The sequence below is a fragment of the Mesorhizobium sp. M0621 genome, assembly GCF_040320745.1.
GTDB lineage: Bacteria > Pseudomonadota > Alphaproteobacteria > Rhizobiales > Rhizobiaceae > Mesorhizobium.
Genome location: NZ_JAMYQF010000024.1, coordinates 1 through 57,671, shown reverse-complemented (window position 1 = coordinate 57,671; position 57,671 = coordinate 1). Strand labels below are relative to the sequence as shown.

The 57,671-nt window shown below is 61.0% G+C and carries 44 protein-coding genes, 1 tRNA gene and 1 pseudogene (1 of these 46 running past the window's edge); 16 read left to right on the top strand and 30 right to left on the bottom strand.

The features are described from left to right. Nucleotides 1-1,026, top strand: the 3' portion of a protein-coding gene (locus tag NKI38_RS18130) for a glycosyltransferase (RefSeq protein ID WP_352659587.1). Its footprint begins 1,938 nt before the window's first position; 1,026 of the gene's 2,964 nt are visible here — the last part of the coding sequence; its start codon lies off the left edge, out of view; the stop codon is at nt 1,024-1,026. 72 nt (nt 1,027-1,098) lie between these two features. Here NKI38_RS18130 and NKI38_RS18125 read toward each other — a convergent pair whose 3' ends face one another. Both NKI38_RS18125 and NKI38_RS18120 read right to left on the bottom strand, forming a co-directional pair. Further along, complete coding sequence (locus tag NKI38_RS18125; protein WP_352659603.1) at nt 1,099-1,779, bottom strand: peroxiredoxin-like family protein; 681 nt, start codon at nt 1,777-1,779, stop codon at nt 1,099-1,101. A 19-nt stretch (nt 1,780-1,798) separates the two neighbouring features. Further along, the gene (locus tag NKI38_RS18120; RefSeq protein ID WP_352659586.1) at nt 1,799-5,089 is read right to left on the bottom strand and encodes an adenylate/guanylate cyclase domain-containing protein; all 3,291 of its coding nucleotides are present in this window, start codon (nt 5,087-5,089) and stop codon (nt 1,799-1,801) included. A gap of 235 nt (nt 5,090-5,324) precedes the next feature. Here NKI38_RS18120 and NKI38_RS18115 point away from each other — a divergent pair, with 235 nt between their 5' ends. Beyond that, nucleotides 5,325-7,094, top strand: coding sequence for an adenylate/guanylate cyclase domain-containing protein (locus tag NKI38_RS18115; protein ID WP_352659585.1), 1,770 nt, complete (start codon nt 5,325-5,327; stop codon nt 7,092-7,094). Nucleotides 7,095-7,109: 15 nt separating this feature from the next. Here the strand turns inward: NKI38_RS18115 and NKI38_RS18110 are convergent, their stop codons facing one another. The 3 genes from NKI38_RS18110 to NKI38_RS18100 form a co-directional block, all read right to left on the bottom strand. Continuing rightward, entirely contained in the window at nt 7,110-8,489 is a 1,380-nt protein-coding gene (locus tag NKI38_RS18110; RefSeq protein ID WP_352659584.1) for a hypothetical protein, read from the bottom strand. Further along, nucleotides 8,489-9,013, bottom strand: coding sequence for a GNAT family N-acetyltransferase (locus tag NKI38_RS18105; RefSeq protein WP_352659583.1), 525 nt, complete (start codon nt 9,011-9,013; stop codon nt 8,489-8,491). The genes NKI38_RS18110 and NKI38_RS18105 overlap by 1 nt, the downstream gene beginning before the upstream one ends. A 74-nt stretch (nt 9,014-9,087) precedes the next feature. Continuing rightward, nucleotides 9,088-9,858: a hypothetical protein gene (locus tag NKI38_RS18100; protein ID WP_352659582.1), complete on the bottom strand. Its 771-nt coding sequence runs from the start codon at nt 9,856-9,858 to the stop codon at nt 9,088-9,090. Nucleotides 9,859-10,061: 203 nt separating this feature from the next. Between NKI38_RS18100 and NKI38_RS18095 the strand changes: the two are divergent. Continuing rightward, nucleotides 10,062-10,451 (top strand): annotated as a pseudogene (locus NKI38_RS18095) (transposase); the annotation flags it as partial. A gap of 44 nt (nt 10,452-10,495) precedes the next feature. Then, on the top strand, nt 10,496-10,696 hold the full coding sequence (locus NKI38_RS18090; RefSeq protein ID WP_352659581.1) for a hypothetical protein: 201 nt from the start codon (nt 10,496-10,498) through the stop codon (nt 10,694-10,696). A 27-nt stretch (nt 10,697-10,723) separates the two neighbouring features. On the opposite strand, the gene NKI38_RS18085 is transcribed toward NKI38_RS18090, so the two are convergent. Further along, nucleotides 10,724-11,842, bottom strand: a complete 1,119-nt coding sequence (locus NKI38_RS18085) for a RelA/SpoT-related domain-containing protein (protein WP_352659580.1) — start codon at nt 11,840-11,842, stop codon at nt 10,724-10,726. 229 nt (nt 11,843-12,071) lie between these two features. On the opposite strand from NKI38_RS18085, the gene NKI38_RS18080 reads away from it, so the two are divergent. Continuing rightward, complete coding sequence (locus NKI38_RS18080) at nt 12,072-13,487, top strand: adenylate/guanylate cyclase domain-containing protein (protein ID WP_352659579.1); 1,416 nt, start codon at nt 12,072-12,074, stop codon at nt 13,485-13,487. Nucleotides 13,488-13,503: 16 nt separating this feature from the next. Here NKI38_RS18080 and NKI38_RS18075 read toward each other — a convergent pair whose 3' ends face one another. The 8 genes from NKI38_RS18075 to NKI38_RS18040 form a co-directional block, all read right to left on the bottom strand. Next, nucleotides 13,504-13,983, bottom strand: a complete 480-nt coding sequence (locus tag NKI38_RS18075; protein WP_352659578.1) for a class I SAM-dependent methyltransferase — start codon at nt 13,981-13,983, stop codon at nt 13,504-13,506. 208 nt (nt 13,984-14,191) lie between these two features. Continuing rightward, complete coding sequence (locus tag NKI38_RS18070; protein ID WP_352659577.1) at nt 14,192-15,373, bottom strand: ABC transporter permease; 1,182 nt, start codon at nt 15,371-15,373, stop codon at nt 14,192-14,194. Then, nucleotides 15,370-16,368: an ABC transporter permease gene (locus NKI38_RS18065; protein ID WP_352659576.1), complete on the bottom strand. Its 999-nt coding sequence runs from the start codon at nt 16,366-16,368 to the stop codon at nt 15,370-15,372. Before NKI38_RS18065 ends, NKI38_RS18070 begins: the two co-directional genes overlap by 4 nt. Nucleotides 16,369-16,370: 2 nt before the next feature. Beyond that, on the bottom strand, nt 16,371-18,269 hold the full coding sequence (locus NKI38_RS18060; protein ID WP_352659575.1) for an ABC transporter substrate-binding protein: 1,899 nt from the start codon (nt 18,267-18,269) through the stop codon (nt 16,371-16,373). Then, nucleotides 18,266-20,161 carry an ABC transporter ATP-binding protein gene (locus NKI38_RS18055; protein ID WP_352659574.1) on the bottom strand — a complete coding sequence of 632 codons (1,896 nt, stop codon included), beginning with the start codon at nt 20,159-20,161 and terminating at the stop codon, nt 18,266-18,268. The genes NKI38_RS18060 and NKI38_RS18055 overlap by 4 nt, the downstream gene beginning before the upstream one ends. A 160-nt stretch (nt 20,162-20,321) precedes the next feature. Next, nucleotides 20,322-21,662: an adenylate/guanylate cyclase domain-containing protein gene (locus NKI38_RS18050; RefSeq protein ID WP_352659602.1), complete on the bottom strand. Its 1,341-nt coding sequence runs from the start codon at nt 21,660-21,662 to the stop codon at nt 20,322-20,324. 261 nt (nt 21,663-21,923) lie between these two features. After that, a complete protein-coding gene (locus NKI38_RS18045; RefSeq protein ID WP_352659573.1) occupies nt 21,924-23,267 on the bottom strand; it encodes a nucleotide sugar dehydrogenase in 1,344 nt (447 codons plus the stop codon). Between the two features lie 115 nt (nt 23,268-23,382). Next, the gene (locus tag NKI38_RS18040) at nt 23,383-24,543 is read right to left on the bottom strand and encodes a DUF3095 domain-containing protein (RefSeq protein WP_352659572.1); all 1,161 of its coding nucleotides are present in this window, start codon (nt 24,541-24,543) and stop codon (nt 23,383-23,385) included. Between the two features lie 92 nt (nt 24,544-24,635). Between NKI38_RS18040 and NKI38_RS18035 the strand changes: the two genes are divergently transcribed. Both NKI38_RS18035 and NKI38_RS18030 read left to right on the top strand, forming a co-directional pair. Beyond that, a complete protein-coding gene (locus tag NKI38_RS18035) occupies nt 24,636-25,724 on the top strand; it encodes a glycosyltransferase family 4 protein (protein WP_352659571.1) in 1,089 nt (362 codons plus the stop codon). After that, on the top strand, nt 25,721-26,485 hold the full coding sequence (locus NKI38_RS18030) for a polysaccharide deacetylase family protein (protein ID WP_352659570.1): 765 nt from the start codon (nt 25,721-25,723) through the stop codon (nt 26,483-26,485). Before NKI38_RS18035 ends, NKI38_RS18030 begins: the two co-directional genes overlap by 4 nt. A 1-nt stretch (nt 26,486) precedes the next feature. Here the strand turns inward: NKI38_RS18030 and NKI38_RS18025 are convergent, their stop codons facing one another. The 4 genes from NKI38_RS18025 to NKI38_RS18010 form a co-directional block, all read right to left on the bottom strand. Beyond that, complete coding sequence (locus NKI38_RS18025; RefSeq protein WP_352659569.1) at nt 26,487-27,341, bottom strand: MBL fold metallo-hydrolase; 855 nt, start codon at nt 27,339-27,341, stop codon at nt 26,487-26,489. Between the two features lie 191 nt (nt 27,342-27,532). After that, nucleotides 27,533-27,982 carry a cyclic nucleotide-binding domain-containing protein gene (locus NKI38_RS18020; RefSeq protein ID WP_352659568.1) on the bottom strand — a complete coding sequence of 150 codons (450 nt, stop codon included), beginning with the start codon at nt 27,980-27,982 and terminating at the stop codon, nt 27,533-27,535. An 83-nt stretch (nt 27,983-28,065) separates the two neighbouring features. After that, nucleotides 28,066-30,780, bottom strand: coding sequence for an ABC transporter transmembrane domain-containing protein (locus NKI38_RS18015; RefSeq protein WP_352659567.1), 2,715 nt, complete (start codon nt 30,778-30,780; stop codon nt 28,066-28,068). A 17-nt stretch (nt 30,781-30,797) separates the two neighbouring features. Next, nucleotides 30,798-31,061: a hypothetical protein gene (locus NKI38_RS18010; protein WP_352659566.1), complete on the bottom strand. Its 264-nt coding sequence runs from the start codon at nt 31,059-31,061 to the stop codon at nt 30,798-30,800. Between the two features lie 83 nt (nt 31,062-31,144). Here NKI38_RS18010 and NKI38_RS18005 point away from each other — a divergent pair, with 83 nt between their 5' ends. After that, on the top strand, nt 31,145-31,816 hold the full coding sequence (locus NKI38_RS18005; protein ID WP_352659601.1) for a class I SAM-dependent methyltransferase: 672 nt from the start codon (nt 31,145-31,147) through the stop codon (nt 31,814-31,816). Between the two features lies 1 nt (nt 31,817). Here NKI38_RS18005 and NKI38_RS18000 read toward each other — a convergent pair whose 3' ends face one another. From NKI38_RS18000 to NKI38_RS17990, 3 genes are read right to left on the bottom strand one after another with little or no spacing between them, the layout of a single operon-like run. After that, nucleotides 31,818-32,972: a glycosyltransferase family protein gene (locus NKI38_RS18000; RefSeq protein WP_352659565.1), complete on the bottom strand. Its 1,155-nt coding sequence runs from the start codon at nt 32,970-32,972 to the stop codon at nt 31,818-31,820. Continuing rightward, nucleotides 32,969-34,213 (bottom strand): glycosyltransferase family 4 protein, encoded by a 1,245-nt coding sequence (locus tag NKI38_RS17995; protein ID WP_352659564.1) that lies wholly within the window; start codon nt 34,211-34,213, stop codon nt 32,969-32,971. The genes NKI38_RS18000 and NKI38_RS17995 overlap by 4 nt, the downstream gene beginning before the upstream one ends. Nucleotide 34,214: 1 nt before the next feature. After that, a complete protein-coding gene (locus NKI38_RS17990) occupies nt 34,215-35,429 on the bottom strand; it encodes a glycosyltransferase family protein (RefSeq protein WP_031261200.1) in 1,215 nt (404 codons plus the stop codon). A gap of 550 nt (nt 35,430-35,979) precedes the next feature. Between NKI38_RS17990 and NKI38_RS17985 the strand changes: the two genes are divergently transcribed. Beyond that, nucleotides 35,980-37,053, top strand: a complete 1,074-nt coding sequence (locus NKI38_RS17985) for a cyclic nucleotide-gated potassium channel (protein ID WP_352659563.1) — start codon at nt 35,980-35,982, stop codon at nt 37,051-37,053. A gap of 242 nt (nt 37,054-37,295) precedes the next feature. Here the strand turns inward: NKI38_RS17985 and NKI38_RS17980 are convergent, their stop codons facing one another. The 3 genes from NKI38_RS17980 to NKI38_RS17970 all read right to left on the bottom strand — a co-directional run bounded on the left by NKI38_RS17980 (nt 37,296) and on the right by NKI38_RS17970 (nt 39,908). Beyond that, nucleotides 37,296-38,333 carry a tyrosine-type recombinase/integrase gene (locus NKI38_RS17980; protein ID WP_352659562.1) on the bottom strand — a complete coding sequence of 346 codons (1,038 nt, stop codon included), beginning with the start codon at nt 38,331-38,333 and terminating at the stop codon, nt 37,296-37,298. A gap of 242 nt (nt 38,334-38,575) precedes the next feature. Then, on the bottom strand, nt 38,576-39,676 hold the full coding sequence (locus NKI38_RS17975) for a porin (RefSeq protein ID WP_352659561.1): 1,101 nt from the start codon (nt 39,674-39,676) through the stop codon (nt 38,576-38,578). A 149-nt stretch (nt 39,677-39,825) separates the two neighbouring features. Then, a tRNA-Ser gene (locus NKI38_RS17970) sits at nt 39,826-39,908 on the bottom strand. A gap of 450 nt (nt 39,909-40,358) precedes the next feature. On the opposite strand from NKI38_RS17970, the gene NKI38_RS17965 reads away from it, so the two are divergent. The 3 genes from NKI38_RS17965 to NKI38_RS17955 all read left to right on the top strand — a co-directional run bounded on the left by NKI38_RS17965 (nt 40,359) and on the right by NKI38_RS17955 (nt 42,942). Beyond that, entirely contained in the window at nt 40,359-41,522 is a 1,164-nt protein-coding gene (locus NKI38_RS17965) for a porin (protein ID WP_352659560.1), read from the top strand. 256 nt (nt 41,523-41,778) lie between these two features. Then, the gene (locus NKI38_RS17960) at nt 41,779-42,219 is read left to right on the top strand and encodes a hypothetical protein (protein WP_352659559.1); all 441 of its coding nucleotides are present in this window, start codon (nt 41,779-41,781) and stop codon (nt 42,217-42,219) included. A gap of 303 nt (nt 42,220-42,522) precedes the next feature. After that, nucleotides 42,523-42,942 (top strand): hypothetical protein, encoded by a 420-nt coding sequence (locus tag NKI38_RS17955; protein ID WP_352630035.1) that lies wholly within the window; start codon nt 42,523-42,525, stop codon nt 42,940-42,942. A gap of 33 nt (nt 42,943-42,975) precedes the next feature. Here NKI38_RS17955 and NKI38_RS17950 read toward each other — a convergent pair whose 3' ends face one another. The 3 genes from NKI38_RS17950 to NKI38_RS17940 are packed head-to-tail and all read right to left on the bottom strand — an operon-like array spanning nt 42,976 to nt 46,853. Then, the gene (locus tag NKI38_RS17950) at nt 42,976-43,863 is read right to left on the bottom strand and encodes an alpha/beta hydrolase (RefSeq protein ID WP_352659558.1); all 888 of its coding nucleotides are present in this window, start codon (nt 43,861-43,863) and stop codon (nt 42,976-42,978) included. Nucleotides 43,864-43,888: 25 nt separating this feature from the next. Continuing rightward, a complete protein-coding gene (gene fhuB / locus NKI38_RS17945; protein ID WP_352659557.1) occupies nt 43,889-45,940 on the bottom strand; it encodes a Fe(3+)-hydroxamate ABC transporter permease FhuB in 2,052 nt (683 codons plus the stop codon). After that, on the bottom strand, nt 45,933-46,853 hold the full coding sequence (locus tag NKI38_RS17940; protein ID WP_352659556.1) for an ABC transporter substrate-binding protein: 921 nt from the start codon (nt 46,851-46,853) through the stop codon (nt 45,933-45,935). The genes fhuB and NKI38_RS17940 overlap by 8 nt, the downstream gene beginning before the upstream one ends. 232 nt (nt 46,854-47,085) lie before the next feature. On the opposite strand from NKI38_RS17940, the gene NKI38_RS17935 reads away from it, so the two are divergent. Then, on the top strand, nt 47,086-49,227 hold the full coding sequence (locus NKI38_RS17935) for a TonB-dependent siderophore receptor (RefSeq protein ID WP_352659555.1): 2,142 nt from the start codon (nt 47,086-47,088) through the stop codon (nt 49,225-49,227). Nucleotides 49,228-49,677: 450 nt separating this feature from the next. Then, complete coding sequence (locus tag NKI38_RS17930; protein WP_352630043.1) at nt 49,678-50,025, top strand: hypothetical protein; 348 nt, start codon at nt 49,678-49,680, stop codon at nt 50,023-50,025. 83 nt (nt 50,026-50,108) lie between these two features. Here NKI38_RS17930 and ggt read toward each other — a convergent pair whose 3' ends face one another. From ggt to NKI38_RS17915, 3 genes are all read right to left on the bottom strand, one after another. Continuing rightward, a complete protein-coding gene (ggt, locus tag NKI38_RS17925) occupies nt 50,109-51,848 on the bottom strand; it encodes a gamma-glutamyltransferase (RefSeq protein WP_352659554.1) in 1,740 nt (579 codons plus the stop codon). Nucleotides 51,849-51,965: 117 nt separating this feature from the next. Then, on the bottom strand, nt 51,966-53,258 hold the full coding sequence (rhaI, locus tag NKI38_RS17920; RefSeq protein ID WP_352659553.1) for an L-rhamnose catabolism isomerase: 1,293 nt from the start codon (nt 53,256-53,258) through the stop codon (nt 51,966-51,968). A gap of 101 nt (nt 53,259-53,359) precedes the next feature. Further along, entirely contained in the window at nt 53,360-55,462 is a 2,103-nt protein-coding gene (locus tag NKI38_RS17915; protein WP_352659552.1) for a bifunctional rhamnulose-1-phosphate aldolase/short-chain dehydrogenase, read from the bottom strand. A 186-nt stretch (nt 55,463-55,648) separates the two neighbouring features. Between NKI38_RS17915 and NKI38_RS17910 the strand changes: the two genes are divergently transcribed. Together NKI38_RS17910 and rhaS are read left to right on the top strand one after the other, a co-directional pair. After that, the gene (locus tag NKI38_RS17910; protein ID WP_352601277.1) at nt 55,649-56,452 is read left to right on the top strand and encodes a DeoR/GlpR family DNA-binding transcription regulator; all 804 of its coding nucleotides are present in this window, start codon (nt 55,649-55,651) and stop codon (nt 56,450-56,452) included. A 55-nt stretch (nt 56,453-56,507) separates the two neighbouring features. Next, nucleotides 56,508-57,503, top strand: coding sequence for a rhamnose ABC transporter substrate-binding protein (gene rhaS, locus NKI38_RS17905; protein WP_352659551.1), 996 nt, complete (start codon nt 56,508-56,510; stop codon nt 57,501-57,503). The last annotated feature ends 168 nt before the right edge of the window (nt 57,504-57,671 follow it).

Here is a 57,671-nt window from a genome sequence, read left to right as displayed (position 1 = left end):
GGCGGCAGTTTCATCAGCGCACACGCATTCGTGCTGCGTGACAATCCTGACAGGACGGGCTTCGACTGGAACACATTCGGTGCGCAAGCGATCTCGGAGACGCTGGCAGCGACCGATGGCCTCGTCCTTGAGCAATCGATCCAGACCGAGCTTTACCGCATAGACCGCTTCCGCCGCCTGTCGCCGGACGATGTGGCGACGGAACCGGTGATCGATCATGTGCCAATCCGCGCGCCCATCGAAATCGGGGTTGCACGAAATATCGTCTGGGGCGGGGCGCGGGCCTTGCGCCGCGACGTCGCACGCAACGAGCGGCGCCAGCATATCCCTGTCCTCATGTATCACAGCGTCGCCGATGATGGCCCGGCCGCGCTCGCCCGTTTTCGGCTCACGCCCGCCGCATTCGCCAGCCAGATGGCATGGCTGCGCGCCAATGGCTTTCACGCCATTGGGTCCGAGCAGTTGGAACAGTTCATCGCCAACCGTCAGCCTTTCGTTGGCCGCCCGGTGGTCATCACCTTCGACGACGGCTTCCAGAACTTTGCCGACCATGCCTGGCCGATCTTGCGCGCCAACGACCTGACCGCAGAAGTGTTCCTGGTGACGGATCTGGTGGGCGAAAGTGCAAAGTGGGACGCCGATATCGGTCCGCCGACGCGGCTTATGGACGCCGGGACGGTGCGACGCCTCGCCGCCGAAGGTGCGTTCTTCGGAAGCCATCTGGCGACGCATCGCGCCATCGATGGTCTGTCGAGCTCCGACCTGGTCGCCGAGCTCCTGCGCTCTCGTATGTTCATCGAACGGTGGACGGGTCGGCCAACCACGGCGTTCGCGGCACCCTTCTCTGTCACCGACCGACGGCTCGGCCGGCTGGCCAGGGAGTGCGGCTATCGAGTAGGCTTCGGCCGCAAACACGGCCCGGCGGACCTCGATTGCGATCCCATCGACCTTCCGCGCATCGAGATTCGCGGGGACCGCTCGCTCGATGACTTTGTTGCCACTGTCGAGGCCGTGCTCGAAGTGTGATTGTTCCCGCGTAGGATGCAATCGACGAGACGCTCCGCAGCGCGTACGCTCAGTCCTATCGTGCGCTCGAGTCTATTGGGCGACTTGGGACACGGCTGACATCAGTTCCTGCGGGTTTGGCGCCCCAAACATGTATCGCCCACCCTCTGGAACTTCCGTGAAGCTCCAGCGGACAATCCCCTGCCGATCCAGCAGGAACTGACCGATCAATTGTCCGTGTCCCGTCGCCATCATCTGCTCGTCGGCTTCGGTCACTTCGTAATTGTCCTTCTTGTTGAGGATTTCGCCGGCCGTAACAGGATCTATAGGACCGGGAAACTCGCCTGGCATGTCGACCCGCATATCCATGGCCGCTGCCATCGAGACCTTGTATGGCCAGTTCGTCTCGTTTTGGGTGAATTCGAGATTTGGCAGTCCAAAAGCACGATGTGAAGCGCGTTCAGGGTCGGAGGCCGCCAGCAGATTCGGCATCGGGTGGTAGCGGAAATAGAGACGCGCCCGTTCGATCGGCGTGTTGACCACCGTCAGGCTCTCCACGCCCTTTTCGCGCAGCTCCGGATCAAGCCGCGCTTGGGCGGCGATATGGCGCCGGCAAAACGCACAATGCAGACCTCGAAACAGGCCGACCAGCACCGGTTTTTGTCCGCGAAAGTCATCAAGCGCGATCTTGCCTTCCTGGGTAATGGCGTCGAGTACCAAGTTCGGCGCACGGTCGCCCGGTTGAAGCGGTACCAAGTCACTAGGCGCGGACATTTCCAACCTCCCACCCCGGCTAGTCGAGAAAAGGCAGCACCACAAGCGCTTCCGGGTCGAGCCCGTGCTGGGCGCATATACCCTGCGCCAAGGAAAAGTAGCGTTCGGCCTCGGCCAGATTGTCGAGGTCGAGATTAAGCGTTGCGAGACCATCATAGCACGGAAACAGCAGTTGGGGTTCGCCCGTTTCGCGGGCTACGTCCAGTGCTTCGTGGAACAAGCCAACCGCCAGTTCCGGACGGCCGTTGCACTGGTGGATCTGCCCAAGCACGATCAACGGCACCGGCAAGTGCTCGCGCTGGTCGAGCGCCCGGTCGATCTCGATGGCCTTCTCGGCAGCAGGCACGCCCTCCGTTGGACAGCGATCCGTGAAAGTACAACAAGCGACTGCCAGATTGGCGAGGAGGCGCGCCTGGAAACCCAAATCACCAATATGGCGCGCCACTTCAAGACCGCGCCGACAGACCTCCATCGCCCGGGCAGGGTCGATGGTCGTGTAAAGCACGCCGAGATTGGTGTAGCCGCGGCAGGCCGCACCCAGTAGACCGGCGGCTTCGGCCAATTCAATGCTACGCTCAACCTGACGCACGGCTTCACGGTTTCGCCCAAGACGAGCCAGCGCGACAGCCTTGGTATTAAGTGCCTCGGCGGTCACAAGAGTGGCATCGCGCCCGACCTCGGAGACATGCTCGGTTGTCAGAGAGCGTACGCAATCCAGCGCCGCGTCCGCCCATTTTGCCGCGAGAGCGTGATCTCCGCTACGGAACGCCTGTCGGCCACGTTCTTGCCAGAGATGCGCCTGCTCAACCGGAGCATCCGCCCCATCGAGGAGCGCTGCCGCTTCGGCATAGCGGGATTCTGCGTGGTCCCGCTTGCCGACGTCCCAGAGCAGCCGGCCGATCTTACGCATAACTCGCGCCGAAGCAACACGATCGCCCGACTCGCGGTATGCCTGCAGCACCGTGTCGTAGTGGCTGTGCGCGATCTCGCGGTGGCCTGCCGGGCCGCTCAAATCGGCAATGCGCTCTTGAATTGCCAGTTTGAGCGGTGTTTGCCCGACCGCGCCCAACGCAGTCAGTGCTCGCTCGTAGAGACGAAGGGCGTCATCGTTGGCGTATATCATGCGAGCGCGATCGCCCGCTGCCTGCAGGTAATGCGCGCCCTTCTCCCGTTCGGCGCTCTGCGCGAAATGATGACCGAGCACGGTCAAATCCTCGAGCCGTTCCGGCTTGTCGCCGCACAGTTGCTCCAAGGCGGCACCGACCCGCCCGTGGATGTCGGTCCGGCGTTGCAGAAGCAGATTCTGGTAGATCACGTCCTGCAGCAATGTTTGCGTAAAGCGGTAGCTTTGCGACGAGACCGAGCCTGATCCGGCAACTTCCTCGATGATTTCCGCATCGCAAAGCAGTTCGCAGCCGGCTTCTAGCCGGCCGGGGTCGGCTGTCACGGCCTTCAGAAGTGCGGCATCGAAGCGCGGGCCGATTACCGCGGCTTCCTGGGCCAACCGGCGCACGTCTTGGGGCAGCCGGTCGACGCGAGCAAGCAACATTGCCTGGATGGTGGCGGGAATGCCGGTTGCGACTTCGCCTGCCGCAGTCAGCCATCGCTGGCCCTCGCGCACCAGTACACCGCGATCGATAAGGCCGCGAACGATCTCCTCTACAAAAAGGGGGTTGCCGCCCGCGCGCTCGAGGATCTGATCGAGAAGCGCTCCTGCGGAGTTTACCCAGCTCTCGCCGAAAAGCGCCGCCAGCAGGATGCGTCCGTCATTGCTGTTGAGTTGCGAAAGCCTCAGCGCAGTGTGACTGACCCGACTTGAGTCGAGCTGGTCGTTGTCCGGCGCCGGACGATGCGTGACCAGCAACATCAACCGCGTGCGTTCCAACCTGTCCATCACGAAACGCAGTGCCTCGAGCGACACGGCGTCGGCCCAGTGCAGGTCTTCAACGACAATCAACAGCGGCGACAACGCAAGCCGCCGTTCGATGATTGTGCGGACTGCGAAGAGAATTTGCCGCCGCAGTTGCTCGGGCTCGACATGCTGCAAGGTCGCATCGGGGTCGCCAAGGCCAAGCACATGGTAGAGCAAAGGCATCAGCCGCTTCGCCTCCTCGCCCTGCAGGCCGAGATCGGTAAGCAAGCCTGCGAGCTTCCCCCGCATTTCGTCCCCATTGTCGTTTTGCATGATCCCGGCAGCGCTGCGCACCACTGCGCCCAAGGCGCCAAATGATTGTTCGCCCAGCGGTGAGCACGTGGCCTGCCGCACGGCGACGTTGCGAAAACGATCCTCGTCGCCGACGCGGGCGACGAACTCCTTCACCAGCCGCGATTTCCCGATACCGGCTTCTCCGACGAGGCGGACAAGTTGGGCCGAGCCGCCACACGCCAGGTCAAGGCTCGCCATCATTCTATGGAGTTCCGCACCACGACCTATCATCGGCGCGCTGAGACCGAGCGCCTCGAGCCCACGCGCTGCACGCGGCGCCGCAAGCGGTGCATCCAGTCGATGGACGAGTACACTGCCAGCCTTGCCGCGAAGCACGACATCGCCCAGCGACTCGTAAGAGAAGGCATGCCGGGTCAGCCTGTGAGTGAGCTCGCCTACCAGCACCTCACCCGGTGCGGCCAGCGATTGCAGGCGCTGCGCCGTATTCACTGTGTCGCCAGTCACCGAATAGGATTTGGCGGTGCCGATGCCCAATCCGCCAGTGACGACCGGACCAGTGTTTATGCCGATGTGAAGTAACAGAGGCGAGCCGGAGCGGGAGGCCCTTTCGCCGAGCCGCGCTGTCCGGGCGATCATGTCAAGAGCGGCGCGAAGCGCACGTTCCGGATCGTCCTCATGCGCGACCGGCGCACCGAACAAAGCCAGCAGTGCATCGCCGATGAATTTGTCGACGAAACCACCAAAGTTTCGCACGGCCGCCGTCAATTCCTTGAACAGTTCGTTCTGCAGCGCTTGCATCACCTCGGGGTCGAGCTGCTCGCTGAGTGTCGTAAAGCCGCAAAGGTCGGCGAACAGGACCGTTACCGTCCGGCGATCGGCGTCAGAGACAGGAGGCAGCCCTTCTTCGCTTTCGATGTTCGGCGACGGAGTTCGAGAAGGCGGCACAATGGTCCGGCTCGGTGTCGGAGCAGGCCGTTCGACGGCTTTGGCGGGCGCGACGTTAGCCCCACATTTCGGACAGAACTCAAAATCAGGTGCGCAGACGTAGCCGCAACTGGCGCATGATACGGGCTGTCGCCGGCCACACTTCGGACAGAAGGCGTAACCGCCCTCAATCTCGAAACCGCAGCCCGAGCAGTCCATAGACACCTCTCTTGGGGCCGTGACGACGTGATCTCGCCACGCACTTCACGGCCAGGGTATTCACAAGGATGAACCGATAGCCGTCAACCGGCAAGCGGCAGCGCAAATGGGCATCGAGCGATCCGTGCGGGTCCGTGGCAGAGCGCCGCCAATTCGGGCGGCTGCGTGGCCGTCGTTCACGAAATTCCCTCTTACCTCCGTCTTCCTGCTATCGTGGAGATGAGGAGACGGACAGATGAGCGAGAACCGTAAGCTAGCCGCGATCCTGGCTGCAGATGTGGTCGGATACAGCCGGCTCGCGAGCGCGGACGAAGATCGTACTTTGGCGAGGTTGCGGACACTGCGCAGCGACCTGATCGATCCGATCATCGCAGTGCACCACGGGCGGATGGTCAAGCGCACCGGGGATGGGGCGCTGGTTGAGTTCCGCAGTGTGGTGGATGCCGTGCGCTGCGCTGTTGAGGTTCAGAATGGTATGGTTGAGCGCAATGCCGGCGTGCCGCAAGACCGCCGCATCGAGTTCAGGATCGGCATCCATCTGGGGGATGTGGTCGAAGAAAGCGACGGCGACCTGATGGGCGATGGCGTCAACATCGCCTCGCGTTTGGAGGGCGTCGCAGCGCCCGGCGCCATCTGCCTGTCCGAGGACGCCTATCGCCAGGTCAAGGCGAGGCTCGACCTCTCGGTCAGCGATCTCGGCAGCACGCAGCTAAAGAACATCGCCGAGCCGATCCGCGTCTATTCGCTGCAGGTCGGCAGCGCTGGGACCAAGGCGGCCGCGACCTGGGAAACCGCGACGAGCCCGGCGACGGCAGCGCCGCCGAAGCTGTCGATCGCCGTCCTGCCGTTCGCCAACATGAGCGGTGACGCCGAACAGGACTACTTCGCCGACGGCATCTCTGAAGACATCATCACGGCGCTGTCCAAACTGTCGCAGCTCTTCGTCATCGCCCGCAATTCGTCGTTCACCTTCAAGGGCCAGAACGTGCATGTGCAGGAGGTGGGCGCGAAGCTCGGCGTGCGGCATGTGCTTGAGGGCAGCGTCCGCAAGTCGGGTAACAGGGTGCGCATCACCGCGCAGCTTATCGATGCAATTTCGGGCGGCCATCTATGGGCGGAGCGGTTCGATCGCGACCTGACCGACATATTCGCCGTACAGGACGACGTGACGCAGCAGATCGTCGGTGCGCTGGCGCTCAACCTGACTGACGACGCCCGTCAGCGGCTGGCGCTGGAGCACCCGCGCAACACCGAGGCGTATGACTGTTTCCTGCGCGGCCGGGAGCTGTGGCACCGGCTGACGAAGGAGACGAACGTCGCAGCCCGCGACCTCTTGCAACGTGCCATCGAACTGGACCCGAAGTTTGCCCTTGCCCACGCTTTCCTCGCCCTCACGCACGGACTCGACTACCTGAACAGGTGGAGTGCGTCGCCGCCGGAATCGATGGCGCAAGCGGAAGAGGCCGCAACGCGAGCGGTAGCGCTGGATGACAACGATCCCTGGGCGCACTGGGCGCTGGCGATAGCCAAGCTGTACACACGACGGCACGATGAGGCCGTCGACGAGGTCGAGCGCGCACTGGTCCTCAATCCGAACTTCGCCGAAGGGCACGTCTGCCGCGGCGAAACGCTGTACTATTCAGGCAGACCCGAGGAGGCCCTCGGGAGTTTCGCCCGGGGAAAGACCTTGAACCCATACTTTCCGGATGTGGTTCTGCACTTCCAGGCTTTGGCGTTGTTTCAACTGGGAAGGTACGAAGAGGCCGTTGACCTCCTGCTGCAACGGCTGGCTCGCAACGCTGTCACCGACGTCTCGCGCGCGCTTCTGGCCGCCAGCTACGGCCATCTGGGCCGTTTGGAGGAGGCCCGCGCGGCATGGCAAGAGGTGCTTCGCGTCAATCCCGACTATTCGCTGGAATACCGTCGCAAGGTCTTGCCTTACAAGAACCCCGCCGATTTCGAACTCATGGTCGACGGCCTCCGCAAGGCCGGTGTGGTGCAATGACAGGTGGCGGCCAGATCAGGCGCCGGAGGCCTGGCCGACCTTGCGCCATCGGGCGTTTTCGCGAACCAGTTTCAGGTCGTCGGTCGTCTCGGCAAATGTCCGCAAACGGTATTGCCGGAGCAGGTCTGGGAAGAGCGCCCCTTCCGGCAGGCCGGCAAGCTGTTCGCGGACCGAGATCTTTTCATCGATGACCCGCATGCCCCAGGCATTTTCCCGAACCTGCAGCTCCGCAGCCAGATCGCGCTCTTCCGGCGCGTTTTCGTCCAGCGCGGCCAGCAGGATCGAGTGGAAAAGCGCGACATAGCCAATCTGTCTCAGACCGCCCACAACCCGCACGCGCGGCAATATAGCCAGAACGAGGAACATCAGAAACAGGTTCGGCAGCAGCACGCCGTCCAGCAGCGCCTGTCTGAGATGCAGCCGCTCGAACGGGATGGAAACACCATGCGGCCTGTCAGGCTCGATCAGGTGCCCGTTATCGAGGACGAGCTTGCGCACGCGCTCCTCGCGGATGCCCCAGAAATAGTCCGTGGTGTTGGGCAGGAACCTGCCGAATGGGCCTGATGCGGCTTCTTGCATAGCATGGTCGAGACGCTGGCGCCTTGCGGGCTCAATGAGCAGCCTGGAAAGAAAGCTGCCGTCATATTCCAGGTGCCGCGCCATGGCAGAAGCGGCGAGCCGATCATCGATGAAAACCGGCAGGGCTATGCCGGAACGATCCCAATTGGCGACCAGATCCTCGTTGAGGGTTGTCAGCGCATCAGCGGCGGTTCCAAACACCTTGTCCTGGCTGGCAAGCAGTGTGCCCAGCCAGCGGCTGGCATCCGTTTCATCGCCCACCGCTTCGAGCGCGCGCTTGTTGAGGGAGACAGGACCGGCCACGCAGACGCTTTTGCGGCACAGTTTATGGCGGCCCATGCCAAACAGGTTGACCTTGTCGTCGCCGACATCGAGCCATCCCGGCCCCTCCCGGCCAATTGTCTCCATGGTCATCGTCGTTCCCATGAAGCCGAAGAAGGCCGACAGCCCGTTTTCGACCGCGCCGAGCCAACCAAGCAGGAGGGCATCGAAGGTGATCCGGTCCATAAGAAGCAGGCAGTGCAGGCCGGACTGAATCACCGGTCTGTGCTCGAACTCTTCGAGGGCCTTGCCGATCTCTTCAGGCTGCATGATCACATCAAGGCGCTGATGCAGGACTTCGCGCAGGATCGAGCGGGCAGCGATCGCTGGGCCCGATGCGGGCCTTGCCACCGGCCGCCACAGATGGCGGGCGTAATCGGCAACCGGTGCATTCCAGTTTTGCTCGATGTCACGCACGACTTCCGGGCAGAGCAGCGACAGCACAGCCAGAATTTCCGCCGGAGGCGTAGGGGTTGGATCAAAGACGGCGGTCATCAGAACCGCAGCCGCGCCATGGTTAGGAGGTCGTGGTACCGCCCGTCGGTAAAACCGGCCTTCACATGCCGGCCTTCAACCTCGAATCCGTGGCTTGTGTAGAGGCGGATAGCCGGTTCGTTGTCGGCATAGACGCTCAATTCCACCCGCTTGAGGGCGCGCCAGTTGTCGGCCACGTCAAGCAGCGCGCCAAGGATGGCAGAGCCGATGCCCTTGCCGACAAAGCCATCGTCAAGGCCGATATTGATCTCGCCGATATGCGAGCGGCGCGGCGAACCCTGCACGACCAGGCTGCCATGGCCGACGACCTTGCCATCCAGCTCGGCAACGATCCAGGTGGTCTCCTGGCCGGATTTGGCGATGCGCCGCTCCACCTGCTCCACCATCTCGAACGGGATTCTGAGCGTGCCCCAGCGGAAGCCCGGCATGTTGAAGATAGCGCAAAGCGCCTCCGCATCGCTTGGCCGAACGGCCCGGAGCTGCGGCTGGATTTTCTCGGAGGATGGCGGGGTCGTGCTAGTCATGGCGTTCCCGGCGAAGGCAATCGGCCCGGCACGATGCACCGGACATCACCTGAAAATCCAGCCATCTCTGCAACCTATGATGCCGATTGCGAGCTAAAATACCGGCAGGCGGCGTAGAGTTTGAAAGCGCCGCTGATGCCGATCCAGCCGAAAAAGGCCAGCCAGCACAATGTCCCGGTCGCCGTCCAGTCGATCCGGTGCATCGCAGCGTCGGTGATGACGAGGCCAAGGATGGCGAGCAGGCCAAGCAGAAACTGCGCCAGGCCCAGTACCAGCAGTTCCTCGCGGGGCGCGCTTCTCCAGACGAGATATATGCCGCCCGCACCGGCGAGGAAGATGGCGCTGTAGACCTGAGCGTGGAAGGCATCAACCGGCCATGGCCAGACGCCGCTGAATGTCAGGGGAAATAGCAACAGGCCGACGCCATAGAGCCCAAGGATCGCCGATTCCACCGGCATGTAGCCGCGCCATGCGGGGCTTAAGGTCACGCCTTTTGCAGAAGGACGGGCCCTGGCCCGCCACAGGAACAGACCGGATACCGCGACCGAAGCAAGATAGACCAAAAACCAGAGCCAGGGCGCTTTGCGCTCAAAGTTGAAATAGCCGAGATTGATGAACGAAGCCACCGACACGACGACGGTGAAGATGAAGGCCATGACGAGCACAAGCCTGCCAGGCGACCAGCGATTCCAGAACAGCAGCGCCGCCATCACGACCATTTCGGCGGTGTAGAAGCCGCCGAGGAAGCGGGCATTGAACGGCGTGACGGCCCAAGGCCAGCGCGGCTTGACCAGTGCAGGCGCGAAAAACAGGCCGGCGCCTACGATCAGGACGATGATGACCACCACAGAGAAAAGCCGCAGGGCCGCGGGAAATGGCGGGTTGTTGGATGTCGGTATGGGAGAGACTCCCAAAGATGAATACCCCATGGACCATCATAATGCTGCTCCCGGCCGATGAAAACCGTCGAATAGAAATTGAACCACATATACTATACTTGACGTACCCACATAAACGGATTTATTATATTTTATAAGGAGTTATAAAGATGTCCGTGCTTTCAGACCGCCACTTTCACGACGAAGCCGCAGCCTACAAGTTCGTAGAAGCCAGGATTTGGCCGAACGGTCCTGTTTGCCCGCATTGCGGCGGGGTTGAGCGCATTGCGAAGATGGAAGGCAAGAGTACCCGCATCGGCACCTATAAATGCTACCAGTGCCGCAAGCCCTTCACCGTGAAGATTGGCACGTTCTTTGAAGCCAGCCACGTCAAGCTCAACCATTGGCTACAGGCGATCTTCCTTGTCGCTTCGTCCAAGAAGGGTATTTCCAGCAATAAGCTTCACCGCACGCTTGGCGTGACCTTGAAAACCGCTTGGTTCATCTTGCACCGCATCCGTGAAGCCATGCGCGACGGCAAGCTTGGCCCGCTTGGCGGCAAGCGTCTGACCTATGAAACGACTGGTGCAAGGTGATGCACCCCATGGCGTCTGGCGACCGTCCAAATACCGTGCCAAAGCCCAAAAAGGCTGGAAAGCTTAGTCAGAAAGAGCAATCCGAGCGGTTCAAGGAAGCCGCTCGTGAGCTAGAGGCTGATGAAGGCGGCAAGGATTTCGAACGGGCTATAGGGCGAATTCTGCCGAGGAAGGCCGATGGTCCGGCTACTTCAAACGGCGATGCTTAAGCCAACCATAATCAGGCTTTTCGGGGCTTAAGGAGCTACCACCTTTTGCGGGGCTAGACTGTATTCGATAGCTGCCTTTCCCGTGCAGATGGATTTTAGATTGCTAACAAATAGGGAAACGTCTCCGAAGTAATTCGGATACATTTCAACAAGCTTTTCGGCTTTATCTACCTCGACCAAGACAGCCTTTGCCTCAATGCCCCTTAGCTCGATTTTTTTCTCTATCTGTTCCAATGTCCGCGCGCCTAACATAAGCGTCCGGAATGGTTGGGTGGTCACGTTATGATCTTCGCCATATTGGAGCAAATAGTATCGAGATTTTTCCGCTGTCTGTACGAAATTCTCTGGGTAATGGGTAAGATTCTTGATATCGTCTAGTATGCTGGTCGCACCTATACGCTTGTTGATATCCCGCAATTCTCGTACCCGGTCTTTGTGATCCGGAGCACCGATATGAACGGGACACTGCTCAACGTGCGCGAATTCCGCCGACATAAGCTGGAAAAGGCGCAGCCAATCCTGCTCGCCCTTTCCGTGCTTCAAATCCTGGCCCCGGAATAGCCCAACAGCCTCAACTGCAGTTGCCCATGAGTGCTGAAGTCTGGTCCTAACTTGCAATTCGATACGTCGTCCCTCGAAAGCCTCAGTGTCGGCATCTCTGGGTCGGTACTTGAAAACAATATGGTGACTTCGATAGCCGTCCGGCTTCGGTTCATCGATATAATTGAATTCCCGAGAGTGGATCTCATGGGGGAACTTATCTCGCATCGATGCGAGAAGCGAGCGAACACCTTTGATGTCGGCCATGATCGCTCGGCAACCACCGATGTCGTTCATGGTGTCCAAATTGGTGGTGGACTCTCGAAGCTTCCGACGAATGGACGCCATACGCTTCGGACGGGATGCCATGTCACCCTTCAGTCGCAGGGCTCTCATGTGGTGACCGACAGAGAACCGAACGCTCCGCATCGGCAGAAAATGCGAGTCGCGCCAGCTATTGGCGATTGAGAAGATTTCGAGTGCGTCCACGTACTGGCCGGCAGTGATGTCTAGTCCGAACTGAATAGGTTCTGCCAGCCGGTCGCCGGCCTTGCGAACGGCTTTCCTGCTGTAGACAAGGCGCGGGTACTCAGTCATTGAACCCATGAAGTCAAGGTAGTCCGCCTCATTTGGACTGGCGGGACTACCGCAAGGAAATCGGATCTATGGATCATATCCCTTGGGGTACGCGAAGTACAATGTACGGGAATTGAACTGTCACCAGGCTTATCTATTCGAATGGCCGTACGGTCCGTTTCGAAGTAAAATGAAACACTCAGACCAAAGAGCGGTCTGATCAACACGCCTGGGAGGCGCATTTTCCGGAGCCAGCACGATGAACGAAGCTCAGGATCTGTTCTCGCTTCTGCGGCGATCGACCGATGTCGATCCAATGGTAATCGACGCAATCAAGCGAACGGTCGCGGAGGGCAACGACCGCGAACTTTGCCGCATCAATGCGCCAGCGTTCGCCAGCAAGCATGGTCTCGACGAGGAGCGCGCCATAAGCGCCTTTCTCCATGCGGCGCGGGTGGGCATCTTCGACGTTTCCTGGAATGTTCTGTGCCCCGGCTGTGGCGGCGTGCTCGACACCAACGCCACGCTGAAAACCCTGCAGAAGGACGAATACACCTGCGCGCTGTGCTCCGAGGGCTATTCGCCGACCCTCGACGAGATGGTCGAGGTGACATTCACCGTCAGTCCCCGCATACGCAGGATTGCCGCCCACAATCCACACGAACTGCCGATGGTGGAATATTTCCGCCAGATCTATTGGGCGTCCGGCATCGACATCCCGGATGAGGATTTCGCGAAAAAATTGGAAGCGTTTTCGCTGGAAGATATCGAGCTTGCGCCCGGTGAAAAGGCACTTCTGCCCATACAGCTTCCATCCGAATTCATCATCGTCTTCGAGCCGGTCACCCATTCAGCGCAGTTCATCGACGTGAAGGGCGAACCGACAAAGGAGCGCCGAAGCCTCTCTTTGGTCTTCGACCGGGACCATGTCCAGAACCAGACGCTGGAGATGCAACCCGGCCCGCTGCGCATTTCCCTGGAAAACAGGACCGACAGCCGCGTGCTGCCGACGGTCTTCATCGCCGGCCAGGCCTTGCATGATTTCCTGGGCAAACGCCGGCCCTTCCTCACCGCCAAGCGCCTGCTTACCAACCAGACGTTCCGCGATCTCTATCGCACGGATACGCTCGACATCAACCAGCGTCTCAAGATCACCAGCCTGACCTTCCTGTTCACCGACCTGCGCGGTTCGACCGCGCTTTACGAGCGGGTGGGCGACCTTGCGGCCTTCGATCTCGTGCGCGCGCATTTCCAGGTTCTGCACGAGATCGTCGCGGCGGAGGCAGGCGCGGTGGTCAAGACGATCGGTGATGCGGTGATGGCGACCTTCGCGACGCCTGATCGTGCGATTGCTGCGGCCCTCAGGATGCGCGATGCCATGCGGGCGCTCAACGACAAGAGCGGGCGCGAGGACCTGCTGCTCAAGATCGGCGTCCATGCCGGCCCCTGCATCGCCGTGTCTATGAACGAGCGACAGGACTATTTCGGCCAGACGGTCAATATTGCTTCGCGGGTCCAGAACCTTGCCAACGCACAGGCGATCTTCGCCACTCGTGCGGTGGTCGATGACAGTCTCACCGCCGATCTTTTGCACAGGAACGCGCTGACGCCCGTGCCCCACGAGGTCTCGCTGCGCGGCATTGAGCGAGAGATAGCAGTCTATACGATCCCCTGAAGACTTTGGTGGCCCCTCACACGCGCCTACAGATAAAATAACGATCGGCGGGCACCGAAGGCGGCGGCGCGAGGCGTTGCAACCGCGGGTGATCGAGCGGCGTACCGCTGACCGCGAAGCCGCCGACGCGAAGCAGGCGCACGGTCAGATCGGGAAGCCAGGTAGAGGTCACTGCATCGCGATCTTCATAGCCGGTGCCGATGTCGGCATGAACAAGAGCGGCGTCGATGCCAATGAACCTGCTCGCCGTCTCGCGTATTTCACCGAGCACGAGGTTTTCAGCTTCGGGAATTGAGCTGGCATGTGCGGCAAGTGCGCGGTCGAACGCTACGATCCGGCGTCCGGGCAGGCGCTCGCGCAGATGGTGGAACGTCCGGCCATTGCCGAGGCCGAGCTCGAGCACGGGCCCCTCCATCTTCGCCACTTCGGCGCAGACATGATCGAGTATGTCGCGCTGTGCGGTCATCCTCCGGATGAAACTGTCGAGGCGACTCATGCGCTATTGTATCTCCTGAACAAGTCCACGAAATCAACTGTCCCCGACCAGACCGTTTCGCGGCTGAAACCAGAGGCGACGCGTTAAACCCCGATCGAGTCTTGCCGCGTGTAGAGGCGAACGATGAACACTGCAACAAGCGAATAGGCTGCCGACAAGGATCATACCGGGTGGAGTCGGCAGCGCAGCGCGCGGCGGAATAGCGATGTCACTTGTAGGGGTCCGCGGCGTCCCGCAACCCGTCGCCGAGGAAGTTGAACGCCAAGATGACGAGGACGACGGGGAGCATCGGCAAAAGCAGCCATGGATAGAACGCGATCACGCTGACGCTGCGCGCCTCGGTAAGCAGGATGCCCCAACTGGTTATCGGCGCCCTCAGGCCGAGCCCAAGGAAGCTCAGTGCCGTTTCGCCCAGGATCATGCCGGGGATGGAGAGTGTCGCCGTCGCGATCAGATGCGACATGAAGCCGGGAATGAGATGCCGCCTAATGATGCGGCTGCTCCCGGCGCCCATCAATTGCGCGGCCAGAACGTAATCCTCCTCGCGCAAAGCCAGAAGCTTTGAACGCACGGCCCGCGCCAGTCCGGTCCAGTCGAGCAGCCCGAGGATGACGGTGATGCCGAAATAGATCAGGATCGGACTCCAGGTTATCGGCATGATCGCCGCCAGAGCCAGCCATAGCGGGATGCTGGGAATCGATTGCAGAACTTCGATTATCCGTTGAACGATCAGGTCGAATATACCGCCGTGATAACCGGCCAATCCGCCGATGATGATGCCGAGCAGGAAGCTGAAACTGATGCCGACGAGGCCGATTGTCAGCGAAATGCGTGCGCCATAGATGATGCGCGAGAGCACATCGCGCCCCAGCCTGTCAGTGCCGGCTAGAAAGAGCTGGCCGTTTTCGGCAGGGCAGACAAAATGCCTGTCACCTTCGATCAAGCCCCAGAACCGATAACTGTCGCCCTTGCAGAAGAAACGGAGCCGCTGAACATCATCCTGGTTCTCGATGTAGTTCCGCTTGAGCGTGTCCATATCCAGCGTCATCTGGCGGCCATAGACGAATGGCCCGACGAACTGGCTGTTGTGGAAAAGGTGCACTCGCTGCGGCGGCGAATAGATGTAGTCCATATTACGCGTGTGCAGATTGTAGGGCGCCAGGAACTCGCAGATCAGTATCCCGAAATACAGCACTGCCAGGAATATGCCGGATACAAGGGCAAGCCGGTGCATGCGGAATTTCCACCACATCAGCCGCAACTGCGACGCCTGAAAGACCTTCGACTGTTCGGGCGTCATCGCCTCGACCGACTGCAGGTCAAAGGGCGCGATGGAAACGTAGTGTTGCAGTGGAGCGCCCGGAGCGGGCAGCGGCGATTGCGTGTTCATTTGGTGCTGCCGCCCTGCAAACGAATTCGTGGATCAAGCAGCGCCAGCGCCAGGTCGGAAATCAGCACGCCGATGACCGTCAGGAAGGCGAGGAACATCAGGAACGAACCCGCCAAATACATGTCCTGGCTTTGCAGCGCCTTGATCAGCATCGGCCCGGTCGTTTCCAAAGACAGCACGATCGCCGTGATTTCAGCGCCGGAGATGATGGCCGGCAGGATGGAGCCGATATCGGAAATGAAGAAATTGAGCGCCATGCGCAGCGGATATTTGACCAGTGCCTTGAACGGATGAAGGCCTTTGGCGCGCGCTGTCACGACATATTGCTTGTGCAGCTCATCGAGTAGATTGGCGCGCAGCCGCCGGATCATGCTTGCCGTGCCGCCGGTGCCGATGATCAAGACCGGAATCCAGAGATGGGCGAGGATCGACTTCGCCTTGGCCCAGCTCATCGGCTCGCCGAGATATTGCGGGTCCATGAGATGGCCGATGGACGTGCCGAACCAGATGTTGGCGAAATACATCAGGATCAGCGCCAGCATGAAATTCGGAATGGCAAGGCCGAGAAGGCCGAAGAAAGTCAGGCCGTAGTCGCCCCAGCTGTATTGATGGGTGGCGGAGTACATGCCGATCGGAAAGGCGATGAGCCAAGTGAAGATGATCGTGACGAAGGAAACCAGCACGGTCAGCCACATTCGGTCCCCGACGACGTCGCGAACCGGCAGCTCATATTCGAAGGAATAGCCGAAATCGCCGTGCAGCATCCCGCCGATCCAGTAGAAGTAGCGAATGACCGGCGGCTGGTCGAAACCGTATTCCTTGCGCATCATCTCGATGCGATCGGAGTCCACCGCTTCGCCCTGGGCTCGAAGCTCGGCAACGTAGCTGTCGAAATAGTCACCCGGTGGAAGTTCGATGATCGTGAACACCAGCGCCGATATGACCAGCAGCGTTGGAACCATCACGGCGATGCGCCAGACTAGATATCGAAGCACGCTCAGGAGCCTCCAAGCCAGAATGTATCCGGCATGTAGACACCGAAATAGGCGGTCGGGTCGTAGCCGAAGAGTGCCTTGTCAGGCAGATTGCGCAGGCGCGAGGACACCAGAATCGGCTGATGCGTTCCGTTCACCGTACCGATCGAGAACACCTGATCGGTGTAGATCGACAGCATTGAATTCCAGATTTCGGCGCGCTCCGTGGTTTCGGTCGAGGAGTTCCAGCGCTTAAGCAAAGCCATCAACTCGACCACTTTAGGAAGGTCGGGCGCCTCACCCATCTTGCCATGGGACAGATAGTAAGCGCCCCAGAGCGGCCATTGCAGTTGGTCGTCGATGGTGGGGGCCAGCTGGTATGGGTTCATGTCGGCGGTCGGCACGCCATTGTCGATGCCCGACCACATCGACATCATGATCTGGCCGCCAAGCGCGCGGCTGCGGAAGATGTCGCGCTGCGAAGTCCGGATGAATAGGGCGACGCCGATCTTGCGCCAGTGATCGGTGATGAGCTCGAGCGCGTCGGTTTCCAGCGTGCTTTCTCCGGCCGTTTCCACGATAATCTGCGCCGAGCGTCCATCGGCAAGGATCCGCAGGCCGTCATCGTCACGTGCCTGAAGCCCGACCTCGTCAAGCAGGGCATTGGCCTGGTCGGGATCATGGGTAGCCCAGGCCTTCGCGAATTCCGGCCGGTAGAGCGGGCTCTCCGGCAGGACCGTATCGGCGCTTTCCTGCGCCAATCCGTAGAACACGGCCATATTGATCTCGCGCCTGTCCACAGCGAGCGAAAGTGCGCGGCGCACGCGCACGTCACGCAAAAGGCCACGCCACACCGGGTCGGCACAATTCAGATTGGGCAGCAGCGCCAACCGCGAGCCCTGTGTGCGTTTCCACAGATGCATCTTCACCGGGTAGCGCTTCTCCGCGTCCTTCAGGAAGGAGTAATCGCTGAAGTCAATTCCCATGCATTGCAGGTCGCTCTCGCCTGCACCGGTCTTGGCGGAGATGATTGCCGACGAGCTGACATTCATGATGATCCGGTCGACGTAGGGCAGTTGCCGGCCATTCTCGTCTGTTCGATGAAAGAACGGGTTGCGCTCGAAGATGAACTGCTCGGCCGGCGGCTTGGTCCGGTTCTGCCAGGGATCGAGCGTCGGCAGTTCCGGGTTCTCCGGGCGATACTGCCGCGACATGCGGATATGCAGGAGCGTCCATTTCGCGGTCCGGTTCTCCTTCATCAGGCCGGCGAGCCGGAATGGATCCTGGTATTTCTTGTGGAACTGCTTGAGATAGGCGGCCGGCAAAACAAGCGGTGTGGGCGAAGCAGCGGCAAGCTTGGGCAGGAAGTCGGGATTGGGCGCATCCCAACTGTAGCGCACCGTCAACGGGTCGACGATCTCGAAGCGTGGCGGCTTGCCGTCCGCCAGCAGGGCCGGGGCGAGCCCGCCTTGCGAAAGCTCATCGTTCAGCCAGACATCTTCCCAACAATAACGAAAATCCTCCGGCGTCAGCAGGCTGCCGTCGGACCATTTATGTCCTTCCCTAATCTTGAATGTGAAGACGCGATCATCCGCTACGTCGAAACTTTCGAGAATGTCGGCTTGCAAGTTAAGCTTTTCGTCATAGCCGACCAGGCGAGCGTACCCGTAGATCGTCATCATCCGGATATCTTTCTGGCTGCCGATGATGGTACGCAGCGTGCCGCCATACTGGCCGGGCTCCCGGCCCATCGCAGCGAGATTCAACTCGCGCGGGCGCTTGGGCAAGCGTTCGGCGAGTGCCGGCAGCGCCCTGGCCTGCAGCTGCGGCTCAAGAAATTCCGGCTCCAGATCGCCGGCGCGCAACGTGCCCGGCAGAAATGCCGAAGCCATGAGTCCAAGGACGATGCGCCGGTTGATCAATGGCGTAGCTCGCTGACATCGGCCGAACGTCGGGCCAGCACGAGGTGGCCGCCGCCAAGATCGAGCGGCGACAGCATGTCCTCGTCGCCCTCGTCGCGGAATTGCGGTGCCCATGCGCTGGTGTCGGAAGCGCCGCTGAGTTTCAACGTCTTGAAATCCATCGGCCTGTCGAGATCTGGGAAAGGTACTGCGGCGACCAGTGAGCGCGTGTAGGGGTGGACCGGTTTCCTAAGCAGAATTTCGCGCGGGGCAAGCTCGACGATACGCCCGCCGCACATCACTGCGATGCGGTCTGCCATGTAATCCACCACCGCCAGGTTGTGGGATATGAACAGGTAGGTCAGGCCCAGTTCCTTCTGCAGGTCCTTCAGAAGGTTCAGTATCTGTGCCTGGACAGAGACATCGAGTGCCGAAACCGGCTCGTCGCAGATCAGGAGTTCAGGCCCCAGCGCCAACGCGCGCGCGATGCCGATACGCTGACGCTGCCCGCCGGAGAAACTATGCGGATAACGCTTTATGAAGCGCGGGTCGAGCCCGATTGCCTGCATCAGGCTCTTGACCGTGGCTAGTCGGGATGCGGCATTGCCCCGTCGATGGATTTCCAGCGGCTCGCTCAAAATGTTCTCCACCGTCATGCGGGGTGAAAGCGACGAAACCGGATCCTGGAAGACCATCTGGATTTTCGCGCGCAGCATGCGCAGGGCGTCTCCCTCGGCTTCCAAGATGTCGATCGGACCATCGCGGCCATTGAAGATCATAGAGCCGCCGCTAGGGGTGACAGCCCGCATGAGGATCTTGCTGACAGTGGTTTTGCCGGAGCCGCTTTCGCCGACCAGGCCCAGGCACTCACCCCGCCTGATATCGAAGCTCACTCCGTCCACGGCGCGAACAGAGGTTTGATGATCTCCGCCGAACCAACCGGACTTGCGGATCGTGAAGGTCTTTGTCAGATCCCTGACCGACAGCAGGATGTCGTCCGGCCCCTTCGATACAGGCGCCGTCTGCTTGCCGAGCAGGTTCCCGACATTTACCGGCACCTCGCGGAGCGCCTTCAGCCTTTCGCCGGGCTTCAGGTCGAAATGCGGAACGGCTGCCATCAGGCCCTTCAGGTAAGGGTGGCCCGGCCGGCGGAATATCGCCTCCACAGGTCCCGCTTCCATGATCTCGCCATGGTACATGACCACCACCTCGTCGGCGACGTTGGCGACTACGCCAAGGTCGTGCGTGATCAGCAGCATCGCCATGTTCAGCTTCGTCTGAAGCTCGCGCAGCAATTGCAGGATTTGCGCCTGGATGGTGACGTCCAACGCCGTCGTCGGCTCGTCGGCGATCAACAAAGCGGGCCGGCAGATAAGCGCCATGGCGATCATGGCGCGCTGACGCAATCCTCCCGAAAGTTCAAACGGATACATGTCATAGGCGCGCTTGGGATTGGGAAAGCCGACAAGGCTGAGCATTTCCTCGGTCCGCGCCTTGCGCTCCGCCCTAGCCGTGGGCGTATGAATCTGCAGGGATTCGCTGACCTGGTTGCCGATCGTGTGCAGCGGCGACAGCGATGTCATCGGCTCCTGAAAGATCTTGCCGATGCGGCTGCCTCTCAACGCCCGGATTTCGGGTCCATCACGCGGCATCTGCAGGATATCCTGCGTCGTGCCAGGCTTTTCAGGATCGGAAAACAGGATACGGCCACGAACATGGGCTGTGTTCGGCAAAATGCCCATTACTGCCTGGCTAAGAACCGATTTTCCGGAACCGGACTCGCCCACAAGCGCGGTAACCTTGCCGGGCAGGACGCGAAGATTTGCACGCCTGACGGCATGCAACGGTCCTCCGATAATGGCAAAAGAGATGCCAACGTCTTCGACCCGAAGTAGATCAACGCCCGAATTCATTCTCACACCAGCCCCACTCTGGCGGCCCGCCGAGCGGCAGGCCCAGAAAGCGAGACTAGCGCATTACCAGCCTAGAGCAACTTGGATTCGAAACGGTCGCCAGTGGCGAATCCGGCGACCGGACTGGTTGCCAAAGGCGTTCGGATCAGATTGGGGCGAGCTACTGGAGCTTCCTCGAGTCGCCCGCCGACAGCCGAGCGGCATCGCGATGAAGCAGCATGACCTGCTCGGCCTCCGATCTCCGGTCGTAAACCGACTCCAGCGCACCATCTTCATCGAGTGCGAGAGCGCCCGACAGATCGGGTGAAAGCACCGTCAGCTTCTGCTTGATCCCCGCCAGCTCCTCGTTGCCGAGCGTCAGCCAGCTGTTGGTGCCGCAATAGCTGGCGAAGTCTTTGCTGGCGAGAACGCGGTGCGGATATTTCTTGGTCAGGGTCTGGAGGCGCTGGACCTCGTTTACAGCCGAGCCGAAGACAGAGAATGTGAGCCGGTCGGTAAGCCCGACATTGCCGAACATCACGTTGCCGACATGCAGGCCGATGCCAAATTTTATGTCGGACAACCCCTTTTCCTTCCTTCGCAGATTGAGATCCACCATGCGCGCAGTGGCCTTGTGCGCTGCCGCCAGAGCAGACTGGCAGGCGATTTCGGACTGCGAGCGATGCCTTTCGCAAGGGTAGACGGCAATGAAGCCATCCCCTATGAAACTCATGATCTGCCCGCCTTTGCGATTGAAAGGTGCAGCAATGGCATCGAAAAACTGGTTCAGCGTATCGATGTAGATTTCGCGGCCGGAAGTTTCGGCAAGCCTTGTCGACCCGCGCATATCGGCCATGACCAGTGCGGCCCGGATTGTGTCGCCCTCGCCACGCTTGATCTGGCCGTCCAGCACGCGTCTGCCGGCGTCGCCGCCGAGATAAGTGGTCATCATGTTGTCGGCCAGCTTGGTGAGCACCGCCATTTTGGTGGCGATGGCGAGATGGTTTTGGATACGCAGCAGCGCCGAAATCATGCTGTCGGTGAAACCTGAAGCACTGTCGGTGGACCAGGACCCGATCATGCCCTGACTGGTATTGCCGTTAAAAGGATGGACGAAAGCAATGTAATCGGTCACGCCCATAAGCTTGAGTTCATCGAAAACAGGAAATTCCGACGGGACTGACTGGTCGAGCCGACGCCGCAGATGGTCGAGCTTGTTGCTGAGCAGATAGTAGTATGGGCTGGTCAGGAATCTGTCAGAATGAACGCCGTCCTTTTTGCGGAAGCCTTCCACTTCCATGCCTTGGCCGCGAACCCAGGTGAAGCCAAGCGCGTCATAAAGCGGATGAAGCATCGAAAAGCTCAAATGCACCCGCTTCAGCGGCAGGCCGGCAGCAGCCAGCCGTTCGCAAAACCCCTTTACCAATGTTTCCAGCTCGTTGCCCGCCAGCGCCGACTGAGTCAGCCAATCGGCAACCTTATCCATGAGAATTGTGGAAATTTCTGCTTGCGCCGTGCTCATACCACCTCGAAACCCGTCGAAGACGGAGCCATTATCCTTCGATCCGCCATAACACAGTCCGCCAGCGACCCAAAGGTGCCCCAAAGTCAACGAGGCCGGCTCCGGCGGCAGAACGGCGAAAGAATTTCCCGAATGACTGTCCTTGCAACCAAGGAACAGGCTTAACTGCATTCATGTCTTGTGGCGTTATGTGGCGAAGCTGCGGGCGGAGTGCAATCACGATCCTGACATCGGGCAGAAAATTCGCCGGCTGGGACGCCGTCAGGCCTTCACTACCGTCTCTCGGAGGAGCCCGAGACGGCCAAAAACATTGCGTGTATCGACAATCAGAAGGGCGTGATCAGCGATTGTCCGATAGTCGATCGCGTCATGGTCGGTTGCAACGACGACAGCATCGAAATCCTTCAAGGCCGCCTCGGTCAATTCGACCGAGCGGCGCCCCTTGATCGCCATATGCTCCCGTGTGGTAGGGATCTCGGCAACATGCGGATCGTGGAATTCCGCCTTGCCGCCCCATTCCTCGATGAGTTCAATGAGCCGCAATGAGGGGCTTTCGCGTATGTCGGGCACATTCTTCTTGTAGGCGAGCCCGATGATGAGAATGCGCGAGCGGCTGAGCGCCTTGCCGCAGCGCCGGTCCAGCGCTTTCGCCAGTTCATCGACCACATGACGCGGCATGGCAGTGTTGATCTCTGCCGCCAGCTCGATGAAGCGGGTCGGCAGTTCGTATTCGCGCGCCTTCCACGTCAGGTAGAAGGGATCGATCGGAACGCAGTGCCCGCCCAATCCGGGGCCAGGATAGAAAGGCATGTAGCCGAAGGGCTTGCTCTTGGCCGCCTCGATCACCTCCCAGATGTCGATGCCCATCGCGCCGAGCACGACCTTCAATTCGTTGACGAGGGCTATGTTGACCGAACGGAAGATGTTTTCCGTCAGCTTGACTGCCTCGGCGGTCGCCGTGGTGGAAACCGGAACGACGGTTTTGACCACGCATTGGTAGAAAGCCTGCACGAGCGTCGCCGCTTCAACGCCGTCACCTGCCACGACCTTCGGGATCGTCGCGACTTCAAAGTTGCGGTTGCCGGGATCCTCGCGTTCGGGCGAGAAGCCGAGGAAGAAGTCTATCTTCGATTGCAAGCCGGTTTCTTCCAGTATGGGCTTGATCACGTCGTCGGTGGTGCCGGGATAGGTAGTAGATTCCAGCACGATGAGATGGCCGAGACGCAGATGCTTTGCGATGGTGCCAGTCGTGTTCCTGACAAAGGAGAGGTCCGGCTCACGGTTTTTCGTCAGCGGTGTCGGAACGCAGATGATGATGATATCGCAGACGGACAGTTCGGCAAAATCCGCCGTGGCGCGGAACCGTCCACTCGCCACGTGGCCGGCAAGGGCTGTCGATGTCACCGCCTCGATGTAGGATTGGCCGTTGTTCAGGCTCTCGACCTTCTGGGCTTCGATGTCGAACCCGAAAACCGGGAAGCCGGCGCGTGCGACCGCAATTGCCAGCGGCAACCCGACATAGCCCAATCCGATCACGCCGACTTGCGCGGCGTGCGTCGAGATACGGTTCAGCAGACGGTCATATGCCGATCGTGAAGCGTCCAAAAATCTGCTTCCCCGTTAATTCGGATAGGCTGGCCGGTCCCATGGCACGGCTTACCATGGTCCCAGGAACCATGGCCGAGGCATATTGCGGAAAAAGGATTCCCGCAAGCCGTCATCAGACCGGCAACTTTGCCTTCAAGCTTGCGGCAGCCATCGCATAGCCGCCGGCGGCACCATCTATGAAATGAACGTGATCGCGCTGCAGAGGCGAGGCGACGAGGCATGTCATCAAGGCCGATTTCTGGCGGTGCAGGCCATAGTTGCAGATGCCCGCTTCTTCCGCCTGTTTCAGCCGGTTCTCGATCCGTTGCAACACATCAGCGTCAACGTCGATGGTCATCTTCAAGCCGTCGTCGAATTTCCGGAAATCCGAATTGCTGGCCACGTCGCGTTTGTAGATTTTCGGATCGAAACTGCCGATCGTCCAGCCATATCTATCGGTGACGGCCGTAAGCGTCATCAGGAACACTATCCACACCTTCGACAACCACCGCCGTCCCGCCGGCGCCGTGGCCCGCACCTCGATATCCAGGCCGGCGGGCAGCAAACTGTAGTCCGGTCCGCTCACCGGCACCGGGTGGCCATCGCGTTCCTGCCTGCGGGCAAGGGCGATGATGTCGGATGCAAGATACTGAAAACCGCGCAAGTCGCGCGACGCCCCCGGTATGGCTATGATCGAGACGATTTCGCCATGCCGGGTTTCGATCGGGTTCCAGCGGCAGGAGAGGCCGGTCAGGTCCGGCCGCGCGCCGGCCGGCGCAGGATCGATGCGGTAGCGCCCCGCTTTCATCTCGGCCTCCGCCCAACTGCCGCCACCGCCGGCGAACATGGCGTAGAAGACCGCTTCGGAGGCCTGAAATCTCGCCACGCGAACGTCGAGGCCTTGGGCTCGAATATCCTTTATCGGCACGATTGCGGCTCGCAAGGTCAGGTCCAGTTCGTCCGCCACCCATCTCTGGACAGCCGCCAGCGCGTTGCGGGTGATCTCCAGCGCCGAGCCGGGAAACGCGACGAGAGCGCCGTCGCCGCCGAAGACAAAGGGCAGATCTTGCCGACCCAGCGCATTAAGCAGCGCCGAAATGACGCTGGCGCCGGCCATATTGACGGTTTTATAGCGCCCAGCCTCGATCGCCTTGGTCGAGCCGACGATGTCAGCTGTGGCCAGCGCCCAGCCATCGGGGAGAGGCCGATAGTTGTCGATATCGGCAACGCTTTCGAACTTTGCGAAGACCGGCAGAGAAGCTACAAACGGGTCGGGCGCGGCAGCTGTTTCCATGAGCGTCAGATAGCACATTCCACTGCTTGAAGGTGAAGTCGATCATGCTTCGAATTTGACTTGCGCATGCATTCCGATGATAGGGTCGCGCGATGCGAATTGCCTTCTACGCGCCGCTGAAGTCGCCCAATCATCCCGTTGCCTCCGGCGACCGCCAGATGGCACGCATGCTGATCAAGGCGCTGGAGCATGGAGGACACAGCGTCGAACTGGCATCCGAATTGCGCTTCTATCTACGCGAACCGGGGCCGAAAAGTTTCGATGCACTCAAGATAGAGGCCCGAGGGGAAGCCGCGCGGCTGACCAGGCTTTGGGATCGTGACGGCAAGCCCGATCTATGGTTCTGCTATCATCCCTATTACAAAGCGCCCGACCTGATCGGGCCCGAGCTAACGTCGACCTTTGCTGTCCCATATGTGACAGCGGAAGCTTCCTATTCGAGGCGGCGCAATGCCGGTTTGTGGGCCGATGCGCAAGCGTTGGTGGTGCGAGCCGTCGAACAGGCGGCGCTGAACATCTGCTTCACGCAAAGGGATCGTCAGGGACTGGCAGATGCGATACCCGACGTCGCTCTTGATATGCTGTCGCCCTTTATCGACACATCGGCATTCCGCGAAATGCCGGGACGAGGTTGTCCGACGCGCCTCGTCACCGTTGCCATGATGCGCCCGGGAGACAAAGTCGAAAGCTATCGCATGCTGGCGCAAGCGCTCGGCGTGATCGGCCACCTGCCCTGGACCATGTCGGTCGTCGGCGATGGGCCCGCCCGTGACGAGGTCAAGGCGCAATTCGCCGGCTTGCCCGCCGACCGTATCGAATGGCTTGGCGCGATTGAGCCAGCCGCCGTGCCGGATGTCCTCTATGGTGGAGGAATTTACGTCTGGCCGGGTTTCGGCGAGGCCTATGGCGTTGCCTATCTTGAAGCACAAGCCGCCGGGCTGCCGGTGGTGGCTCAGGATATCGCCGGCGTGCCGGAAGTCGTGCGAGATGGCCAGACCGGGTTTCTCACTCCGCCGAGCGATGTGGCGGCGTTCGCTTCTGCCATTGAAAGGCTTCTAGCCTGTAGCGACGAAAGAACCATCATGGCCGCGGAAGCCAGACGTTTCATCCTCGAAGAACGTTCCCTCGGCGTTGCAGCGGCGCGTCTGGCCGAACTTCTTCCGAAGGTCCCCGTTTCATGACATCCGATCGGATCTGGCAGCCCTTGGTGGAAGAACTGGCGGGCCGGCAACGGGCGGGTCTTAGGGCAGAGTTCTGGCTGCGCGACGATGATGCCGTGGATCCGACACCCGCGCTTGATCGGCTGCTCGACCTCACCGGTGAATTCGCGGTTCCGGTCACTCTGGCCGTCATTCCGGCCCTCACTGATGAGAAGCTTGTCGCCCGGCTTGACGAGGCGCCGCATGCCACGGTCGCCATCCATGGCTGGGTGCACCGAAATCACGCGCCCGAGGGTCACAAAAAGCAGGAACTCGGCGCCCATCGGCCACGCGAGGCGGTGCTCGATGAACTGGCTGGCGGGCTGTCGCACGTAACCGGCCTGCACGGCGCACGCACTGTTCCGATGCTGGTGCCCCCCTGGAACAGGATCGACACCGGCCTGGTATCCGACCTTGGATCGATAGGATTTGCGGCATTGTCGGTCTATGGGCCGCCAATGCCGGCTTCACTTGCGGTCATCAACAGCAATGTCGACATCATGGATTGGCATGGCACGCGCGGCTGCCGCGATCATGGCTTATTGGTCCAGGCTATCATCGCGCACTTGCAGCATGCAGTCGACGGCGGCGAACCGGTCGGCCTGCTAACCCACCATCTCGTACATGATGAATCGGCCTGGCTTTTCCTCGAACGGCTGTTCACAGTCACCGCACAGACTGAAGCCTGCGCATGGCTTCCAATCAGGACATTGATCGGGCGCAGCGCCGGCAAAGGAAAATAGCTCAGCGCTTTTTGTGCAATGAGACTGGAAATTCGAGCGTCTGGCCATCCCGCGCGGCAAAAGCGCCGGCGAACCTGTCTTTTGCCAGTTTCTCGATTTCATCCAGTTCCCCGTCGGTGCGTGTCGCATCGTGGTGAAACAGCGCAAGCCCTCGCGCTCCAGCCGCCTCACAGAGCTTGACGCCCTGTTGCCATGTCGAGTGCCCGTTGCCGCGGCGGCGTTCCATTTCCTCCTCGGTGTAGGTGCAGTCGTAGATGACGAGGTCGGCATCTTCGATCAGGCCGAGCACCGCACGATCAAGTTTGTCCGGCTCGTGCTCGGTGTCTGTAATCACCGCCACGACGCGGCCGCCCCATTCGACCCGGTAGCCGATGCAGCCGCCTGGGTGAACAAGACTGCCGGTTCGGACCACCACCCCTTCGCGCGGCCGAAGCACGTCTCCGGATACGAAATCGCGGCAGTCGAGGCTTGCCTTGCAGACCTCCAGTTTCACCGGAAACCACGGCGGCCGCATGAACTCATCGACCATCTGCCGGGTCGTCATGCGTCCTGCAAGATGCCCGGACCAAAGCGTAACCTTGACGCTCCGGTCGTAGATCGGCGCAAAGAACGGCAGCCCGATAATGTGATCGTAGTGGCAATGGGTGAAAAGCAGGTCGAAATCGGTCACGCCCGACGTCCGAAGCGCGCCGCCGGCAGGCCGCAGGCCGGAGCCCGCGTCGAACAGAAGCGTATGCTTACCACATCGCAACTCAATGCAGCTTGTGTTGCCGCCATAGCGAGAGAATTCTGGCCCCGATACCGGAATGCTGCCGCGCACACCCCAAAACCTGACCAGGAAAACGTCGTCGTCCATGGTAGCCCCTTCGCGGTTCCAGTCGCTCATCGTAGCCAAAGAACTGCTGCTAGAGCAATTCCAGGAAAAGTGTGAACCGGTTTTCCGTCCGGAATTTGCGTCCAAACAAGAGGCGAGACAGGTTCCTCCAGTGACCTTCTCAGCAAGAGGCCAATGCTATCACGACGGGAGGATCGACCGCACGTCAGTTGCTATTTGGCGCTTCGTGCGTCGATCAGATCCGCGGTGGTATGGCTCAGGCGATCGGCAAGAACCCTCAATATCTCAATGGTCATTTCCGGGGACTCCCTCATAAGCCTCAGGAAATGGTCCTTGCGGATTCTTAAGGCTTCCAACTGACTTGCCGCTCTGACGGTTGCAGTGCGGGAGCTGTTGCACAGGATGGCGATCTCGCCAACAATCGAATTTGGCACCATTTCGGCAACTTTTATCGGTCCGCTGTCGGAATCGACCAGAATATCCGCGCTGCCTGAAAGGATGACATAGGCGGCATCTCCCTCGTCGCCCTGCCGGAAAAGGATCTGGCCGGCGCTGTAGCTCACGCGATCGGATGTGAACGCAAGCAATTTGAGCTTTGTCAACTCGATGCCAGAAAACAAGGGAACGCGTTGCAGCATTCCAACTTCATCCTTGAGCAGCATTGTCGCAAACCTCAAAATTCGCGTTTGCCAGACTAGAGCAACGGGCACCCAGATGGAATTAATTCCGTCTCCGAGACATCGCTCTACGACACCAGTTCCTTGAAGATACCGTTCTCTGCCAGAAGTGTCTCGTGTGTTCCGTCTTCCACCAATTGACCCGAGTCGAAGACGATAACGCGATCGAACATCATCGCCATTGACGGATTCGTCACGACCCACACAATTGCCGGCGAATGGCCGTCGCGTCGGGCTTCCTCGAGCACGTTTCGCAGCACCCTATCCTGCATGCGTTGGTCGAGCGCCGATAGCGGCCGGTTGAGAATGAGAAAATCGGGACGCTTGAGCAGGGCACGGGCAACATCGAGCTTCTGTCGCTGTCCACCGGTCAGCCGCCTGCCGCCGGAGCCGACGTTGAAGTCCAGGCCAACATCCAGAAGTTCGGCATAAAGCCCCAGCTCGTCAAGAATCTCATAGAGGATTGAGCGTATGCGGTCCGGCGCGTCGGGATGGTTGTTGCCCACACGCCCGAACAGGACATTATCCATGACGGTGGCTGCGGCAATGTATCTGGCAGGGTCATACCGTTCGACCGCAGTTTGCAGTTCGGGCGGCAGGTTTTCATAGAACCGGTTGCGGGCAGCGACGATCTTGCTCATCAGCTCATCGCTCAGCAGGCCGAAGCGGTGCCGAGGCTCGATGTAGGCAAAACTCAAGGTGACGATCATGGCACGGTCGTTCTCCGAAACCGCCTCGTAGGGACGATTCTTGAGCCGTTGCAGCAAGGTTTCGTAGGCGGGTATCTCGTCGGCGCTCATGAAGGCGAGCTGCTGGAAGAACTGGTGATCGGGCGGCAGGTCGGCAAACAGCTCAATCGCCTGTTGGGCGATTTCCATGCCCATTTCGTAGAGCGTGCGGTCGAGGCCGGCTTGCTTCAGCACAGAAGCGAAATAGGGATTGGCGGCAAGAGCCCTGTCGGCCAGTTCGGGGCCGGCGGCAGCGCCGAAGAGCAGGTTCTGGCCGATCGTCGCTTCCTTGTTGTAGGCGCCCGGTTCGAAAGGAACCACCAGTCCGCTCAGCCCTTCGTCGTCCAGCCGGGTTCGCAGCGCCGCACGCAGCTCGACGATCCGCCTGGCAAGCTCCGTGTGACGCTTGAGGTCGGCCGAAGAGCGCAAACCAAGATCCAGAATATCGCGCGACAGAACAACCGCGTCGAGCACCCGGCGCACGGCTTCAAAGAGGTCGTGCGGGCCGGTAGCGCCAGCAGAAGCATAGTTGATCCAGTCGCTGTGGATATCAAAATCCGGATTGCCCGACCTGTGCGCCTCGTGGATGTTCCAGCGATGCTGGTCCGCCGCGGCACCGTCATAAGACGCCGATATCAGCGGCGCATGCTTCAACCCATAGAGCAGGTTATCGCGAAGGCTTGCCTGGAACAGGAAAACATCCGACGAGGCATAGGACATGCGCCGGCCGGTCACTGCTTCGGGGAGTTCAAGCAGGTCGTCTGCGCCCGAAGCGACTCTTCCGCTGTCCGGCCAGTTCAGCCGCGCGAAAGCTTCTGCAAGCGCCTCCGCTCCACCAGTTGCGGTACTGACCAGCGCCACCGTTTCACCGGGTTTGACCTGGAGGGAGACACGGTTGAGAAGCATCGCACCGCCATCGTCTGCTATGGACAGACCGATCGCCGACAGGGGGTTGGTCATCGGATCGGGATCGTCGATCGTCAATGCCCCGATTTTCGGCGCGATGAGACTCTCGACGGTGAACTGTTCAACCACCTGTTGATATTTGACCTGGACATCCTGCCGATCCTGATCCCAGTCGATCAGTTCCTTCATCGGTCCGGGCAGGTCCTTGTAGGCGCCGATCACGGCCACGAGCTGGCCGACGTCCAGTCGCCCCTGGATGACCAGATACCCGCCGATCATGTAGAACAGAAAGGGCGTCAGCTGCGCGAGAAAATTGTTGAGGAACTTCACCATGAATTTCCATTGGTAAAGATCGAAGCGGATCTTGAAGATGAGCCCGAGCCGGGCAGCTATGTCGGCGCGCTCGTAGTTTGATGTGTCGTGGACGTGAACCGCGCCGATGCCGTCGACGATTTCGCCAACCCGGCCCGAAAGCGCGCGCGCCGTCAACTGCCGTTGGCGCCCGAGCACGATCAGCCGCCGCCGCATTCGCGGGATGAGCACGATCTGGATCACCACGATCACGACCGCTATCATTCCGAGCCAGACGTTCTGGATCATGATGAACAGCATGGATGTCAGCGCCTGGCCGCCGAGCAGCACCGGCTGCAGGAAGGCATCGCCGATGAAGCCGCCCAGCGGCTCCACCTCGTCCTTCACCATGGTCGCCACTTCGGCGGATTTCACCCGCTTGAAGTAGACCGGCGGAAACCGCAGCACACGATCGACCAGATCGAAGCGGATACGCCGCAGCATACGTTCGCCGAGGCGGCCCTTGTAGGTGTTGATGTAGAGTTTGAACAGGCCGTTGATGACGACCAGCAAGAGGAACACAAGGCTCAGGGCAAACAGCGTCTCCTTGCGATCGAGCTGAAAACCGGAGAAGAACTGGACCTCTCCAATGAACGGCACGTTATAGTGTAGCCTCATGAATGGCTGGGTCGCGCCCGGTTGCTCGAAACCCTTGCCTTGGATCGGGCCGTTGACGATCAGCTTCGGCAGGTCGAAGGACATGAAATACGGGATCATCGAAAGCAGGACGATCATCAATATCCAGAGCTGCTGCTTCTTGGTGTGCGTCCAGATATAGCGGGCTAGGCTGGGTTCCATATGAGACTGTGGATCCTTCAATTGGAAGGATGCGGGATGGAGACGCACCTGCTGGCGAATGGGATATCGGCAATTTCTTCGTTGCCAACGACAATCTCAAAGCTGCGGTGCAGGGAGATTGTCCTGCGCTCGGACGGTTCGCGGCTTCCGTGGGGTTTTGGCGAATAGGCGAGCACGAGGTTGCAGCTGCGCGGCTGGTACTGGCGGATGCACGCCGATGGCCCGGACAGACGCAGCCGGCTCTCTCCGGCATCGGGCAATGGCGAAGCGGCTTGCAGCATGATCACGTCCGCGGAACGAACAGCCTTGCGGGAGGCAAGATTGCGTTGTGTCGCCCGAAATCCCAACATACAAGACGAATATGATGGATGTCACGCAACCACGCAATGCCGGCATGGACTGGCACGAACAAACACTGGACCTCACGCGGGGAATTGCTGCCTATGTCAACGACCCTCTCGTTGCCGGGCTGGCGCGCGTCATCAGCAAGCATCCGAAGGCCGATATCGCCAACGCCTTCAACCACAAGCAGGTCGCCTGCAAGATGTGGGCGCTCGATAGGCTGTTCGAAAGCTGCGGCGGCCGGTTCGGGCGCATATGGGTTCTGGGTGGATGGTACGGCGTATTGCCCGCAATGCTTTTCAACGACGCTCGCTTCGACATCGCGGCGGTCGACAGCATCGACATCGATCCCGAAGTCGCGCCGGTTGCCGGGACCCTCAACCGGGAAGCCGGCGACCGGTTCCGCGCGCTGACGGCAGATATGTACGCGCTCGACTATGCGGCCGGGCGGCCCGACCTGACGGTCAATACGAGCTGCGAACACATAGCCGATCTGCGCGCCTGGCTTGCTCTGCTTCCACGGGGCACGAATGTACTGCTGCAATCGAACGACTATTTCAGCGAGCCGACGCACATCAACTGCGTGGCTTCACTGGCAGCCTTCGAAGCAATGGCGGCGCTACGGGAGGTGCGGTTCTCCGGCGAATTGCCGACAAAAAATTATACGCGCTTCATGCTGATTGGAGCGGTCTAGACTAGGATCTTTTTGGGGACCATGTTCGATAGCGCTCGCGCAGGATTTGCGCCGAGTGACGCGCGCCCTCTAGATCGAGACGATGCGCGGATGGCGTCGGCGCCACAAGCGCCTGTTCAATCGCTTGCGTCAAACCTTCAGGCGTTAGGTCCTTTTCCATCAGCACCGTTGCAAGACCGAGTTCTTCGAGCATCAGGGCGCGAACGTTTTGTTCGGTTTCCCCGCCGGCTGCAAATGGGACGAGCAGGGAGCGACAACCCGCGCGCAGGACATCGCAGACCGTGTTGTAACCCGCCTGCGACACTGACAGGCGGGCGCCGGTCAGCAGGCTGGCGAAATCCTCGCGGAACCGGAAGATGGACAGGCCCGGCGTGGCATCGCCTGCGATCGCGTCAAACTCGTCTTTCGGCAGGTTTGGGCCGGTGATCAGACACCATTTCCAACGGTTGTTGGTGTTCCGCGCCGCTGCGATGGCGGAGCCGACAAGGCTCTTTCCGGCAGCCCCGCCGCCAACCGACACCAGAACGTCGAAGCGCTCGGAGCCCAGGGGCGACGGCGGCGCGGCAACGAGCCCTGTATAGGTGACTTCGGCCCTGATCGCCCCAGCCAGTGGAAATGTCTTGTCGATGGTTGCGAAAGCCGGGTCGCCATGGACCATAACAAGGTCGAAATGCCGGTTGATGAGGTCGACCGTTTCCTCGTTTCGGCGGGGCTTGACGCGCTCCTGAAGGATATCACGCACGGACGTCGCCAGCAGCGGTCTGGGGGACGTCGCGTCGATGGCCTCGAGCAGCGGCAAGAGTTCGAAACGCATCTGCCGACGTCCGAATGGAAACGCCTCGATAATGACGATATCCGGCCTGCAATCCCGGAATGCCTGCAGCAGCATCTCCGAACGCCGCTTCCTGAAATCATCATCGATGGGTTTGCCCTGCAAATCGACAAGTCCGGAAAACCCTTCATCACCGGAGGTGACAGGTGGCAAGGTTACAGATTTTACGCCGAGTCCCGGAAACCCCGCGACCGGCGCTCCGCCGGTCACAACGGTTACGTCAAACCCGTCATCGACCAGAGCCGCCGCGACGCGGCTAGAGCGCGCGAGATGGCCGATACCAAGCAGATGCTGGACATAAAGGAAGGCGCGCAGCCGGTTCAATCGGCGGCCCGCCACTCGCGCTCGAACAGTTCCTTGAGCTGTCCAATGCTTGCCAGATGATCGAAACTGCCGCGCACGCGCCGCTCTGCGGCCTCGCCGAGTCGGGCGCGCAGCACGGGATCACGGATCAGGCGCTCCAGCGCCTGTGCCAAGGCAAGTGGGTCTTCCGTCGGAACCAGCAGCCCGGTTTCATCCGGCGATAAAAACTCCGGCACGCCCGAAATATTGGTCGACACGCAGGCAAGCCGCTGGCTAGCCGCCTCCATCAGAACATTCGGCAGACCGTCCCGGTCGCCATTAGCTGTGATCCTGCAGGCTAGGGCGAAGATGTCGGCGCAGCGGTAGTGCTCAAGCACCTCCTCCTGCGCAAGCGCGCCTTTCCAAGAGACGCGACCACTCAGTCCTAGCTTTTGCGCCAATACCTTGAGCCGTTCCAGTTCCTCGCCCCCGCCGATATGCTCGAAACGCCACGCCAAATCGCCAGGCAAGAGGGCAAGAGCCTCCAGCAAGGTATCGTAGCCTTTCTTTTCAACGGCGCGCCCGACACTCAGAAGGATAACCGGTTCGTCCAGCACCGAGCCGTCATGATGCTTTCGCGCCTCGCCAAAACTGCCGAAACGATCGAGGTCGAGCCCATGGTAGCTCAGATGCACAGACGAGTTGCCGTTAGCGAGTTCCTTCAGACGGTCGAAGCCGGTCTTCGTGCAAGTGACCGTCCAGCGCGCCGAGGAAAGCTTGCCAGCCAAATCCCAGTCCGCCGAAGTCCAGATGTCCTTGGCGTGGGCTGAGCAGCTCCAGGGCAGGCCAAGAAGCTGGCTGGCATAGCGCGTCACCGATGCCGGCGTGTGCGCGAAATGTGCATGCAACCATCCCGCGTCTTTCGGCCATTCGGCCGCCAGCACGAGCGCTTGCCCGAAACGGCGCACGCGATTGCGGGTAAAGTCGCGGGGGATATCGGCAGCCAGCGATCCGAGCGCGCGCCAGAAGCCCGGCCGCAGCAAACAAGCAAACAGCGAGCGAAGCACGCGAAGCGGCTCTTCATGCAGATATTCCGGCAGATAGTGGACGGTCGCTTTGATCTCGTCATGCACGGGGTGGCGTTTTGCGTCGGTCGGCCGCCTGAGCGCGACGAGTATCAGCTCGAACCCCGCACGCTCCAGACCGAGCAGTTCCTGCGCGATAAAGGTTTCCGAGACGCGCGGATAGCCCTTCAGAACCACGACAATCTTGCGATGTCGCAAGTCAGTTCATTCCTTCAATGACCGACAGGCGATGGCCGGGCCGCCGGTCGAGCAGTTCCGCGACGATTTCGGAAATATGAGGCAGCCCTTCCAGCGTCAGATGCGGATTGCTCTGTGACGGGCGGGGCCAGTCCGGCAGTGCCACCAGCGCATCGGCAAACCGCTGGGAGTCCTTGGCTTCTTCCGGCAAAAACATCTCGATGAGGCCGAGTTCGGCTGCGCGCCGAGCGCGGATCAGTTGTTCCTCGCGGGGCTCGACGCGCGGCACGATCAGCGCCGGCTTGTCGAAAGATAGTATCTCGCAATAGGTGTTGTAACCGCCCATCGCCACAACCGCCTTGGCGCCGGCAATCAGGTCTTCCATGCGGTTGTCGAACTCGATGATCTTGATGTACGGGATCTTGGATCCCTTCTTGATCAGCTTGTTGCGCTTGCGCGCCGGCATGTAAGGTCCAAGGACGATCAGCGCCCTGTGTTGCAATTGCGGATCCTGCTGATAGGCATCGATGACGTCGTGGATCAGTTCGGCGCCGTCGCCTCCGCCACCGGTGGTAACGAGGATATAATCGCCCTCGGGCCGGTGGCCGGGCAACTCGTTCCGTTGCAGGCTCCGTTGCAGGAAACCGACGAATCTCATCTTTGCCCTGACAACTGGCGGCACATCCAAGCCGGTCAACGGATCGTAGAAATCCGGCGGACCATAGGCCCAGATCTTGTCGTAGAACAGGCCTATCTTGCGCATCACATCCCTGCGTGCCCACTCTGCTTCGAGCAGATGCGGCGCATCCATCACCTCGCGCAGGCCAAGCACCAGCGTGGTTCCCCGCGTCTTGAGGTACGACAGCGTGTCCTCAATCTCACCGCGCAGGCCGAGCGGTTCCTTGTCGACGATGAAGATATCCGGCCGAAAGGTCTCGGCTGTGTGGCGGATGATCGACTGGCGCATCCTTAGCGTCTCATGCAGGTCGATATCCTTTTCCAGCGAGGTGTACTCGCCGTTGCGCAATTTGATGACGCTGGGGATCTTCACGAAGTCGACACGGGCGCGGTAGTCGAAGGCGCCCGCGATAGGCGCACCCGAAATGATAAGCACCTGAAGTCCCCGGAAATCCTCGACCAGCGAATGCGCGATCGTCCGGCAGCGCTGCAAGTGGCCGAGCCCGAACGTGTCGTGGCTGTACATGAGAATTCGAGCATTTTCTGCGTGCTGGGTCATTGTTGAACGTCTTTTCGAATTCTCGCCTTGAGGACCGTGACAAACCCGCAGGCTTCGGAACCCCCTGGCTGTACCGACCTGTTGTGAAACATGACGGCGCAATTTTCAATTTGTATTAGCAGAAAACCGCAGATCGCCCCGCAATCCGCGAACTCATCGACTTTGCCCTTCATCGAAGCGTCCAAGCGGTGGCCATATACCGATGTCGCTTAGGTGGGTGACAATGCGCTCGCCATTTGGGTGACATTTCGAAAAATCGCGCAAAGTTGGTCGTATATCCCTGCCGAAAGCAGGACGGCGTCGTATGGATCGGGCTCGAGTGAAGCGACGTTCCGATATTTCAGTTTTCCGTCGGAATCGGAAGCTATTACAATGTTCGGACTGTGTCATTCTCGCCGGTTGTGGCTTGTCTGTTCACGTCCGGTCACGAAGCAACCCGGGATATCTGAGTTCACCGTTGGTGATGCGCATCGCGGCGACTGCAAGCACCTTTGCACTTGCCTTGAAGGCATATTAGCTTGGGAGGGTAGCAGCTGCTCGTGGGCGTAGAATGTCACTGCCTTTCGTAAGAATTTACGCGCCGCTCAACGCGCTGCTGGCTGCGACTGGGCTTGTGGCGGTGGCTACGCTCACGACACCGGACATGTCCGGACGAGGCAGACTGGCTCTGGTTGCGGTCCTCGCGGTCATCTGGGGCGTCTATCTCCTGCAACTGGCCGAGACGCTGCTCAAGCGCCGGGCGGGAGAGGTTCGGGACAGGACGCCGGCAATCGCAATTGATGTGCTCGCGGTTTTGGTTCCGCTCGCCGCATTTCTGCTCGTCGGCATGCCCGATAGGAGCCTCTACTGTGCTGTCTGGCTGCTGAAACCGCTGCGAGACTCGACTTTCTTCCCGCTGCTGGGCAGGATTCTGACCAACGAAGCGCGCAACCTGATCGGCGTTACGACGCTCTTCGGCGTCGTTCTGTTCGGCGTCGCGCTTGCGGCCTATGTCATCGAGCGCGACGTCCAACCGGAAAAGTTCGGCAGCATCCCCCAGGCAATGTGGTGGGCGGTGGTCACGCTGTCCACCACCGGCTATGGCGACGCCATTCCGCAAAGCTTCGCCGGCCGCATCCTGGCCGGAGCGGTCATGATGAGTGGCATCGGCATCTTCGCACTCTGGGCTGGCATTCTTGCCACCGGCTTTTATCAAGAAGTCCGTCGCGAGGATTTCGTTCGCAATTGGCAATTGGTCGCCGCTGTGCCGTTGTTTCAGAAGCTCGGTCCGGCCGTGCTGGTCGAGATCGTGCGCGCGTTAAGGCCTCGCGTCATGCCGGCGGGCGCCGTGATCTGCCGCAATGGCGAGACCGGTGATCAGATGTTCTTCGTCGTGGAGGGGCGCGTCAGCGTCGCGACGCCGAACCCGGTGGAGCTTGGCCCTGGCGCCTTCTTCGGCGAGATGGCGCTGATCAGCGGCGAACCGCGCTCGGCGACCGTCAGCGCCGCAACGGCGGTCTCACTCCTGTCGCTGCACTCGGCGGATTTCCAGATGCTGTGCAGCAGCAGCCCGGAAATCGCGGAAATCATCCGCAAGACCGCGCTCGAGCGGCGCGGCGCGGCACCCAAGGGTGGACCGTACTAAGCGTTCGTCGGGAGGAGCACGCGATTCAATGCTGCCCAACTGCCTGTCGATGATGGCTGGCTGGAACGAGATGGGCGGCTCTATTACGCCGGAGAGCAATCCTTGGCTCGGCTAGAGCGCATCGTGTCTGAACGGATTCAGGCGACCCGCTTCAGGTCCTTGTTTTCATGCATGTCGTTCTCCCAAACCGAGCACACTTTTGGGCGACATGCACTAGAATGGCGTCAGATTGGAAAGCTCCGTCAAGACTTGGCACTTTTGGCGGGCTTGAGTGCTTTACCTACGGGCGCCTCGCTCCTTGTTTCCTGCGTTCTCGCCGATGAAGAAGGGCTGTCCGCCCCAGAGCATCGAGGTGTTTCCAGCACGACTACGCAGCCGTCGAGATCGTTGGTGGCCAGATGCGCGTAGCGCATGGTCATCGACAGCGTCTGATGACCGAGCCACATCTGCACGCGCCGGATGTCGATGCCGCCCTGGACAAGACGCGAGGCGCAGGTGTGGCGCAAGATGTGCGGCACCACCTGGTCGTCGGCGCCAAGGCCGACCTCGGCCTTCGCATCATTCCAGATGGCACGGAACTGGGCCTGGCTGAGTTTGGTGAATGGGCCTTTGGGTCGACGGCCTTCGGCGGGTGGCAGCTTGATGACCTCCTTGACCCGCTCGGTCATCGGAATCGTCCGGCTGCGACCGGATTTGGTGATCCAGAAACTGACGCGATGCTCCTGCATGTCGTTCCAGATCAGCCCAAGCGCCTCTCCGAGACGGCAGCCGCTATCGACCAGGAACACGGAAAGCCTGTAAGCGTCCTCGCTGCGGCTCTTGATGGCCGTGAACAGCCGTGCCTCTTCGTCCCTTTCGAGGAAACGAATCCGCCCCGCCCGCTCCTTCTGGCGGCGGAACTCGGGCAGGCTGTGGATATCTCCCATCTTATGAGCCTTGCGCAGCAGTTTGCTGAGGGCAGCCATCTTTCGATTGATGGTTGCGTTGCTGTTGCCGCGCTGGCGCAAGGTGCCGATAAGATTGTCCAGGGTACTCTGGTCAAAGGCGCTGAATCGCTCCCCAAGGAGAAGCTCATCTATCTCGCCGATGAAAGAGCTGACATTGTATTTATGCCGCCCATCATCCCATAATATGTCCCGGTACGCTAAAAATAGCTCTCCAACCCTATACGATTTTACTTCTCGAATCTTGTTGTATGTGTAGTTAAACTTCGAATTCTGAGAAGAAAACACCGCAAAATGGTCAGAGGGATATCCCTCTTGAATCGCTTCGTTCGTCATTGTGAGCCACGCCCCCCCAGTGGATAGGTCCAGCCCTAGCCGCTCGGAGACGTCCTTTCAAGAGTTTTAAGTCGGACGGTCGATTTCATCCACCCTGGGGAGGATCCCACGAAATCACCCTTCAGACTTTTTCAGCTACCGATTCCCCCTTTTCCTTCTGTCTGCCCAAACCCAGTCACGAGACAAAAACAGCCCGGGCGTTGAAGCGCCCGGGCTGGATTTCACCTGTAAGGAACCAGCCCTTAGAACGAGCGCTGGAAGCGGAGGAGACCGCCGAAGCCGTCATCGCTGGCGTGGAATTCGCTGTCGCCAAGGTTGACGTAATCAACTTCGGCCGTGACCGTGAGGCCGGGAACGATGTCGTAGGCAATGTTGGCAGCCAGCGCGAATTTCTTGCCCTCATCATACGCAAGCTGAGCATTGAACGAGGTCTTCTCGTTGAACTTGTAGGAGCCGCCGCCCCAGACCGCCCAACTGCCGTCCCACTTCTTGTAGAAGTCATGACCGCCGCTGAAGACATTGTCGTCGCCAGTGCCGTAACCGGCCATGATGAACAGCGACAGAGCGTCAGACGCGGTCACGTCCAAGCGGACCTTGCCGGAAACTTCTTCGTAGTTGCTGTCATAAGCAACGACGCCGGTGATCGCGCCCCAGCCCTGCGTGTACTTCACGCCGCCGACGACATGCGGAACGTAGCTGTCGATTGTGTCATCGCCCTCGCCTTCTTCGAGCGAGACCACGGCCGAGAAGCCGTTGCCAGCGTCGAAGTAGTACTGGACGACATTGGTATCGTACGGACCGTCAGCAACGATATCGTCGTCGATGACGTTACCGGCGTAACCGATGAAGGTCTGGAACGCCGTTTCATCCTTACCGACGCGCAGGCCACCAAGCTGGATCCAGGCGAAGTTCAGCGCGACGGCTGTGTTGCCAGCCTGCCAGCCAGTGCCGCCAAGCGCGTAGTCGCCGCTGCTGTTGGCGAAATTGAAGCGGGTCTCGGTGTAGGTCTTCAAGGTGCCGAGTTCGGTTTCCTGGCCGGTCCAGGTCCTCAGCGTGAAGCGGGCTTGCTTGTAGTAGGTGTCGTGCTCGCCGTCACCCATGTGGTCCGGAACGTTCTGGACGCCGTTGATGTCACCCACACCGATGGTGTAGCGGACATAGCCGCCGATGCGCAGGCAGGTCTCGGTGCCAGGGATGTAGAAGTAGCCAGCGCCGTAGACGTCGCAAATCTTGACGTATTCAGCGGGTTCCGGCTCGGCGACGACGACGGCGTCGGCGGCGCGCGCACCGGAAACTGCGATCAGGGCCGCAGCGGAGCCGAGGAGAAGGCTCTTAATGTTCATTTTCTGACCTCCAGTCAGAATCGAACAAAACAGCGGTGTTTCCGGAGCATTTTGGCGCCGAATCGCGCGGCGATGGCAGCGGGATATTCAGCTATCAGCCTGTTTTAATGAGGTAATTTTTGGGAAGCCCGTCTTCAAGCAGGCAGAAGTGGCGGAGAGAGCGGGGATTCGAACCCAGAGAGGCTTTTGACCCCTACTCCCTTAGCAGGGGAGCGCCTTCGACCACCTCTCCGTTGCGCCGCTGGATGAAGAAAGCGCCGGCACAATCAACAAGCGCGCGTCATTATCTGGAAAAATAAGAACGCACCGAACCGCGGCTTTCCATGGATGCGGCGGTTCTGCGGCAGTTTCCTGGCTAGCGACTCGGGGCTTGGCCACGATTCCGTCGACCGATCGCCGGATTCGGCGGCAAACAAGGGGTTGCGACGGGCCTGACGGTTAACGAGAGCTTTCTAAGTGAGGCCAAATCGTGACGTTTCTGCAACACAGGCTGGGCATAGCAGCCGAATAGCCCTTTCGCCGGTACGATCGTGGTTGAACGCCGCCGCCTCATGGGTAATGTCGGTTTCGAGGAAGCGGCGCGGTGCGCATCTTTTTCGGTAGTGGGGATGGGGCAGGGAACGCTGTCCTTCAGCAAAGAATACCCAGACCCGTTTTTTAACTTTTGACTGGAGGTCAGAAAATGAACATTAAGAGCCTTCTCCTCGGCTCCGCTGCGGCCCTGATCGCAGTTTCCGGTGCGCGCGCCGCCGACGCCGTCGTCGTCGCCGAGCCGGAACCCGCTGAATACGTCAAGATTTGCGACGTCTACGGCGCTGGCTACTTCTACATCCCCGGCACCGAAACCTGCCTGCGCATCGGCGGCTATGTCCGCTATGACATTGGCGGCGGCGATGTCGGCTCGTTCGACGGCGCTCGCAGCTTCGATCACGAAGACGGTTCCGAAAACGACACCTGGTACAAGAACGCCCGCTTCACGCTGAAGACCTGGACCGGCCAGGAAACCGAACTCGGCACCTTGAAGACCTACACCGAGACCCGCTGGAACTTCGGCAACCGCAACGGCTACGGCGCCTTCGACGACGACGGCTTTCCCATTGGCAATACTGCCGGCAACAAGGGCACCTCGCTGAACTTCGCCTGGATCCAGCTCGGTGGTCTCCGCGTCGGTAAGGACGAATCGGCCTTCGATACGTTCATCGGCTACGCCGGCAACGTCATCCAGGATACGCTCGTTCCCTACGGCGATTTCGACACCAACGTCGTCCAGTACTACTTCGACGCTGGCAACGGCTTCTCGGCCGTCCTTTCGCTCGAAGAAGGCGCGGGTGTCGTTGGCACCATCGACAGCTACGTTCCGCATGTCGTCGGCGGCGTGAAGTACACGCAGGGCTGGGGCGCCATCACCGGCGTCATTGCCTATGACAGCAACTACGAAGAAGTCGCCGGCAAGGTTCGCTTGGACGTGAACGTCAATGACGCCATACAGCTGTGGGTCATGGGCGGCTACGGCACCGACGACAACCTTGACGACCCGACCTATGCCATTCCGGCTGGCGGTCGCGGCTTCTACAAGCAGTGGGGCGGCAACTGGGCAGTGTGGGGCGGTGGCACCTACAAGTTCAACGAGAAGACCTCGTTCAACGCCCAGATCTCGTATGACGATTGGAAGAACCTCGGCGTCGCCGCGAACATCGCCTACGACATCGTTCCCGGCATGACGATCACGGCCGAAGTCGACTACCTCAATGCAGGCAAGTTCGACGACGCCGACTTCTCCAACTGGACCAATGCCGACAAGAAGAGCAGCGTCGGCGGTCTCCTCCGCTTCCAGCGCTCGTTCTAATAAATTTCGCTTCGGCGAAATTGAAAACCCGGCGGGCAACCGCCGGGTTTTTGTTTGTTCAGAAGGATTGGAAGATGGGGTACGCGGTCCTGCATCTTCCCCGCCTGCGGAATTCGAACTGCCATCTCTGACCGGCGGAGCAGTCGCAACGCTAGGGCGAAACGACTTTGCTCCCATCGGGCCGCTGGCGGATTCGATTTGCTTGGTGATCCCGCAACCTTAGGGCAAACTGCCTGTCGGGGCGCTAGGAGGAGAAATGAGAGCACGCGCAGCAACGCTTGGGGATCTGGAGGATGTCTTTCGCGGTCTGTCCAAGCGGATGTCGGATGAATACGTCGCGGCTGGCAAGGACCGCAAGATCGCCTACGACAATCTGATGATGAATTTGAAAGAAGGCCGTGCTCACGCGCTTGTCGAGGGCGACAAGGCCGTGGCGATCATCGCCTGGCATGAGAACAGCGATGCCGCCGATACGCTGTTTGCCGCACAGGAGGATTTCTTCCGCGCCGCGACCGTTCGCTTCTGCAAACGGCATATCAGGCACATCCAGGCACTCGCCGGCAACCTCCCCATCCACTCGCGCAGCTGGCTCCAGGGGCCGGATGTCGCAAGATGGTTTGGCGTCATCGGCTATGTCGAGCGCGGCCAGGAGAACGGCGCCACCCTGTTCGAGCTGCCGCCGGCTCGCATCGGCTAAGGAACCCTGGCTGGTGAAGGTCTTCATCCTGGCCGCAAACGCCGCCTCCACCTCGCCCATCGCCCGCACAAGTTCATCGATGCGGATCACCGTCTTCGGCTCCGGGCGCCTTTGCTCGGCGGCCTTCTGGACTGCCTCAGCAAGCGGCTTGCGCCGGGCGCCGATTAGCGGGATGTTATAGGAGGGCAACCGGGGGGCAAACCGGCACGCCGAGATCGATATGGCTGCTGGAAAATGTCACGAGCTTGCTTCGCCTTTCTTGCCTTTGTTGCCTTGACGAGGCCGGTAGAGGCAGGCGAGTGGATGTCTCATCTGCTTGACCGCTCCAGCCTGGCGATCGCCTATTTTCGCCAAGCGGATCTTGTGACCGCATACACGACCGCAATGGCGCGCTTTCGTCTGCAGCTCGCAGGGCGTGCCGGCGAAACCAACCTTGCGGTCCCTCTCGAACCACTGCTTTTGCGGGCGGAATTTCGTGCGCGGACATGGCGTTCGGCGGATGGCAGCCTGTTGCAAGGCTTCGCCGGCAAGGGCGGCTTCCGGCTGACTATCGGGAACTGCCTGGCGCGCATCTGCGCTGCCAGCGAATGCAGCGATGCCGGTTGGCCGGTTTACGCCTGCAGCGATGGAGGCAAGCGCAAGATGTCCGTCACGGATTTTGTGACGGCAAGCTTCGGCGGCGTCTCCTACCGTCGATTGAGCGCCTCCCCTTCACAGGAATGACGGCGCGAGGCGCCAACCACTTTGCCGCAGCGTTCAGCAAAGGGCGGCATCCTTCACCCTCATCGCAAACGCCGCCTGCACCGCACGGTTGACCGTTACCGGCAGGATCGACATGTGGTTTTCGCCGGCATGCAGTTCGAAGCTCGCGCGCACGCCCGGGAAAGCATCAAGACGCTCAGCCATTGCTCGCGCGAATTCGTCGGTGCGTGTCACCTTCTTCTGCTGCAGGCGCTTTTCCTCGTCCTCGGCACCGATCTGGAACGGCGCCAGCTTATCCGTCTCGTATTCGCCTGCCGACAGGATCACGGTCGCCGTCAGGCCTGCGGGAACGTTGGCCTCGAAGGCTTCGAGAAAGCGGTCGATGGCACGGTCTTCCCAATAGATGGCGGGGCTCGCCGCGATCCAGGTCTGGAAGGCAGAAGGCCGGGTGAACAGGGCGTAGAGCGCAAACAGGCCACCGAAGGAATGGCCGTAGAGCGCCTGGCGGCTTGTATCGACCGTGACCCGACTGGCGACCCATGGCTTCAGTTCGTCCTCGATGAAGGCAAGGAATTCCCCTGCCCCACCAGTCCGGACTTCGGGGGTGCCCTCGTAGAAGGGCGGATAGGTCTTGCCCGGCGGTGGGCCGAGATCCCATGAGCGGCGCAGCGGGTCATAGGCTCCCTCGAGGGGATAGCCTATGGCGACGATGACGCCCCAGCCGACATTGGTGCCCGTGGGATAGAAGGCCTGCGCGCGCATGGCGTCGACCGCTGTGCCGATGACGGCGTTGCCGTCGGTCATGTAGAGCACAGGCCAGCCAGCCTCGGGTACTGGCCCAGACGGCACATGCAGGAATATCCGCCAGGGATCACCACCACGTGCCGGGACAAAGTCGTGGACCGTCGTGTCGGCGATCAGGGCTGGCATCGACTTCGACATGGATATCTCCACAGGGGCAAAAAGGTCAGCGGCGGCGCAGCAGCCACATCAGCACCGGGCCGCCGATCAGCGTTGCGACGAGGCCGGCGGGAATCTGGTGCGGGAAGATGGCGGTGCGGCCGATCCAGTCGGCGGCGACCATGATAAGCGCGCCGGCGAGTACCGCGCCAATAGCCTGCGGCAGGGCACGGGAAAGGCCAAGGCGACGGCCAAGATGCGGCGCCATCAGGCCGATGAAGGTCAGCGGGCCGACGATCAGTGTCGAGGCGGCGGTGAGCGCTGCGACCATCAGCAGCACGAGAAGCCGCGTCCTCTTCAGGTTGATGCCAAGGCCTTGAACGGCGGCGGAGCCGAGCGGCAGGATGTCGAGCCAGCGTATGAAGAGAGGCGCGAACGCGAAGAGACAGACGGCAATGCCGCCCGTCAGCAGTGCTGCATCGACATCGACACCATAGGTCGAACCAGTGAGCCAGTTGAGCAGCAGCATGGCGCGAGGATCGCCGGTGGCGGTGAGCACCAGGATCAGCGCGTCGAACAAAGCCGTCAGGGCGACGCCGGCGAGTAGCAGCCGCTCCGGCGCATAGGCGGCTCGGCGGCCGATCGCCAGCGTCACCAGAAGAGCGGCGAAGGCGCCGATTGTGGCCGCCGCCGTCTGAACCGGGCGTCCGGTCTCGGAGAGCGCGAACAGCGCCACCATCAAGCCAAGCGCGGCACCGGCGCTGATGCCCAGCACCTCGGGGCTGGCCATCGGATTGCCGGTCAGCCGCTGCATCATCAGCCCGGCGAGCGCCAGCATGGCGCCGGCACTCAGCGCTGCAAGCACGCGGGGCCACCGCCACGACAGCAGGGGCCGCAGCTCGTCGCCGAAGGCGAAGGTCCAGCCATGCGGGCTCGGCCCGTAGAGCAAGGCCAGGCCGAGCAGCAAAAGCAGAGCCAAGCCGATCGCCGCCAGCAGGAAGCCGGGCCGGTTTGCGCGAGGCAGGCGCGCGGCCGTCAAGGCCGGGGTTTCCAACCCAAGCGCAAGCCGCGGCAGCAGCCAGAGAAGCAGCGGCGCGCCGAGAAGTGCGGTGATCGCTCCGGTCGGCAGCAGGTCGCCTTGCGGTCCGGTGGCGATCTGTACGGCCTGGTCGGCGGCCCACAGCAGTGCCCCGCCGATGAGCGGCGCCATCACCAGTTGCTGGCCCAGTCGGCGAGCACCGCCGATGCGCGCAAGCGTCGCTGCGGCCAGGCCGACGAAACCTATGACGCCGACAGCGGCAACGACAAAGGCGATCAGCGCGACGGCCGCCGCCAGTCCGGCGAAGCGATAGGCGCCGAGCGGCACGCCCAGACTGCGCGCACCTTCATCGTCGAGGCCAAGCAAGGTCAGTGGCCGCACCATGAGGAAGATCGCCAGCGCAGCAGTGCCGATGCGTGGCAACAGCCACAGCGTCGTCGACCAGTCCTGCTGGCCGAGCGAACCGGCGCCCCAGATGAACAGGCTGGCCAGCCATTCATGCCGCAGCACAATGAGAGCGGCACCGATGGCGCCGGCATAAAGGCTGATCACAAGCCCCGCCAGAACGACCGAAAGCGGCGACAGGTCCTTGTGCCAGGACAGAGCGAAGACGGCGGCAAGGGCCGTGAAGGCGCCCGCAAGCGCTATCCATTCACGGCCGAACGCAAGCAGGGACGGTGACAGAAGCGTCGCCAGTGCCAGCACCAGATAGGCGCCGGCCGAGACACCGACCGTTTCGGGCGAGGCGAGCGGGTTGCGCAGAACCTGTTGCAGGACGGTTCCGGCAAGCCCGAGCGCCGCGCCACACAGAAGGCTAACGGCAAGCCTGGGCAGGAAGGCGTAGTGGACGAGCACCTGCCGCATGTCGGCGATGTCGGGGGCGGCGAGCGATTGGAGCCAGAGCGCTGATGGCAGCTGCACATTGAGGTTTGAGACGGTTGCCGCCGCCGCCGCCGCGAGCAGCATCGCGCAAAGCAGGATCGCGCCTATCGGCTGGTTGCCGAGAAAGCCCCCTGGCAAGGCCCGGCTGGCCGACGCAGGCTTTCCCTCTTGAGCGATGGTCGCAGCACCGTCAACCATGGGCAGCTTCCGCGGTCATTGCCGACGCCAGGACCCGAGCAAAACGGGTGGCGGACGGAAGCGCGCCGAACATATGGACGGCGGGCAGGCGCATGATCGAGCGATTGCGCACGAAAGGCATGGCGTTCCAGACCGGACTTTCGGTCAGCGTGCCGCCGGCGCCCTCGGGCAAGGGTTCGAGATAGGCGAGGCGCGCGTCAGTCGCCGTCGCCAGCCCGTCGATGCCAACGGTCGAAAATCCCCAATAATTGGTCTCGGCCGTCCAGGCGTTGCTGAGCCCGATGCGGTCGAACACCTCCTGAAACAGACTTTTCTTGCCGTAGACGCGCACATTGCGCGGATCCATGAAGCTGACGACATAGATCGGCCGCGCCGAAAGCGGCGCCAGTTGCTGGCGGACCTCTGAAAAATAAGCGCCTGTCGCCGCGATCAGCGCCTCACCTTCGCTTTCCTTGCCGACAAGCCCGGCGAGCTGGCGGGTTGCCTCAAGGGCGCGCTGATAGGGCTGCCCGGCTTCGGTATAGAGCCCGATCGTCGTCACCGGCGCCACGCGTTCGAGCAGCGGCTTGATGCCGTCGAGATACGGCATGGACAAGATGATGTCGGGCCTGAGCTGTTGCAGCAATTCGAGATTGGGCTCGAGCAGCGTGCCGACATCGGCGATTTCAGGCGGCAGCGGCGGCTCGACCACCCATTTCTCCCAGATGTCGCGGCCGGCAATGGCGACCGGGCTGACGCCGAGCATGAGCAAGGTCTCGGCCAGCCCGTCATCCAGGCAGACGATGCGCAGCGGCTTCGCAGCGGCAGAGGGCGATGCAATTCCGGTAAAGGGCAGAACGAAAAGTCCTAGCGCGCCGCGCCGGGTGATCCGGCCGCGGAGACGTTCAGCCCTGTCGGATTCAAGGGCCGCCATCACCGCGCGGCGCCTGTGCGGAAAGCCGGCTGGGCGTGGATCTCGGGCACGGTTTTTCTCCAACACGACGCGGTTCAAAAATCCGGCTGCCGACAGCCGATGGCCGGTTGACTATGAAACATGACTTTAATAGTCAACATTGAAGATGATTAAATGAGTCAACAATTTGAAATTGGCGCAGGGCCGGTACGACCCTGCGCGTATTGCGAGCAGTGAGGGCATTGAGATGGAGTTGAGTGCAAATCGTGCGGCGCATCGGCGGGTCCAGGGCCTGGTGGTCGCATCGCTCTCGACCCTGCTTTGCACCCAGGCCCTTGCGCAGGATGCCACGACCGAACTCAACCCGATCAATGTCGAGGGACAGGCCGACAGCTCCATTGGCCCGGATGACGGCTACATCGCCAAGAATACCACCACCGGCTCGAAGACCGACACACCGCTGAAGGAAATTCCGCGGTCGATTTCGGTGGTGACCCGCAAGCAGCTCGACGACCGCCAGCCAGGGCAGCTTGAGGACGCCTTGTCCTATCTTGCCGGCGTTACCATTTCGCCATGGGGCATCGACGATCGCTTCGACCAATGCCTTATCCGTGGGTTTGACCTCTGCACGTCGGCGATCTATCGCGATGGGCTGCCGCAGAAGGTGGTCGACTTCTCCGGCTTCAAGATCGAGCCCTACGGGCTGGAGCGAATCGAGGTGCTGAAGGGACCGTCCTCGGTGCTCTACGGCGAGAACGAGGCTGGCGGCATGGTCAATGCCGTCACCAAGCAGCCGACGGACAAGCCGATCTATGACGGCTTCCTCAGCTATGGCAGCTTCAACACGGTCGAGGCAGGGTTGGATATCGGCGGCCCGATCGACGATGCCGGCGTGTGGTCCTACCGGCTGACCGGTCTGGTTCGCAACGGTGAGCTCGAAACCGACTATTCCCGCAACGACCGCATTTTCGTCGCGCCAGCGCTGAAATGGCAGCCGGATGCGCAGACCTCCCTGACCATCCTGGCCAACTACCAGTGGGACAGGCTGACCCCGATTCAGTTCCTGCCGGCGCAGTATGGCAATCTGCCGCGTAGTTTCTTCACCGGCTCGCCCGATTTCGACCGCTTCGATGCCAACCATGGTTCGATCGGCTACCAGTTCAGCCATGAGTTCGACAACCATTGGACGGTGCGGCAAAACCTGCGCTACTCGCAGCAGGACACCGACTACCGGCAGCTCTATTATGGCGAATGGCTTGGTGGCCCGGACATGATCGACGACCATACGATGTCGCGCACCCTGTTCACCGTGGATGAGACGGCAACGCTGTTCAACGTCGACAACCAGGCCGAATACGAGGCTGACTTCAGCGTGGTCGAAAACAAGCTGTTGTTCGGTCTCGATTACAGCAGACAGTCGGTCGACGGGCGGAATGGCTACGGTGAGGGTCCACCGCTGGACACCCAGAACCCGGACTACTCGATCCCGGTCACGGCACCGAGCCTAATTATTACAGATCGCAAGCAAACGATCGGCCAGGTCGGTCTCTATGCACAAAACCAGGCCAAGATCGCCGACCACTGGGTCCTGACCCTCGGCGGGCGGCAGGCCTGGATCGACAACACCAATCTCGACCGGATTGGCACGGGCAGCTACGACCAGAACGACCACGCCTTCACCGGCAATGTCGGCATCGGCTATCTCTTCGATAATGGCCTGACGCCCTACGCCAGCTATGCCGAATCCTTCACCACCAATATCGGCCCAACCCAGTCGGGAGACGCGCTGCTGCCTTCGCTGGGGAAGCAGTACGAAGTCGGCGTGAAATACGAGCCAACCTTCTTTCCCGGCTTCATCACCGCTTCGCTGTTCGACCTGCGCAAGACCAACGTGCCGACGGCAGCAGCCAATCCCGTCTACCAGGTGCAGACCGGAGAAGTCCGCCATCGTGGCTTCGAGATCGAGGCCAATGCCGATCTGGCTTTCGGCCTCAGCATGATTGCGGCCTATACCTATCTCGACGCGGAGATAACCAGCGATGCCGCCGACATCATCGGCAACCGCCCGGCCAGGGTACCGGAACACCAGGCATCGCTATGGGCCAATTACGAGGTTGGCAGCGGCGTGCTCGAAGGCCTGAGCGTCGGCGCCGGCGTGCGCTACATCGGCGCCAGCTTCGGCGACAATGCGAACACGGTCGGCGTGCCCGGCCACGCGCTTGTCGACGCGGCACTGCGCTACAAGAAGAATGGCTGGCAGGCGGCGCTCAATGTCTCCAACCTGTTCGACAAGACCTACTACTCGACTTGCTATGAGGCCGGCAGCAATCCCGACCTCAGCTGCATCTATGGCGAAGGCCGCGTCATCAAGGGCAGCCTCAGCATGAAGTTCTGATGCATGGCCCGCCCGCCTCGACTGGCGGTGATCCGGCACGCATCGAACAGCCGTCTGAAGCGCGTCGCATGAACCCGTGGCGATGCGACGCGTCCAAGGCCGCGATTGGACGCGACCCTGTTCTCCATCCGCACTGGCGGTCAAGCGATTCGGCTCGTCACGGCCCTGTGCAACTTCATCCCCGCCGAAAATCGCTGCCGCGAAGGCCAATCCATGTCCCGCATCATTTTTCCTCCACGAACGCATTCCATGATAGAGGGGTCCACGGTTCGCCTTTGGGCAGCCGTGTCCTGGGTTGCCTGAGACCAAAGACGGCCAGGGCACGAATCAAAAAGCCGGCGGCAAGCCGAGGCCTGAAGACGTCAAGGACCGGTCGAACGCATCAAGGCAACGCGGATCGGGTTGCGCTCGGCAAGGCTTGATGATTTGTTGCCGCTATACGGAGAACGAATGATGCGAGAGCCTGCCGGTCAAGACGAATACGGGTCGACGAACCCCTTCGATCCAGACGACCTGCCGACGTTGAACGCGATCGGTCCGAGCATGGGAAGCGGCAACGATTTCGAGAAATACGCCGTTGCCGTGATCATCGTGTTCGGCGCGCTGATCATTGGCGGGCTGATGGCCGCATCGATGGTCTTCGGGCACCGCAACGGCTTCCTCTTCGCGCTTGGCGGCGCCACGTCCGCCTGGATATCCGGAAACGCGCTGCTGCTCGACCGGCCGCGCATCTACGCGCTGTTCGTCGGCATTGCCGCCGTGATGCTGATTGCCTCCACCATCACACTGGTCTTGTGAGCCAGAACACACAAGATCCAGCACCGGCCTTCTAAGCCGGTGCTCAATTCCAAGGGATCGCACCAGACCTTTCAGGATTTCGCTTAGTATCCGAGCGCCTCGCCAGAGGCCGCGCGGCTGTCGATGGCGCCATTATAGCGCGCACCGCCGCCTTTCTCGATCTCCGCCAGGCTTTTGCCGCCAACCAGGATGCCCGCCGCCTGGCCCCAGGTCTGGTCACCGAGATCGAGGTGATAACCCATGCCGGCCAGCAGCTTTTCGGTATCCGGCGAGAGGCCAAACGGCTCGACATAGACCTTATCGGGCAGCCACTGATGGTGGATGCGCGGCGCGTCGATCGCCTCCTGTATGTTCATGTCGTGGTCGATGACGTTGACGATGGCTTCCAGAGTGATGGTGATGATGCGTGAGCCGCCGGGGCTGCCTATGACCATGAACGGCTTGCCATCCTTGGCCACCACGGTCGGGCTCATCGACGATAGCGGCGTCTTCTTCGGCTGGATGGCATTGGCCTCGCCCTGGACCAGACCATAGAGGTTGGGTACGCCCGGCTTCTGGGTGAAATCGTCCATCTCGTTGTTGAGCAGGATGCCGGTGCCGTCGGCGACGACGCCGGCGCCGAAGGACCCGTTCAGCGTGTAGGTGACCGCGACCGCGTTGCCGTCATTGTCGATAATCGAATAATGGGTCGTCTCCTTGCTCTCGCCAAACCCCTTGGGCATCAGATCCTGCGACACGCCAGCCCGGAACGGGTCGATCTTTTCGCGGATATCCTTGGCATAGCCCTTGTCAAGCAGCTTCGAGACCGGATTGTCGACGAAATCGGGATCGCCGAGCGCTGAATTGCGGTCGACATAGGCGTAGCGCATCGCCTCGACCATGACGTGGACCGTTTCGGCGGAACCTGCACCGAGATAGGATAAGGGATAGCCTTCCAGCACGTTCAGGATTTCGCAGATGATGACGCCGCCGGAACTCGGCGGCGGCGAAGAGGTGATCTCGTAGCCGCGATAGGTGCAGGTTATCGGCTTCAGTTCGCGGACCGCATATTGCTCGAAATCCGGCTTGGCCAGGATGCCGCCCTTGGCGCCACTCGCCTTGACGATGGCATCGGCGATGGCCCCTTTATAGAAGGCATCGGGGCCCTTTTCGGAAATGGCGGCGAGCGACGCCGCGAGGTCGGGTTGGACCAGCCGCTCGCCGATGCCGTAAGGCTTGCCGCCGGGTTTCAGGAAGATGGCGGCGGCGGCGGGGTCCTTCGCCAGCCTGTCGGCGCTGCCGGCAAACGAGGCGGCGTCGCCCTGATTGAGGATGAACCCGTCCTTGGCATAGCCGATTGCCGGCGCCATCAGATCCTGGCGGGACAATTTGCCGTATTTTTCGCGCGCCATCTCCAGACCGGCCACCGAACCCGGCACGCCGACCGCGAGATAGCCGTCGAGGCTGGCACCCTTTACCGGGTTGCCGTCCTTATCGAGATACATGGTTTTTGTCGCCGCCAGCGGCGCCCGCTCGCGGAAATCGAGAAAGGTCGATTTGCCGTCCTTGAAGCGGATGGTCATGAAGCCGCCGCCACCGATATTGCCGGCATTGGGGTAGACGACGGCGAGCGCATAGCCGACGGCAACCGCCGCATCGACGGCATTGCCGCCCTTCTTCAAGACCTCGATGCCGACTTCGGACGCCAGATGCTGGGCAGTCACCACCATGCCGTGCTCGCCCTTGGCCGGCGCCGGTGATGCAGCGAAGACGCTCGTCAACGGCGCCAGGGCGAAAGTGATCGAGAGACTAACGGCGATCAGGGTTCGACGGTTGAGAGGCATGGCGGTTCTCCGGGCGGGGGGACGCCTAGAAGAGCCTCTCGGATCAATCGAGTCCATTCACAAAATGGTCCCTCACGAAGCAAACCGGTGAGGGGCAATATCGGCTGGAAGTTCGCCTCAGACAATGCCGCCCGAACCGCCGGCGACCGCCGGCCGTTCCGCCGCGACTTTGGCCCGATAACCAGCGGCGCGGTAGGCGGCGACCGGGTCGATGGCGCCGCCCGTCTTCAATCGCGCCATGGCCAGGATCGGCTCGACATCGGTGCGATAGGCCAGTTTTAGCGTCTGCGTCGCCATCAACGCATCGTTGCTGTCCTGGTAGCCTTCGAGCGTCTTGCGGTCGACCAGCAGCGCCTGCGCATAGGCGCGCTGCACCTCGACCGCCGACAGCATCAGGCTTTCGATCGGGTCGGTGACGTTGTGGCTTTGGTCAAGCATATGGGCGGGATCAAAACCCTCGGCGCCGGAGAGTTCGGCATCGACCAGTTCGTTGAAGACAAGAAACAGCCGGTAGGGATCGATCGAACCGGCATCGAGATCGTCGTCGCCATACTTCGAATCGTTGAAATGGAAGCCGCCAAGTTTCTTGAACTGGATCAGCCGCGAGACGATCATCTCGATGTTGACGTTGGGCGCATGGTGGCCGAGGTCGACCAGGCAGAACGCCTTGTCGCCCAGTTCCCTAGCGATGATGTAGTTGGTGCCCCAGTCCTGCACAACGGTGGAATAGAAGGCCGGCTCGTACATCTTGTGCTCGCTGAACAGCTTCCAGTCGGCGGGCAGCCCGGCATAGATCTCCTTCATGGCGTCGAGATAACGCTCGAACGCCTTGGCGAAATTCACCTGACCGGGAAAATTCGAACCGTCGCCGATCCACACCGTCAGCGCCTTGGAACCCAGCGTCTTGCCGATCTCGATGCATTCGAGATTGTGCTCGACCGCTTGCCGGCGCGTGCCGGCATCGGCATGCGACAGCGAGCCGAATTTGTAGGAGAGCGTCTGGTCCTTCGCATCCGAGAAGGTGTTGGAGTTCATGGCGTCGAAGCCGAGGCCAAAACGCGAGGCCGCCTGCTTCAGCCGGTTCGGATCGGCCTTGTCCCACGGAATGTGCAGCGACACGGTCGGCGTCGCCTGCGTCAATTGTCTGATGACGGCGCAATCCTCGATCTTGTCGAAGATGTCGCGCGGCTCGCCGGCGCCGGGGAAACGGGCAAAGCGGGTGCCGCCGGTGCCGACGCCCCAGGACGGGATCGCCACGGCGAATTTTTCGACCTTGCGCAGGATCGAGTCGATGGCGATGCCGCGGCGGTCAAGGCGCTCGCCGAGCGAGGTGTAGTCGCGTTCAAGGTGGGCCTTGCGCGCGGCATTGTCCTTGTCGACGATGTCGGCGGAGATGATGGATTCGGACACTGCTGTTCCTCCCAAAATGCGTTCAGTCAGCGCCGCCCTTATCCGCCTGCCGGAACCTTCTCCCCATAGTGACGGGGAGAAGGGAAGCGCTTCGACGTAGCTCAGCGCGTAAAGCTTTGAGCGTTGCCCGCGTCGACATTGATGATGTTGCCGGTCGACTTGGCCGACATGTCGGAGGCGAAGAAATAGATCGCCTCTGCAATGTCTTCCGGGAAGACCGAACGCTTCAGCATCGAACGCGAGCGATAATGCTCCTCCAGATCGTCGGTCGACATCTTGTAGGCGGCGGCGCGCTGTTCCTTCCATTCGCCGGTCCAGATCTTCGAGCCGCGCAGCACCGCGTCCGGGTTGACGACATTGACCCTGATCTGGGCTTCCGCGCCCTCCAGCGCGAGGCAGCGGGCGAGATGAATCTCGGCGGCCTTTGCGGTGCAATAGGCGGCGGCGTTGGGCGAGGCGGCAAGGCCATTCTTGGACGCGACGAAGACGACGTTGCCGCCGATTTTCTGCACTCGAAACAGCCGGAACGCTTCCCGCGAGACCAGAAAATAACCGGTCGACAGGATGTCCATGTTCTTGTTCCACAGCGCCAGCGTCGTCTCCTCGATCGGCGCCGAGGAGGCGAGGCCGGCGTTCGACACCAGAATGTCGATGCCACCGAACTCGACCGCCGTCTCGGCGAAGGCCGAAATGACCTGCTCCTCCGAGGTGACGTTGATCAGCACCGGGCGGACGAAATCCTTGCCATAGGCCTTGGCCAGCTCGTCATTGGCGCTGGCCAGCGCTGTTTCGTCGATATCGGCCAGCACGACGCAGGCGCCTTCGCGCAGCAGCCGGTTGGCCGTCGCGCGGCCAATGCCGCCGGCGCCGCCGGTGACCAGCGCGATCTGGCCGGCAAGCGACTTCGGCTTCGGCATACGCTGCAATTTCAGATCCTCAAGCAGCCAGTATTCGATGTCGAAGGCTTCCTGCGCGGGCAGGCCGACATAGGACGAGACGGTCGAGGCGCCGCGCATGACATTGATGGCGTTGACGTAGAATTCGCCCGAAATGCGCGCCGTCGCCTTATCGCCGGCGAAAGTGAACATGCCGACGCCGGGCATCAGGTAGACGACGGCATTGGGATCGCGGATAGCGGGCGAGTCTGCATGCTTGCAGCTGTCGTAATAGGCCTGGTAGCCGACGCGATAAGCAGCCACGTCGTCGGCGAGGCGGGCAATGACGGCATCGACATCGGTTTTTGCTGGATCGAACTCGATGACCAGCGGACGGATCTTGGTGCGCAGGAAATGGTCCGGGCACGATGTGCCGAGCGCCGCCAGCGGCCGCAAATCCCTGGAATTGACGAATTCGAGCACGGCGGCGGAATCATCGAAATGACCCGTTTTGTGGCTCTTTTCCGAGATCAGGCCGCGGATTCTGGGCATCAGCTTTGCCGCGATGGCACGACGTTCGGCCGCGTCGAGCGACTTGACTATCTCACCGCCGAATATGGCGACGCCTTCGGAGCGGCGCTCGAACCACTCGATCGCCTGGTTAATCACCGAGATCGTCGTCTCGTAGCATTCCCGAGGGGTGTCGCCCCAGGTGAACAGGCCGTGGCTCTCCAGGATGACGCCCTTGGCGGCGGGATGTTCGAGGCAGAACTTCTCCAGCCACAGGCCGAGTTCGAAGCCCGGACGCTTCCATGGCAGCCAGCCGATGGCGTCGCCGAAGATCTCCTTGGTCAGCGCCTTGGAATCCTTGGCGGCGGCAATGGCGATGATGGCATCGGGATGCATGTGATCGACATAGGGTTTCGGCACGAAGGCATGCAGCGGCGTGTCGATGGAAGCCGCGCGCGGATTGAGGTTGAAGGTGCAGTGCGGCAGGAAGCCGACCATTTCGTCTTCGTGCTCAACGCCGCGATAAAGGCCTTTGAGCGCGCGTAGCTTGTCCATGTAGAGAGTGGCAAAGCCATCGAGCTTGATCGAAGCACTGTCGCCGCCCGAGCCCTTGACCCAAAGCACTTCGGCGTCCTCGCCGGTGAGCGGGTCTTTTTGCCATATCTTCGAGGACGTGTTGCCGCCGCCATAGTTGGTGACGCGCTTGTCCGAGCCAAGCACATTGGAGCGATAGACGAGCCGTTCGGGCTCGCTCATCGCTTGAGCCTTGGCCTCGTCCCACAGATTGGCGAGGCGCGCGCCGGTGCGCTTGTCGAGCATATGCAATCCTCCCGAAAGGCACGCAAACGGTGCGGCCAATTTGGCCCGAATTTCCACAGAAGCAGCCGACTTGTCAATCACAAACGATCAAGTTCGATCATATTGCACTGCACAATGAAATTATATGATCGGAAATGATTGACACTGCGCGTTTTGGGTGCCTAGATGTTCAGGCAGGGAGGAACCATGCACGAAAAAGAGCGCCACAGAATCATTCTGTCCGCCGTCCAGGAAAAGCCTGTGGTGACGGTGCAGGAGATGGTCGACCTGACGGAGTCCTCCGAGGCGACGATCCGGCGTGACATCGCGGCACTCCATGTCCAGAAGCGCCTGCGCCGTGTGCGTGGCGGCGCTGAAGCAATCTCGCCGCCGCAGTTCATTGGGCTGGCCGGCCGGCCCTTTTCCGTCAATGAAACAATCAACGCCTCGCAGAAGCGGGCAATCGCGAGTGAAGCGGTCGAGCTGTGCAAGGACGGTGAGCCGATCATCATCAATGGCGGCACCACCACCTTCCAGATGGTGCATTTCCTCACCGGCCGCCGCATGCCGATCTTCACCAATTCGTTCCCGATCGCCGAGCACCTGCTCAAGCACTCCAAAAACACCGTGATGCTGTCTGGCGGCACCATTTATCGCGAGCAGAACATCATCCTGTCGCCCTTCGACAATGACGTGACGCGCAATTTTTATGCGCGCCGCATGTTCATGGGCGCGCAAGGGCTTGGGCCGCTCGGCTTGATGGAAGGCGACCCGCTGCTGATCCAGGCGGAGCAGAAACTGATCGACCAGGCCGACGAACTGGTGGTGCTGGTCGATTCCTCGAAATTCCGCAAACGCTCCAGCCTGATCCTGTGCGGCCTGTCGCGCATCGCCACGGTCATCACCGATGACGGCATCGAGGATCGCGAAGCCAAGATGTTAGAGACCGCCGGCGTGACGCTGATCGTCGCCCGCAAGTCGGCAAAGGAAGAATCTTCACTGCAGGCCTGAGAAACCCTCACGCCCGCAGCGGTGATGGAATGCAACGCTCAAGGGAGGATATACGATGAGCTTCTTGAAGAAATTGATGGTAACGGCGGCCTTTTCAGCCGCCATGTTCGTGAATGCCGCCTACGCCGAAAACGTCAAGATCGCGCTGGTGGTGAAATCGCTCGGCAACGGCTTCTTCGATGCCGCCAACAAGGGTGCCGAAGAGGCGGCCAAGGAACTCGGCGATGTCGACATCATCTACACCGGCCCGACTAAGGCGACCGCCGAAGCGCAGATCGAAGTGGTCAATTCGCTGATCGCCCAGAAGGTCAATGCCATCGCCATTTCGGCCAATGACGCCGACGCGCTGGTGCCGGTGCTGAAGAAGGCCATGGACCGCGGCATCACCGTCATCTCCTGGGATTCGGGCGTCGCCAAGGAAGGCCGCCAGCTGCATCTCAACCCGTCCGACACCGGCCTGATCGGCGAGACCATCATCAAGCTCGCCGCCGATTACCTGCCGGAAGGCGGCGAAGTCGCCATCCTGTCGGCCTCCTCGACCGCCACCAACCAGAACGCCTGGATCGATGCGGCTAAGAAAATCCTGCCGGAGAAGTTCCCCAAGATCAAACTCGTCGCCACTGTCTATGGCGATGACGATTCGGCCAAGAGCACGGACGAGGCCAAGGGCCTGTTGAAGTCCTATCCGAACCTCAAGGCGATTATCGCGCCGACCACCGTCGGCGTCGTCGCCGCCGCCCAGGTCGTCACCGATGCTAACCTGATCGGGAAGGTCAATGTCACCGGTCTGGCGCTGCCGTCCGAGTTCAAGAAGTTCATCGACAACGGCGCCAGCCAGGCGGTTGCGCTGTGGAACCCGATCGACCTCGGTTACTCCGCCGTCTACCTCGCCCATGATCTGGCGGTGAAGAAGGAAGAGGCCAAGCCTGGTGCCACGCTGTCGATCGGCCGCGTCGGCAAAGTTACGCTCGACGACACCAACTCGGCTGCGATGGCTCCGCCCTTCCAGTTCGACAAGTCGAACATCGAGAAGTTCTCCAAGATCTATTGATCCTGGGGGCTCTTCAAACTGGCGGGGGGGGGGGGGGGGGGCGCCCCCCGCGGGGGGGGGGGGGGGGGGGGGCGCGCGGGGGGGGGGGGGGGGGCGGGGCGCCCCGCGGGGGCGCCCGACCCCCCCCGGCGGGGGGGGGGGGCCGCGCGGCGGGGGGGGGGGGGGGGG

Excerpts from the sequence above, each read along its gene's own strand:
- NKI38_RS18125 (WP_352659603.1), bottom strand. The coding sequence starts at position 1,779 with ATGTCCGCGCCTAGTGACTTGGTACCGCTTCAACCGGGCGACCGTGCG.
- NKI38_RS18120 (WP_352659586.1), bottom strand. The coding sequence starts at position 5,089 with ATGGACTGCTCGGGCTGCGGTTTCGAGATTGAGGGCGGTTACGCCTTC.
- NKI38_RS18115 (WP_352659585.1), top strand. The coding sequence starts at position 5,325 with ATGAGCGAGAACCGTAAGCTAGCCGCGATCCTGGCTGCAGATGTGGTC.
- NKI38_RS18110 (WP_352659584.1), bottom strand. The coding sequence starts at position 8,489 with ATGACCGCCGTCTTTGATCCAACCCCTACGCCTCCGGCGGAAATTCTG.
- NKI38_RS18105 (WP_352659583.1), bottom strand. The coding sequence starts at position 9,013 with ATGACTAGCACGACCCCGCCATCCTCCGAGAAAATCCAGCCGCAGCTC.
- NKI38_RS18090 (WP_352659581.1), top strand. The coding sequence starts at position 10,496 with ATGGCGTCTGGCGACCGTCCAAATACCGTGCCAAAGCCCAAAAAGGCT.
- NKI38_RS18085 (WP_352659580.1), bottom strand. The coding sequence starts at position 11,842 with ATGGGTTCAATGACTGAGTACCCGCGCCTTGTCTACAGCAGGAAAGCC.
- NKI38_RS18080 (WP_352659579.1), top strand. The coding sequence starts at position 12,072 with ATGAACGAAGCTCAGGATCTGTTCTCGCTTCTGCGGCGATCGACCGAT.
- NKI38_RS18075 (WP_352659578.1), bottom strand. The coding sequence starts at position 13,983 with ATGAGTCGCCTCGACAGTTTCATCCGGAGGATGACCGCACAGCGCGAC.
- NKI38_RS18070 (WP_352659577.1), bottom strand. The coding sequence starts at position 15,373 with ATGAACACGCAATCGCCGCTGCCCGCTCCGGGCGCTCCACTGCAACAC.
- NKI38_RS18055 (WP_352659574.1), bottom strand. The coding sequence starts at position 20,161 with ATGAATTCGGGCGTTGATCTACTTCGGGTCGAAGACGTTGGCATCTCT.
- NKI38_RS18050 (WP_352659602.1), bottom strand. The coding sequence starts at position 21,662 with ATGAGCACGGCGCAAGCAGAAATTTCCACAATTCTCATGGATAAGGTT.
- NKI38_RS18040 (WP_352659572.1), bottom strand. The coding sequence starts at position 24,543 with ATGGAAACAGCTGCCGCGCCCGACCCGTTTGTAGCTTCTCTGCCGGTC.
- NKI38_RS18035 (WP_352659571.1), top strand. The coding sequence starts at position 24,636 with ATGCGAATTGCCTTCTACGCGCCGCTGAAGTCGCCCAATCATCCCGTT.
- NKI38_RS18030 (WP_352659570.1), top strand. The coding sequence starts at position 25,721 with ATGACATCCGATCGGATCTGGCAGCCCTTGGTGGAAGAACTGGCGGGC.
- NKI38_RS18025 (WP_352659569.1), bottom strand. The coding sequence starts at position 27,341 with ATGGACGACGACGTTTTCCTGGTCAGGTTTTGGGGTGTGCGCGGCAGC.
- NKI38_RS18020 (WP_352659568.1), bottom strand. The coding sequence starts at position 27,982 with ATGCTGCTCAAGGATGAAGTTGGAATGCTGCAACGCGTTCCCTTGTTT.
- NKI38_RS18015 (WP_352659567.1), bottom strand. The coding sequence starts at position 30,780 with ATGGAACCCAGCCTAGCCCGCTATATCTGGACGCACACCAAGAAGCAG.
- NKI38_RS18010 (WP_352659566.1), bottom strand. The coding sequence starts at position 31,061 with ATGCTGCAAGCCGCTTCGCCATTGCCCGATGCCGGAGAGAGCCGGCTG.
- NKI38_RS18005 (WP_352659601.1), top strand. The coding sequence starts at position 31,145 with ATGGATGTCACGCAACCACGCAATGCCGGCATGGACTGGCACGAACAA.
- NKI38_RS17990 (WP_031261200.1), bottom strand. The coding sequence starts at position 35,429 with ATGACCCAGCACGCAGAAAATGCTCGAATTCTCATGTACAGCCACGAC.
- NKI38_RS17985 (WP_352659563.1), top strand. The coding sequence starts at position 35,980 with ATGTCACTGCCTTTCGTAAGAATTTACGCGCCGCTCAACGCGCTGCTG.
- NKI38_RS17980 (WP_352659562.1), bottom strand. The coding sequence starts at position 38,333 with ATGACGAACGAAGCGATTCAAGAGGGATATCCCTCTGACCATTTTGCG.
- NKI38_RS17975 (WP_352659561.1), bottom strand. The coding sequence starts at position 39,676 with ATGAACATTAAGAGCCTTCTCCTCGGCTCCGCTGCGGCCCTGATCGCA.
- NKI38_RS17965 (WP_352659560.1), top strand. The coding sequence starts at position 40,359 with ATGAACATTAAGAGCCTTCTCCTCGGCTCCGCTGCGGCCCTGATCGCA.
- NKI38_RS17960 (WP_352659559.1), top strand. The coding sequence starts at position 41,779 with ATGAGAGCACGCGCAGCAACGCTTGGGGATCTGGAGGATGTCTTTCGC.
- NKI38_RS17955 (WP_352630035.1), top strand. The coding sequence starts at position 42,523 with ATGTCTCATCTGCTTGACCGCTCCAGCCTGGCGATCGCCTATTTTCGC.
- NKI38_RS17950 (WP_352659558.1), bottom strand. The coding sequence starts at position 43,863 with ATGTCGAAGTCGATGCCAGCCCTGATCGCCGACACGACGGTCCACGAC.
- fhuB (WP_352659557.1), bottom strand. The coding sequence starts at position 45,940 with ATGGTTGACGGTGCTGCGACCATCGCTCAAGAGGGAAAGCCTGCGTCG.
- NKI38_RS17940 (WP_352659556.1), bottom strand. The coding sequence starts at position 46,853 with ATGGCGGCCCTTGAATCCGACAGGGCTGAACGTCTCCGCGGCCGGATC.
- NKI38_RS17930 (WP_352630043.1), top strand. The coding sequence starts at position 49,678 with ATGATGCGAGAGCCTGCCGGTCAAGACGAATACGGGTCGACGAACCCC.
- ggt (WP_352659554.1), bottom strand. The coding sequence starts at position 51,848 with ATGCCTCTCAACCGTCGAACCCTGATCGCCGTTAGTCTCTCGATCACT.
- NKI38_RS17915 (WP_352659552.1), bottom strand. The coding sequence starts at position 55,462 with ATGCTCGACAAGCGCACCGGCGCGCGCCTCGCCAATCTGTGGGACGAG.
- NKI38_RS17910 (WP_352601277.1), top strand. The coding sequence starts at position 55,649 with ATGCACGAAAAAGAGCGCCACAGAATCATTCTGTCCGCCGTCCAGGAA.
- rhaS (WP_352659551.1), top strand. The coding sequence starts at position 56,508 with ATGAGCTTCTTGAAGAAATTGATGGTAACGGCGGCCTTTTCAGCCGCC.